Here is a 57,671-nt window from a genome sequence, read left to right on the forward strand (position 1 = left end):
GTCGGGTTAAATCGGTCAATGGGTGGGGTGGTGTTGGCAATGCCTTATTGAATGCGTGTTGTTTTATAGCGTCTGGATGATGAGTGAAGCGGTATACTGCCCGGGCTTTTATTCATCTAATTTTCCAGAGCCGCAGCATTCGTATGAAATATATACTAGGCGCTTATGCCACCGCCCCGGTAACCGACTCCTGGCAACCTGAAGTTCAGGAACAATACCTGAACCGTATTAAGCAGCTGGATAATGTGCGGGGGCTGGAACACCCGTTTACCGGCAGCTTGCACGGCCACGATGATGACTGGTTTTTGCGCAACATCGATCCCCAGTGGAATTACGTGTTTACCGGTGTACCGGGTGTGATGGGAAGCCTGGCTAAAAACCCGGCTTTTGGTATTGCGTCCGACGATGAGGATGGCCGTGCAGCCGGTATCGAGTTTTACCGGCAAATGCATGCTGCGGTGCTGAAGCTGAATGCCCACCTGGGGCGAAAAGCGGTGGACTATGTGCAGCTGCACACCAGCCCAAATCGCACCAAATCCAATTCTTCTACAGACTCGCTCAAGCGTTCCCTGCAAGAGATTGTTTCTTGGGATTGGGATGGTGCCGGTCTGGTGATCGAGCATTGCGATGCGTTTATTGATGGCTCTGAGCCGGAGAAAGGCTTCCTTACCCTGCAGGAAGAAATTGCAACCATCCAGGCAGTGAATACCGCGAGTGGTAGCAAGCTCGGCATTTCCATCAACTGGGGACGCTCGGCACTTGAGACTCGCAGTGTTGAGGGGCCACTGGAGCACCTGCGTCTCGCCCGCGAAGCGGGGCTGCTGCGTGGCCTGATGTTCTCTGGTATCTCCGATGTGGAAACGCCCTATGGCGTTTGGCGCGATACCCATATGCCGCCAGCAGAAATCTTTGCTGAAGGTTATTTCGCGGAGGGCTCCCTGCTGACCCGCGAACAAATGGCGCTCACCCTTGAGACCGCAGGTTGGCAAGACCTCGACTTTGTCGGTGCCAAACTCGGCGTACGCCCGAGAGATCTCGACGTCGATTCCCGTGTTGCGTACAACCGCGATTGCCTGAACGCCATCGACCTGCTCACGTCAGAAAACCGGTAACATCGAGCGGGCGCTTCCGAAGAGGAAGCGCAACGAAACCCCTGATCAAATCTTGTGTCGCGCGGCTCAAGATGTGTTCAGGGGTTTTCTTTTTTTGCCGTATAGATAAAACGGTGCAGGTCCGCCTCAAAGTCGATTCCCTCGTGGGGGAAAATATTGGTCATAAATACCACAACCAGTTCATCCACGGGATCTATCCAGAACTTGGTGTTGGCCGCTCCGCCCCAAAAATACTCCCCATTGTTGCCATAACCGTAACGCGCCTCCGCGTCGGTGAGCACGGCGAAGTTCAATCCAAACCCCCAGCCGGATGTCCAGAAGTGGCCGTCGATTCCTTCTGGTAGATGGTCCCGGGTCATCAGGGTAATGGTGTCTGGTTGCAGCAGGCGCACGCCATTCAGCGTGCCGCCGTTGGCGAGCATCTGGGCAAAGCGCCAGTAGTCCTCGGTAGTGCCGATAAGCCCGGCGCCGCCGGAATGAATGATCGGTACTTTTCGGTAGTCGTAGCAATCCTGTGGATCGCTACACGGAGCGAGTCCTTCTTTGGACGAGACATAAAGCTCGGCAAAGCGCGGTAGCTGTTCCGGCTGTAGCTGGAAGCTGGTATCTGTCATGCCCAGCGGTTCGAAGATGCGCTCGCGAAGGAAGGTATCAAACCGTTGCCCGGAAAGAACCTCCACCAGATAGCCCTGTACATCGGTGGCCACCGAGTATTCCCAGCGGGAGCCGGGGTCAAATACCAGTGGCAAGTCGGCAATGGTTGTGGACAGGGCTTTATTACCAGTGATACCGCGCCAAAGGTTTGCTTCCTTGTACGCCTTGTCGATAGCTTCCTTGCCGCTATAGCCGTAAGACAGCCCGGATGTATGCCGCATCAGGTCAAGAATGGTCATCGGTTGACTCGGGGCGGTAGAGATTATCTGCCCTTTTTCATCAATACGGCTAAATATGCGCGACCTTTTAAACTCCGGTAGATATTTTTCCACCGGGTCGTTCAGCTGAAACTTGCCTTCTTCCCACAGCATCATCATGGCCACGCCGGTAATCGGTTTGGTCATGCTGTACAGGCGGAAAATCGTATCGCGGCGCATGGCCTGCTGCGCCGCAATGTCCTGCGCACCGCCGGTACTAAAGTGAATCGGCTTTCCCTGGTGGGATACCAATAACGTGTAGCCGGAGATTTTTTGCTGCTTAATATATCCGGCCAGATGCTCGTCGGCCATATTCAGCGCTTCACTGGAAAAGCCATGATCCTCAGGCTTTTCCAGATGTGCCGACGGCGTAAGCGCATTCGAAAATTGGCAGAAAAATAGCAGCGCCGCACATATGTGCGGTGCTATCGCATATTTTTTGCTGGTTTGCGTCTTGGTAGTGCCTTTCACTGAAGCACTTTTTTCGAGCAAGCTTTCCATGGTCTAGCACATCTCCTTTGCGTGGCAGTTGGTGATGAATTGCGTTAGTTGCAGTTCAGATACACCGCGCGTTTTTGCAGGTATCCCTCGATGCCGTAGATACCATCTTCGCCGCCGATACCACTGCGCTTGTGGCCGGAATGGTAACCCTGGATGTAGCCGACAATTTGCTTGTTCACAAACACGGTGCCTACTTCCAGTCGGGCAATGCCATCCATAATGATGCGGTAGTCGTTGCTCCACAGGTAGCAGCTCAGGCCGTCGTTGCGACGGTTGGTGATGGCAACCGCTTCGTCAAAGGACGAAATTTTGACGATGGGCAATACCGGGCCAAAGATCTCTTCGCGGGCCGCCGCCATGTCTGCCGTCACCTCGGTGAGCACGGTGGGCTGGTACCAGTTGCCGTTTTCAAACTCGCTACCTTGTGGGCGGCCACCACCACATGCGACAGTCGCGCCGGCATTAATGGTTTCCTGCACAATGGATTCCACCCGGTCCAATCCCTGTGCGGTCACCGATGGACCCATGCTGGGGTTGTCCATGGGGTTGCCCACGGTGAGCGCTTTTACTTTCTCCAGTACCTTACGGGTAAATTCGTCAGCAACCTTTTCGTGTACCAGCACCAGTTCTGCACAGATACACACTTGTCCGCAGTTTGCGTAGCGTGAGATCACCACCGCATCCACGGCTTTGTCGATGTCGGCATCGTCCAGCACGATAAAGGACGCTTTCCCGCCCAGTTCCAGGGATACCGCGGTTACGTTTTCTGCCACCGCACGACAGATCGCCTGGCCCGCGCGGATACTGCCGGTGAGTGTCACCAGCTGGGTAATCGGGCTTTTTACCAGGTGTTCGCCAACCGCAATGCCGCTGCCGCTAATGATGTTGATCACACCTTTTGGAATGCCGGCTTCCTCGACAACCTTGGCAAACTCCATGGCGGTAATTGGTGTCGCCTCGTGGGGTTTGACGATCATGGTGTTACCGGTTACCAGCGCCGGGCCCACTTTGCGACCGATCAGTGCGAGCGGGTAGTTAAACGCGCACAGCCCGACGGTTACGCCGTAGGGTACCTTTTGAATCCACAGCTGTTCACTTGCGTTATCGGAGGGAAAGATATTACCTTCGATGCGGCGCGCAGCCTCTGCGGAGTAGGTCAGGTAATTCAGGGTGTCGTCGAACTCGCCGTAGGCTTCGTTCAGGGTTTTGCCCTGTTCCAGTACCAGCAGGCGGGCAAACAGGTCGCGCTTTGGTTGCAGTGCTTCAATCAGGCGAAACAGGTGGCGGCCGCGTTCGATTGCCGGCAACATTTTCCAGCTTTGCAGTGCAGCCTGAGAGGATGCCAGTGCAGCGTCTGCCTGTTCCAGAGTACAGTCGGGTACGCTGCTGAATACTTCGCCGGTCGCGGGGTTTTCCACCGACAGCTTTTGTGCGCTGTCGACCCAATTGCCGTCGATATAACACTGGTAATGGGTTTGCGCGGTTGAGCTCGATGTACTCATCATCTTCTCCTTGTATTTTTTATATCTGGGTCTGATCGATTGATTTGGGACTGATTGTCTCTACGGATTACGTTTATTGATTAAACACGGGCGAACGCTTTTCCAGAAAGGCTTGTAAGCCCTCTGCGGCATCGGGTGTTTCATAGAGCGCATCTGCCAACTCAGCTTCCAGCGCCAGCCCCTGGGCGAGTGGCAGTGAGCTGCCTTCACGCAAGGTGCGCTTGGTGGCGGCGATGGCGCGGCCCGGGCCGCGTGCAATTTCGTTCGCGAACTCACGCGTTCCCTCGGTCAGGGAGTCGCGGCTGTAGATACCGTCCAGCAAGCCCAGTTCTTGCGCCTGGCCCACCCCAAAAGTATCGCCGGTAAGCAGGAGTTCCATGGCTGCCCGTCGGCCAATACGGCGCACCAGACGCTGGGTGCCGCCATTGCCGGGGATCAATCCAAGCTTGATTTCCGGCAGACCAAACCGGTAGTTGCCCTCCGCCGCGAAGATAAAATCGCAGGCCATCGCGATTTCCAGACCGCCGCCGAGGCAGTGCCCGGAAATCTCGGCGATATAGACTTTACTGCTGTTTTCAATCGCATCCGCGTTGATCCGTGCGGCGGCAACCAGTGCGAGATTTTGTTGCACGCTATTACTCGCGAATACCTTGATGTCTGCGCCCGCACAAAAGAATTTTTCCAGCCCGCTTTTGATCACCACCACACGCACGCTATCGTCTTGCTCCAGAGTGCGAATGACCACGCCAATTTCCCGTAGAAATGCTTCGTAGTAGGCGTTTGCGGGGGCCAGGTTCAGTGAAATGTACGCAACACCTTCCGCAGATTTGGTGATTGCTACTCGAGCTGGCGTGGCCGTTGTCTTTACCGTTGTCTTTATCGTTGTCTCGCCGAGCGGTGTGTGACCTTCACTCATGGCTCATTCCTTTTAATGCGTTGTGGAAACTTTCTATTTCCCGGTTAATTGTTGCCTGGTGTTGCCCCAGTTGTGGCGCAGGTTGGCTGCCCCATAGGCATTGTTCATCAATCCGGATAGGGCAGCGGCTGGTGGTTAACGCGTTGCCCCCGGGCAAGGGAAGGGACTGCAACATGTCGAGGGTTTTGAACCCTTCGTGTGCCAGTAACTGCTCCCAATCGAGTACCTCGGCACACCAGATGTCTGCGGGCTCCAGCAGTGACAGCCAGTGCGCAGTGGTCTGGCAGGGCAGGTGGTCGGCGAGAATTTGCTTGATGGCATCGCGCTCTGCGAAGGCGAGTGCTGGATTGGAAAAGGGCAGTAATGCGGGGCAGTCGAGCAGGCGCGCGAGATCCTCGACCCGTCCCATCGACAGCGCTATATAGCCGTCTTTGGTGCGGTAAAACCCGTAGGCGCCGGCAACCAGCGCATGGGCGCCATTGACGGCCGCGCGCTCGATGGATTGCTCCGGGTCGTGCAATGCAATGGTGAGTGGTTCGAACTGAAAATCCAGCATCGCTTCCAGCATACTGATCTGCACATGGCTACCTTCGCCGGAAAACTCCCGTGCAAAGACGGCGGCGAGAATACCCTGTACCAGTTGCGCGCCGGTAAAGATGTCGGCAACGGGTACACCCATGGCGACGGGGCCGTCTGCCCGGCTGCCGGACAGCCAGGTGAGGCCGGAGAGTGCCTGTAGCAATAGATCCTGCCCGGGGCGCTCCGCCCACGGACCAACGAGGCCGTAGCCACTGATTTCCCCGTAGACGATTGCCGGGTTCAGGTTTTTTACGGATTGGTAATCGAGGCCCAGCCGTTGCATCACCCCGGGGCGGAAATTTGCGATGAGGATATCCGCCTGCTTAATCAGTGTATTCAGCGCATCCCGTTGGGTGGGGTCCTTCAGGTCCACACAAAAGCTTTCCTTGTCGCGGTTGATTGCGTGGAACAGCGTGGACTCACCTTCCAAAACACAATCCGACAGGTAGAGGTTGCGGCCGTCTTCACCGCGCTCCGGGCGTTCGATTTTGATTACCCGGGCGCCCAAGTCGGCTAGCCTCAGTGCGGCGGAGGGGCCTGATAGAAACTGGGAGAAGTCGAGTACGAGTAAGCCGTCAAGCGGTCGCTGCCGTTCGCTCATTGTGCAACCTCCTGCTTTGCCAGCAGTGTTTGCCGGATGTGTGCGGTATCGGCACCCAGTACCGGGGCAGCTCTGTGACTGGTAAAGCGCTGCCCGTTAATTTGTAGCGGGCAGCGGGTTGTTGTCACGGTGACTTCGTTGCCGTGCGCATTTTGCGCGGATCGCGAGACCTGTAGCTCCATGGCTACTGCCTTGAACGCGGGGTGCTGCAGCAGGGTGTCGTAGTCCACGACTTCTGATGCCCAGATGGCGGCGGCGTTGAGACGCTGCATCCAGTAGTCGGTTGACTGAGTGCGCAGGTGCTCTGCGAGTGTGGCCTTGATGGTATCGCGCTGACTGAAGGCTTCCTTGTCAATATCGTTTCGATTGAGCGCCGGGCACGCCAGTGCCTCTGCCAGTGGTCCCAGCGGCCCCATGGAAATTGCGATCCAGTGGTCTTTGGTCTGGTAGATTCCGTAAGGGGCGCCGAGGAATGTGTGGGCGTTGGCGATTTCACTGCGGCTTGGCGACTGTTGGCCGTTGTTCAGGTAGGTAGTAAGCCCTTCAAACTGAAAGTCGATCATGGACTCGAGCAGGCTTACCTGTACTTTTGCACCGGTATTTCCCGCTTCTATTCCTTCTGCTCCTTTGTTCACAGAGTAATTTCCAGAGTACTTTGTGGCGCGCTGCCGGCGCACCAGTGCGGCGAGAACACCTTGTGCCAGATGGGTACCGCACAGCATGTCGGCAATGGCGAGGCCCAGCGGCACCGGCCCTTGGTCACGATTGCCCGAGAGCCAGCCGAGTCCGGACACCGCTTGCGCCAGTAGGTCCTGGCCGGGCTTGTGTACCCAGGGACCTTCGTTGCCGTAACCGGATACTTCCCCATAAATAATGCGCGGGTTAATTGCCTGCACACTGGTGTAGTCGAGCCCGATTTTTTCCATTACCCCTGGACGGAAGTTGTGGGTCATCACATCCGCCTGACGGATCAGTTGGCGGACCGCCGCCAGGTCACCCGGGTTTTTCAGGTCTGCACAAAAGGACTCTTTATTGCGGTTGATGGTGTGGAACAGCAAGCTGTCACCATCCACCCATAAATCCTTGGTGGCGAGATTGCGGCAGGCATCGCCGCTGCCCGGGCGTTCTATTTTGATTACCCGCGCACCGAGGTCTGCCAGGCGCAGGCCCGCATAGGGGCCTGCCAGGTACTGGCTGAATTCGAGAACGGTGATGCCTTTGAGTGGTTGCGTCATGAATTAACCCTGACGAGATTTCACATACAGTGCATTGAGTTGGGCGAGCAGTGCGTTGGCGTCGCCGCCGTGCATCAGGTAGTTGCGAATAGGTGCGCCCGAGTTGTCCTGGAAGAACATATGCCCGTGGTAGCGCGGCCGCAGGAAGGCGCGGTCGAGCGTGGGCAGGGTGTTGGCGAAATAGTCGTTGGTGAGCTGGTTCGCCGGCTCGGCTTGCCAGGCGGCGCGGTGCCCTGGTTGGCCGCCGTACTGGATATAGAAAGACCCCTGGAAGTCCGGGTTGCCGGCAAACTCCACAAATTGTGCGGCCACTTCTGCGTGTTTGGTCTGGGCGGAAATTGCCAGGCCGGTGCCACCGAGGGTGGTTTTCAGGTGTTCTGCCTTGGGCCCTGCAGTGACCGTATCGCGGAATGCCAAGCGCTTGCGTGCATAACCCGGCTGCGCGTAATTCGCATAGCCATAAGCAAATGGGCAGTACGCGAAGTCGTCGCTGAGGGTCATTGCCTCGTAGACCTTGATCGGGTTCCAGTCGAAGCAGCGGCGGTCGAGGTTATCGGACAGGGCCTTCAGCATACCCAGCGCTTCCAGACCCACCGCACTACTGACCACTTCTTCTTCGCCCACACAGGGGTCTTCACCCATGGCCGAACACAACATGTAGAAGTTCATCAGGGTGTCTTGGGGAATGCTCGGCACAGCCACCAGGCCTTGCTCGGCCAGAGCCATTAAGTCTTCCCAGGTTTTTGGCTCGTCCAGCCCCTTCTGTTGCAGCAGGTCGGGACGCAGGGAAGCGACGGGCGTGGCGGCATCCAGGGCGAGGGCCCACTGCTGGCCGTCGTAGTTGTAGGAGTTATGGGACTGGCCCACGGCATTGTCTGCCTGATCCTGCAGGAAAGCGGCTGGCAGGTAATCATCCAAAGGCAGAATCACTTTTTCCCGTGCAGCAAACCCGGTCCAGGGGTGATCGATCACCAGCAGGTCGTAACGGCCAGCAAGGTCATCGATGGGGTGGTCGGCGAAAGCCTGCAGTGAGCGCTTGTCCCACTCGATGGTGACGTGCGGATTCAATTCTTCAAAGCGCTGGGCGGCCGCCACCATGGGGGTGAAACCCCGGGTGTGGTTCCAGGTCATACCGCGCAGAACAATTTGTTCCGGGCTGCTGTTGCTTGTGGAGCTGCTCATGATTTTCTCTCGGTAACTCCCGTCGGTGTTGGTCGACAGGTTGCGGGCTGTATTTGCCCGCTGGTTGGCGGCTCATCAGGATTTTTATATATGAAGTTATTGTTCAAGTATAAAAATCGTTTTTTGGCGGTGTCAACCTGTGCTTAAATGCGCGAATCATCAAAAAGGTTTGCAGAAGCCCGGACAGCAATGGCTTGAATGCAACCGGTTGATAGTTTTGGGTTGATAGTTTTGGGTTGATAGAAACGGGTTTAAGGGGAAAGCGGTGCCCGCAAAAGACAAAGACAAGAGTGCAGGCCAGAAGAGCGATAACGGCAGTAAATATGCGGTTCCGGCGCTGGATAAGGCGCTGGAAATACTCGAATTTCTGGCGGCGGAGTCATTACCGCTGTCGCAGTCCGATATAGCCCAGGGTATTGGGCGTACTAACAGTGAGATCTTTCGTGTTTTGGTTGGTCTCGAGGCCCGTGGGTACCTGTTGCGGGAGGAGGTGTCCGGCAAATACCGGGTCTCCCTCAAATTACTGGAATTGACGCGCACACTTTCCCCTGTCTCCCAGTTGCGCTTTGCCGCACAGCCGGAGATGGAGGCACTGGCGGCGCGACTCGGGCAGTCTTGCCATTTGAGCGTGATCCACCAGGGGCAATTGATGGTGGTGCTGCAGGTGCAGAGCCCGGGGCCTGTATCCCTGTCGTTCAATGAAGGTACTCTGTTCCCGCTGCTGCAGACGGTTTCCGGCCGGGTGCTTCTGGCTAGTTGCGATCCTGGGCGTCGTGCGGATTTGCTGCACGGCGTGCATAACCTGACAGAGGCTGCCGAAGTGGAGCAGTCGTTGTTGGCAGTGCGCGAGGCGGGGTTCGAGCTGCGTACCAGTGAACTAACCGATGGCGTTACCGACTGTGCGGCGCTGGTGGGGCGGCCCGAAGGTGCGACTATTGCTGCGTTGGCGGTTTCCAGCCTCACTTCGGTGGTTGGCAAGAAACTGGAGCGTGAAGAATTGATTCGCTCGGTACAGGAGTCTGCCGGCCGTATCAGTGCGTCGCTCGGGCTTTGATGGTGTTTGAGTGCGTTGAACTTTGGGGTGTGCAGACCTAGCGGGCCTAGAAGGCTTACTAGAAGATTTAAAGGGCGCGCTCTTTCCAGATATAAAAAAAGCGCCCCAAAAGAGGCGCTGAAGCGAGAGAAAATGCCCTGTATGCCACAAATGGCGTTGTGGCAGGGCAAAGATTGCGAAGAGTCAATCGCAACTGACAACGTGTATTGATGCTTGGTCAGGGCCGCCGAGGTTAAGGCCACGGTTGCATAACCACACATCGATACGGGGAGAAACTAGTCGCCGAGCGCCTGGGCGCGCTTGGCTGCATCGACCATGATGCGCGCCTTGTCAGCAATCTGGCTGGCGTTATCGCCCGCCGCATAAATGTTGGACCCCAGGCCAAAGCCGCGGGCACCAGCCTGCCAGTACTCATCCATATTGGTGTCGGTGATGCCGCCTACCGCCAGGGTAAGCACATCTTTTGGTACCACCGCGCCGAGGGAGGTCAGGTACTGTGCTGGGAAATCTGCCACCGGGAACATCTTCAGCACCCGGGCACCGGCCTTGAGTGCGCTGAAGGCCTCCGTGGGGGTGAGGCAACCGGGAACGGAAATCAGGTCACGGTCGATGGTGGCCCGGATAATTTCCGGGTCGCAATTTGGCGAAACAATGATCTTTCCGCCGGCATTTTGTACACTCTGGACCTGCTCTTCGGTGAGCACGGTACCGGCACCACAAATGGTGGTTTCGCCGAAGTTGTCCATGATGTTGGCCAGCCGCTCGATGCTTTTGAGCGGTTCCACAGGGGAGTTCAGCGGAATCTCGATAGCGCGTACACCGGCGTCTAGCAGGGTGTTGGCGACCATGTCGACTTCATCTGGGGTAACGCCGCGAATAATGGCGATCAGTGGGCAGGCTTCCAACGCCTGATGAAACTGCTGGCTCAGCATGTTGTATTCCTGTTGTTCTTACTGGTCTTTTCCCGCAGGGGGTCAGGATGGAGCCAGTATAAGGGGCTACAGGAATATTTGTATATAGTTAATTGTTAACAAAAAGGAAATGGGGTTGTATGATGGGCCTACATCAAGTGGTGCCCGTTCCAGCAACCTGCGGTCGGAGTACCCATAACAATAAAGAGGGTCGTCCGATGAGAGGATTTCAATTAACCGCCTTCAAATTTGCCGCAATTGTGGCGTTTGGCGGTTTCATCTTTGGTCTCGACGCGGCGCTGATTTCCGGCACCGTGCGCTTTATTACCGCTGAGTTTACCCTGTCTGACCTGCAAGTGGGTACCGTGGTAAGTGCGCCGGGTTTTGGGGTGATCTTTGCCCTGCTGGTTACCGGGCGTATCTGCGATGCCTGGGGCCGCAAGACGGCTTTGCTGATCATCGCTGCCTTATACCTGTTATCGGCGATTGGCTCGGTCCTCGCGCCCAACTTTGAAATGCTGGTGGCCGCGCGATTCCTCGGTGGTTTGGCATTTACCTCTCTGTCCCTGGCCTCGATGTATATTGGTGAGATAGCGCCGGCGAATATGCGCGGCAAGCTGGTCTCGATGAACCAGATCACCACAGTGGTAGGGCTGTCTGCCGCGTACTTCGCCAACTACCTGATCCTGCAAGCTTCCAATGCGGACGCTGCCTGGGTAACCACCTTGGGTATCGATCAGTACACCTGGCGCTGGATGCTGGGGGTGGAAGTGGTGCCGGCGCTGATCTGGTTACTGATGCTTCTGATTATTCCGGAGAGCCCGCGCTGGCTGGTGCTGAAAGGTCGTCTTAGTGAAGCGCGCGCAGTCATGGGTAAGCTGATGCCTGCGGGTCATATTGAGCCGCAGATCCAGGAGATTCAGGAGAGCGCTGCCGCTGCGCCTAGCGGCAGTTTCCGGCAGCAAGTTGCCGAGATTTTCAAACCGCGCTTGCGCACCGCCTTCTGGGTAGGCCTCGTCATTGCGGTGGCCCAGCCGATTACCGGCATTAACGCGATTATGTTCTATGCGCCCACTGTATTTGAGCAGGTGGGTATTGGTACCGATGCGGCCTTCCTGCAGGCGGTCGTTGTGGGGGTGGTGAGTGTGATGTTCACCATCCTGGCGTTGCTGCTGATCGACCGCCTCGGCCGTCGCCCGCTGGTGCTGTTTGGTTTGGCCTGGGGCGGCGCCAGCCTGTTCCTGTGTAGCTGGGCGTTCAACCAAGCGAGCTATGAATTAACTGCGGACTCGCTGCAGGCGCTGGCAGCTGCGAATATTGATGTGTCGGCACTTCAGGCGCTGGTGGGCACTGTGTTCGAAACGGACGTGTCCTTCAAGCAGGCGATGTATCAAGCATTGGGTGAAGCCACTGCCCGTGCAAATGAAGCTGCTCTGATTCAGCAAGCAATCCAAATTGATGCCACGCTGGTGCTTGCGGGAATCATGTGTTTTATCGCGTCCTTTAACCTGTCTATCGGGCCGGTTATGTGGGTGTTGTTCTCGGAAATCTTCCCCACCCATGTGCGCGGTGTGGCCATTCCATTCTTCGCGCTGATTGTGAGCACCGTCAGTTACTTCGTGCAGCAGTTCTTCCCCTGGCAGTTGAACAATATGGGTGCTGCGGAAATTTTCCTGTTTTATGCCGCTTGCATCACCGTGAGTCTGGCGTTGTTGTTCCGCTTGCTGCCGGAAACCAAGAATAAATCCATCGAAGAGATTGAAGCCACCATGGTGCGCGCGTAAGCGCGCACCGCAAATGGCGATAAGCGACGATTAAATAAGTGAGTAGTCTTCATGTCTAAAGCCTTGCTGGATCAGAAGGTAGTTGTAATCACGGGCGCTGCCGCGGGCATCGGCTGGGGTATCGCACAGGTGTGTGCCGAGGCAGGTGCCACTGTTGTACTGGCGGATATCAACGATGCTGGCAATCGCGTTGAAACACTGCGGGACCGCGGCTTTGAGAGTGCTTATTTTCCGTTGAATGTGGGCGATGCCTCGGCGATAGACCCATTTATTGAGTCGGTGGTAGCGCGCTTTGGACGTATCGATGGCTTGGTCAACAACGCTGGCGTGACCATCGAAGGCGACTTTCTCGATTTTGATTTGGACAAGCTGGACTGCTTGTGGGAAGTCAACCAGCGTTCCGTATTTCTGTTGTGCCAGGCTGCGGCGCGGCGTATGCAGGCCGGTGGGGCGATTGTAAACATCGCTTCCAATCACGCCGGTGCCAGTGTGGCTGGCTACGAAATGTATGCCGCAACCAAAGGCGCCATTGTGGCAATGACCCGCGCAATGGCCTGGAGCCTGGGCAAGAAAGGTATTCGTGTAAACAGCTTGTGCCCGGGCCTGACGAAAACCGAGGCGGTTGCCAAGGTCGCAGATGAGAGCCCTGCGCTGGCCGCATCCTTTGACAAGATGCACGCGGACAACAAGTACAACACGGTCGAGGAAGTGGGGCATATCGCCGCCTTCCTGCTGTCTTCCTGTTCCGGGGCCATGACTGGCTCCAACATCACTGCAGACCATGGCCTCAGTGCCAGTCTGTGTCCCACCGATGACCTGAAGTAATGGCTTCAAAGAAGGGCTGGCTGCGATGAAGATTTCCGATATCAAGGTATACCCGGTTTGGGTTGGGCACCGGAACCTGTGCCTGGTAAAGGTGGAGACCGATGAGGGCGTTTACGGTTGGGGGGAATCCGGCCTTTCCAGTCGTGAGTTGGCGGTTGCGGGTGCGGTTAAACACTATCGTGACTTTCTGATTGGCCGCGACGCGCGCAATATTGGCGCGCTGTGGCAAGAGATGTACCGCAGTCAGTATTTTGAGGGCGGCCGCGTGCTGACCGCTGCAATTTCCGCGATTGATATCGCTTTGTGGGATATCGCCGGCAAGGCGCTGAACGTGCCGACCTATCAATTGCTGGGCGGCAAGCAGCGCAACGAAATTCCGTTGTTCGTTACGTCTACCAAGCCCATGGGGCAGGCGCTGATGGATGACTTCCGTGCATTGCGCGAGCAGGGTTGGGAAGTGATTCGTGCGACTACCGGTGAGCACGGCAGCCCTACCGAACCCACCACATTCGATGTGCGCAAATCGATTGCGGCAGCGGCCGGTAGCTTGAAAGAAATTCGTCAGGAACTCGGCGAAGAACTGGTGCTGGGCATTGACTACCACCACCGGCTCTCCGTGGCGGAAACCGCAAGTTTTTGCCAGAAGTTGGGAGAAGGGGTGCTCGACTTTCTTGAAGAGCCCATTCGCGACCAGTCGGTGACTGCCTACCAAGGCTTGCGCAAACTGACGAATGTGCCGTTTGCAATTGGTGAAGAGTTTGCCAGCAAGTGGGACTTTTTACCGTATATCGAGAATGACCTCACCAATTTTTCCCGTATCGATGTATGCAATGTCGGCGGCTTGACCGAGGCCATGAAGGTGGCGGCAATGGCGGAGAGTCATTACATCGACATTATGCCGCACGACCCGTTGGGCCCGGTGTGCACCGCCGCAACCATCCAGATGTGTGCCGCGGTACCGAATCTGGCCTGGTGCGAAATTGCTCCCTACGACAGCAATAAGTCCGATCACGACAAGTACTTCATCAACCGGCCGCAAGAAGTGAATCGAGTTTACCAGGTGGGTGATGCACCCGGTCTTGGTATCGATGTAAACGAAGAGTTGATTGCCGAGCAGTCGTTTAAATTTTGGGAGGCACCGCGCCTCTACAAACCCGACGGTAGCTACACCAATTGGTAAGAAATCGTTTATTGGCTTTTTTCAATTGAAAAGGGCAGTCGCGATGCGAACGACGATTTCTTCAGGAAATACATATCAATAATTAGACGTGGAAAAGATGATGGAAACCAAAAAAGCAGCTGCTAAAGCGTCGGCCGCCGTGTCACATTCAACACCTTTGATTCGTTCTGTGCTGGCCCTCGCTATAACCGCGGCGATATTGGGCGGTCTGGCCGCCTGTTCCGCGGAGCAGGGTGATGGTGTGCAAAAAGACGGTGTGCAAGAAACTGGTGCGGCGTCCGGTGCAGACTCCAACCTGCTGGCAGAAGACTTTGTGCTGGAAGGGTTTGATAAGGGTGATGTGCCCGCGTCGGTGCAGGTGAACAACGGTACCGCGGCTCTGGTGGATGATGGTGCCGGTGGCAAAGCGCTGCAGGTCAAGCTGAAACTTGCCGAACACAATAACGCGGGGCTTGTCATTAAACCGGCAGAGGCCTGGGACTGGAGTGAGTTTTCCGATTTTAACCTGGCCTTCGATGTTTCCAACGATGGAGAAGAGTCTGTTCAAATCGACGTCACCATGGCTGACAAAAACGGGGATTTCTACACCCGTGGATTGGTTGTCCCAGCGGACGGCGTAGCGCGCACTTACTACGCGAAGTTGCACGGGCACGATCAGGAAGATCCCAAGGCCGCAGCACAGAATGAATTCAACTTTGCCTCCGGCCTCCGTTCCAACCCGCCCACTTGGCAGTCTGATGACATCATGCTGCATTCCTTCTGGGGCAAAAAACTGTTGGATTTGAGCGGAATTACCCAAATTTCCTTTGGCTCCGATGGCAGCCTGAGCGACCGCCAGTACACCATTGATAACCTGCGCCTGCGTGCGAACCCGGAAATGGATAAGAATTTCCTGAGCGGGCTGCTGGATCAATATGGTCAGAATGCCAAGGTGGATTACGTCGGAAAGATTCACTCTGATGAGCAATTGCAGCAGGTTGTTGAAGCGGAACTGGCAGGCTTGTCCGGTGAGCCGAATGCAGATCGCTCAAAGTTCAGCGGCTGGAAAAATGGGCCAAAGCTCGAAGCGACTGGTTACTTCCGTACCGAAAAGGTCAATGGCAAGTGGGCGCTGGTAGACCCGGAAGGCTATCTCTATTACTCCACCGGTATCGATATTATCCGCCTGTCGAATTCCTCCACCATTACTGGTTATGACTACGACCAGGCGCTAATCCCGAAGCGCAGCGCAGAAGACGTTATTGCCGAAGATGACCAGCCGCTGAATCGTGTGGATGAGAAGGCCTGGGCCACCCGCGAGCTGATCTCCCAGACCCGCTCGGATATGTTCGAATGGCTGCCGGGTTACGAAGACCCACTGGGGAATCACTATGGTTACCGCCGCGAAACCCAGTCTGGCCCACTGAAGCACGGTGAAACCTTTAGCTTCTACAGTGCCAACCTGGAGCGTCGTTACGGCGAGACGTATCCGGAGTCTTACCTGGATACCTGGCAGAAAGTTACCATCGATCGTATGCTGGACTGGGGCTTTACATCCCTGGGTAACTGGGCGGCGGATTCCTACTACAAGGAAGAGCGTATTCCGTTCGTTGCGTTTGCAGACATCATCGGTGAATTCAGCACGCTTTCTAGCGGCTTTGATTTTTGGCATCCGGTACCGGACCCTTACGATCCGCGTTTTTATGCCCGCGCAGTGGTTGCGGCGGAATCCGTCAGCGAGCAGATTAATGCCAGCCCATGGTGTATGGGTATTTTCTTCGACAATGAGCAGAGCTTTGGCCGTCTGGAAACCAATGAGCTGCATTACGGTATTGTGATCAATGCACTGTCGCGGGACGCGGCAGATACGCCGGCCAAGGTTGCCTTCAGTAAAGTTCTCAAAGAAAAGTACGGAAACATTGACGCGCTGAACAAGGCCTGGGGCAAGCAGGTCGCTTCGTGGGAGGCGTTCGACAAGGGCATGGACTCCAGTGTGAGCACCGATGCGCAGCTGGAAGATTACGCCACTCTGTTGTTCGAATACGGCAATCAGTACTTCGGCACGATCAACAAGGCGATGAAGTCTGTGCTGCCCAATCACCTGTACCTGGGCTCCCGTTTGCCAAGCTGGGGCATGCCTCCGGAAATCGTCAAGGCGGCGGGTAAAAACGTCGACATTATCAGCTACAACCTCTACGAAGAGGGCCTGGTCCCGTCCAAGTGGGCGTTCCTGGCGGAGATCGACAAGCCGAGCCTGATTGGTGAGTTTAGCTTCGGCTCCGATGATCAGGGCCATTTCCACCCGGGTATCGTTATCTCCGCGGATCAGAAAGATCGCGGCCGCATGTTCAAGAACTATATGCATTCGTTTATCGACAACCCCTGGTTCGTCGGTGTGCACATGTTCCAGTACATGGACTCGCCGATTACTGGCCGCGCTTACGACGGTGAAAACTATGCCAACGGCTTTGTGTCGGTTGCGGATGTTCCATATGTGGAAATGGTCAAGGCGGCCAAAGAAGTCCATGAGGGGCTTTATGAGCGTCGCTTCGGCGATACGCAGCCGGAAGACTAGTCCCACCGGTTCGATCGGGTAGGGCGGTCTGTTCCTAACCGTGTGTCCTTTGAGAGCGCGCTGCCCGCCGGGTAGTGCGCTTTTTTTGTTTCAAAACAAGCAGTTATACCTGAGAGGGCCAACAATAACGTTTACATTTCAGGTGGATGACTGTAGATTGTTAACAAAATAACTGTATGTCAGCCTCGGGTAGCCTTATGGCCAGAAAGCTCTTCTCCGCCCAGTTCCGATCACACAAGGTGCGCTCCCTCGCCCTTTGCGTGTGCGCGGTTTCTGTGCTGTTGGTGGGGTGTGGCGACCCCAAGGGGCAGCAGGTGATTGATGACGGCGGGGTGAAGCTCGCAGGAATCCCGAACCTGGCCGAAGGGCGGGAGATCCCCTCCGGCGTGAAGGGGGTTGGTGTTTCCTTGTCCCGGGTGGTGGATGGAGAGGCTGCATCTTTATCTGCTGCCTTCTCCAGTAGTTCTTACGAGCCTCGGCTGGAGTTCAATCCCGAGCCTGGGCAGGTTTGGGACTGGAGCGCAGCGGGAGAGAACATAGGCTTGGCGCTACGCGTCACTAACCCGGGCGATCATTCCGCACAGTTATTTGTTTCGGTCTACGATGCGAAAACGTTTGGTACTCGTTCCTTCAACCTACCTGCCGGTAGCAGCGGGAACTTCTATTTTGACCTGAACGGTCCCGCGCTGGCGCTGGATACCGGCATGCGCGACGCACCGGCCCTGTATGACAACGCCGCCACCGCCATGACCTGGATGTGGGGCAATAAAGCGCTGGACCTGACCAGTATTCGTCGCATTGAGCTGAATATGAAAAGTATCCTTAGTGACCGCACACTGGTGTTTGAGGATATTCGGCTTGCCGCGAACGGCGCATTTCAGGCGCAAAACCTGCAAGGCATTTTTGACCAGTATGGTCAGTACGCACCGCAAGAGTACCCAGACAAGATTCACAGTGATGATGCGCTTCGTGCAAGCGCTGCAGCGGAAGCGGAAAAGTTTGCTGAACAATCCGGTTTTCCCGACCGCTCGACCTTTGGTGGGTGGTTAAACGGACCAAGGTATGAAGCCACGGGCTTCTTCCGTACCGAAAAAATTGATGGGCAGTGGGCACTGATTGATCCCGAGGGTTATCTGTTTTTTGCCACCGGTGTCGACAACATGCGAATGGATAATACGGTCACCATGACGGGTATTGATTTCGCAGAGCCCGGTGAGCGCGATGGTGCGGTGGTGGCTTCAGAGCTACGCAAGCAACTGTTTCAGTGGTTGCCTGACGAGCAGCACCCTCTGTCCAGTCATTATGTATACCGCCCTGTAGTGCATACCGGCCCCGTGGCAAAAGGTGAGGCCTTCAGTTTTTATCGCGCAAATCTAGAAAGGAAATACGGTGCGGATTATTTGCAGCGTTGGCGTGAAGTGACGATTGATCGCCAGCTGGACTGGGGGTTTACCACCCTGGGGAACTGGGCAGATCCATCTCTGTATGGCAATGGCAAAGTTGCGTATGTAGCGAATGGTTGGATTCGCGGTGAGCACAAGCGCGTGAGTAGCGGTGATGATTACTGGGGGCCGCTGCACGACCCATTCGACCCTGTCTTTATTGAATCGGTAAAACGCACCGTCGCTCAGGTCGCCACGGAAGTGCAGGGCGACCCCTGGTGCATGGGCGTATATATTGAAAATGAGCTGAGTTGGGGTAACACCAAGTCCGATGCCGGACATTTTGGTTTGATTATTCACACCCTGTCCCGCAACTCGAACGAGAGCCCGGCCAAGTCGGCGTTTGTTGAGATCCTAAAAAACAAATATTCCACGGCGGAACAGTTGTCCCAGGCATGGTCTCTGCCGGTGGCATCCTGGGATGCGTTCGCGACTGGGTTTGCAATGCCTGAACCGGGCGAGGGCAGTCTGCAAATCGAGGGCACACTGCGGGAAGATTTTTCTCTGCTGTTGGAGTCTCTCTCTGCACGCTTTTTCTCGGTAGTGCAACAGGAGCTCGCGGCCGTGATGCCCAACCACTTGTTCCTTGGTGCCCGTTTCGCAGACTGGGGCATGACGCCCGAAGTTGTTCGCGGTGCCGCTGCACATGTGGATGTGGTGAGTTACAACCTCTATACCGAGGGGCTGGCTGCAGACAATTGGGCGTTTTTGTCCGAGATCGACAAGCCGTCGATTATCGGGGAGTTTCATATGGGGGCGACCGATTCCGGCAGTTTCCATGCGGGGTTGGTGTCTGCTGCGGATCAGCAGGAGCGCGGTGAGATGTTCCGTGACTATATGCACACCATTATCGATAGCCCCTGGTTTGTGGGTGCCCAGTGGTTCCAGTACATCGATTCGCCCGCGTCGGGCCGTGCCTGGGATGGGGAGAATTACAACGTGGGCTTTGTCACCGTTGCTGACGAGCCTTATGGCGCGCTGGTCGCAGCAGCCCGGAAATTGAATGCCGAGCTGTACCCGCGGCGTTATGGGCAAAAAAATGATTGACGTCAATTGTTAACAATCTACAATGGTCATCATTGTATCAATGAAGTTCTAATAACAAGACACGGATTTTGGGGTTCCTCCATGCTGATGGAAGTGCAAGAGCAGGCGTCCGCGCTGCTATCCGCGAGCACGATTGCCGCTACAAAAGTCGAGTACTACCAGATACCTCTGGCCGAGGTGCTCACTGACGCCCGTCATGGTGATCACACCCATTTCGAGCTGCTGGTATTCCGTGTGCGCTGTAACGATGGCCTGGAAGGGGTTGGCTATACCTACACGGGCGGGCGCGGTGGCCGTGCCATTTATTCCCTGTTGCAAGACGATATTCAGCCCTTGCTGGAAGGCAAGGATGCCAACGAAATCGGTGCTGCCTGGGAAGAAATCCAGTCGCACCTGCACTACGTGGGTCGCGGTGGTCTGCTGAGCTTCGCCCTGTCTGCCGTGGATATCGCCCTTTGGGACCTGCGCTGCAAACGCCTGGGCATACCGCTGTGGAAGGTGGCCGGTGGTGCGGACAACACCACCAAGTGTTACGCCGGCGGCATCGACCTGAATTTCAGTGAAGCCAAACTACTCGACAATATTTCCAGCTACCTTGCGCGCGGTTTTAACGCGGTCAAGATCAAGGTCGGTAAGGATGAATACCGGGAAGATGTGGCACGGGTGGAAGCGGTACGCAAGCTGATCGGCGACGATGCCATTTTTATGGTGGATGCCAATTACTCCATGACCGTGGAGCAGGCCGTTCGTTTCGGGCGCGCCATCGACCACTGCGATATTACCTGGTTTGAAGAGCCCACCATCCCCGATGACTATCTCGGTTATGGCCGTATTGCCGAGGCGATCAATATTCCGTTGGCAATGGGCGAAAACCTGCACACCATCCACGAATTTACTTACGCGATTGCGCAGTCGAAGCTCGGCTTCCTGCAGCCGGACGCATCGAATATCGGCGGTATCACCGGTTGGCTGAAAGTTGCCGAGTTGGCCTACGCCCACAACCTGCCAGTGTGCAGCCACGGTATGCACGAGCTGCATGTGTCACTGATGGCGAGCCAACCGCACGCAGGCTACCTGGAAGTTCACTCTTTCCCAATTGATGAATACACCACCCGTCCCATCGTGTTGCAGGACGGCCGTGCTGTCGCCTCCAATGAGCCCGGCACCGGCGTGGTGTTTGATGATGCACTGCTGCGACCACATCTGGTCAAGTACACATAACAGGTAATTTTCATGCAAGCTCAAGCCGCTCAGTATGTTGGCAACAAATCCTTTGAAGTTGTGGAAGGGCGCTGCGAAGCGCCTGCAGCCGGCGAGGTGCGCCTTAAAGTGGGTTATGTCGGTATCTGCGGAACCGATATGCACATCTATCACGGTGTGATGGACCAGCGTGTACAGCCGCCTCAAGTCGTTGGCCACGAGATGTCTGGGGTGGTCGACGCTGTTGGCGAAGGCGTGGAAGGGTACTCTGCCGGAGACCGCGTAGTAGTGCGCCCACTCGACTTTTGCGGTGATTGCCCGGCCTGTAATGAGGGCCACAGCCACGTTTGCCACAATCTGAAATTCATGGGTATCGACTCTGTCGGTGCGTTCCAGAGCTTCTGGAATGTAAAAGCCCGCACCCTGCACAAGTTGCCGGAAAACGTTTCGCTAAAGCAGGGCGCGCTGATCGAGCCGCTGGCCGTTGCGTGCCACGATATTTCCCGTGCGCGCCTCAAGGCGGGTGAGAAAGCGGTCATTCTAGGCGGTGGCCCTATCGGGCAATTGGTGGCGCAGGTTGCTTTGGGTATTGGCGCTGAGGTGATGGTGTCTGAGCCGAGTCCAGAACGTCGCGCATTTGCTGAACAGACCGGTGCACTGGCGGTTAACCCGCTGGAACAGGATCTCACCGCCGCGGTGGAAGACTGGACCCAAGGCAAGGGCGCCGATGTGGTGTTCGAGGTCTCTGGTGTGCAGCCGGCAATTGACGCCATGACCGAAATTGCCGCCGTGCGCGGGCGAATTTGCATGGTTGCGATCCACAGTCAAAAGCCGCAGCTGGACCTGTTCAAGTTCTTCTGGCGTGAGCTGGAGCTGGTGGGTGCACGTGTGTACGAAGCGCAGGATTTTGAACAGGCGATCGACATGGTTGCCAAGGGCAAGATCGACCTGGTGCCGTTTATCAGCAAAGTGGCGCAACTAAACGATATTGGCAGCGCCTTCGCTAGTATGGATGGTAATCCATCTGGCATGAAAGCTCTGGTTGCGTGTGGTGCTGAGGACTGATCCTCCAGAAATAATTTAGAGAGTAAAATGATGTTGCAGCAATTTAGCCTCGCCGGTAAAAAAGCCCTGGTTACCGGTTGTAATCGCGGTATTGGTAAAGCCATGGCGGTCGCTCTGGCAGAAGCGGGTGCGGACGTGATCGGCGTATCTGCCAACCTGGATTTGAGTGACTCTCAAGTGGGTCGCGAGGTGGCAGCCGCAGGTCAGCAGTTCTTTCCCTACCAGTGCGATTTTTCAGACCGCAACTCGCTGTATGGTTTTATCGACAAGGTTAAAAGCGAACACCCGCAAATCGATATCCTGGTAAACAATGCCGGTACGATTTTACGCGCCCCGGCGGCAGAGCACGGAGACGACCTGTGGGATAAGGTGATCGAAGTTAACCTGAACGCACAATTTATTTTGAGTCGCGAAATCGGCAAGGAAATGGTCGCGCGCGGCGCTGGGAAAATTATTTTCACCGCGTCGCTGCTTACCTTCCAGGGTGGTATTACTGTTCCGGGGTACGCCGCGAGTAAAGGTGCGATTGGGCAAATCGCCATGGCGCTGTCCAATGAATGGGCTTCCAAGGGCGTTAACGTGAATGCGATTGCCCCGGGATATATCGCCACCGATAACACCCAGGCGCTGCGCGAAGACAGTGAGCGCGCAGCGAGTATCCTCGCCCGTATCCCACAGGGGCGCTGGGGCGAACCCGCAGACTTCAAGGGGCCGGTAGTCTTCCTGGCTTCCGAAGCCTCTAACTACATGAATGGCAGCGTCCTGTTGGTGGACGGTGGCTGGATGGGGAGATAAGCCCATGTCGGTAGAACTGAAAAACAATGTGAACTTTATCAATGGCGAATACGTTGCCTCCGAGGCAGATGGCGTCATTGAAGTATTAAACCCGAGCACCGGTGAGGTACTGGGTAGTATCCCCAAGGGCTGTGCTGAAGATGCCGAGCGCGCACTTAGCAATGCCAAGCAAGCGCAAAAGGCTTGGGCCAAACGCACGGCACGCGACCGTGCAGCGCTGCTGCGCAAGTTTGCTACGGCAATTCGCGCAGAGACCGAAGGCCTCGCCGAGCTGCTGGTAAAAGAGCAGGGCAAGCTGATTGGCGTTGCCCGCGACGAGGTGAATGCTACCGCGACGTTTATCGAGTACGCCTGTGACAACGCGCTGACGCTGGAAGGCGATATTCTGCCTTCCGACAATGAAGACGAAAAAATCTACATCCACAAGGTACCTCGCGGCGTTGTGGTCGCGATTACTGCTTGGAACTTCCCATTGGCGTTGGCAGGCCGGAAAATTGGCCCGGCATTGATTACCGGTAACAGCATCGTTATCAAGCCTACGCAGGAAACACCGCTCACCACCATGGAGCTGGGGCGTATCGCTAACGACGTGGGTATTCCCGCCGGTGTGTTGAATATTGTTAATGGCCAGGGCTCCGTTGTTGGCCAGGCGCTCTGCGAAAGTCCGCTCACCGCCATGATCACCATGACCGGCAGTACCCGCGCCGGCCAGGTGATCCATCAGGCCAGCGGCAAGCACATGATTCCCGTTATGCTGGAACTGGGTGGCAAGGCGCCGTTTATCGTGATGGAAGATGCGGATCTGGAGAAAGCTGCGGAAGCGGCGCTGTGGACCCGTTATGCCAACTGTGGCCAGGTGTGTACCTGTGCCGAGCGTTTGTATGTCCACGAAAGCGTGTACGACGCGTTTATGGACAAATTCCTGCCGAAAGTAAAAGCACTGAAAGTCGGCAACCCGCTGGATGAAGCGACGCAGATGGGACCGAAGGTCAATGCGCGCGAAATCGAGCATATCCACGAGCTAGTGCAGCAAAGTATTGCTCAGGGTGCGGAGCTGTTGATCGGTGGCAAACCTGCGGATGTCGCTGGTTTCGAAGGCGGCAACTGGTATGAGCCGACGGTATTGACCAATGTGCAGCAGGACAATGTGCTGGTGCATGAGGAAACCTTCGGCCCGATTCTACCGATCGTAAAGATCTCCAGTATCGAGGAAGCCATCAACCATACCAACGACAGTGAATACGGCCTGTCCGCATACTTGTTTACCGAAAACCTGCGTTACATCCATCAGGCCGTGGCCGAGATGGAAGTTGGTGAGGTTTACGTGAATCGCGGTATTGGTGAGCAACACCAAGGTTTTCACAATGGTTGGAAGCTTTCCGGCATCGGTGGCGAAGACGGCCGCTACGGGCTTGAGCAGTACGTTGACAAGAAAACGGTTTACTTGTCAGAGGCGTGAGCGCCTCTGTTCTCTTCCTTTCATCTCATCAGGATGAACATCTTTGCGCGAAGTTTTGCTTCGCGCTTTTTTTTGCCCTGAAAAAACGTTGTGGGGTGTTGGAAACATAAACTGTTTGTAATAAAAAGCCCGGCACTAGGCCGGGCTTTTGCGAATCAAACGATATCAATCGACCGTAGTGGGTCGCGAGACACTTATTTGATATTGCTTAACATTACTTGATATTGGCGCGCAGTGCGGTGGTGGCCACGTTGATCTTGTTGGCCTTCAGCGCTTCCAGGATTGCGCGGTGCTCGTCCACACAATCTTTCGGTTTGGAGATTCGCTTGTAGTTCATACGCATGCGCAGCACGATGGGGTACCAGAGGTTGATCAGTTCGTCGCCACCGGCCGCGTGCACCAGATAGCGGTGGAAATCGATATCGGCTTTGGTCACCTCATTGAATTCCTGAGCATCAAAGGCATCTTGCAGGCGCACCAGAATATCTTCCAGTTCGGCAAAATCCATTTCGGTCAGTTTGCCCTTCAGCTGTGAGATCGCAAACACCTCGATACGACGGCGAATATCGACCATCAGCTCCTGCATGGACGGATCCAGCACGCTGTTTACGGAAACACCGCAGTTGTTCTTGGCGACCAGCAGGCCTTCTTTGGTGAGCTGCAACAGGACGTCGCGCACAGGGCCGCGGGATACGCCGAACCGATTTGCCAGCTGCTGTTCGTTCAGTTTGGTAGTGGGCGCCAGGTCTCCGGAAATGATATCGGAGCGCAACTGATCCGCGATCTGTTCGCGGACTGGAATAATTTTTGTGGCTTCACGCATGATCGATTCTGCTCACCAATTTATCTTTGGGTAGGCGGAGAGGCCCCGCTTACCGTATTTCGTTCAGTTCATTCGCCGCCTCTTGCAGCCCGTCTGGAGTAGAGGGGGGCAAGGACTTCTGGCGGATATGTCCGGGCTATCTTGGTCACCAGCTGTTTCTGCGGTAACGAATGGGTTGCAACAAATTTACAACGGACTCCCGATTTGCCGATAGTACCCCAGACCACAAGAAAAATCCCCAACAAACTGTTAACAATCAACAATTATGCTGGTTAAATTTACCCTTACGAGGGCGATAGTGTGCTGAAAAGCACTATTTAGCTGCGATTTTGGCGTGAATTAGCGCCCCCGGTCAACAATTGACCAGTTGTATAAGAATCTGTTTTGGAGTGTCGCAATGGGTGAAATTTTGGTGTGTGACTGGGGAACCAGTAGCTTTCGGTTAATGCGTGTTAGTGCGTCGGGTGAAATCCTCGCTCAGGTGGCTACAGATCAAGGCGTGAAGCAGCTGAATCCCGAAGATATGGAGGCCTATCTCAAGGCCCAAATGGTGACGCTCGGCAGCATTACGGCTCCTGTGGTCCTGTGTGGCATGGTGGGGTCCGGTATTGGCTGGTACGAGGTGCCTTATGTAACCTGCCCAGCCTCCGTCAAGTCACTGTCCGCGGCATTGGTACGCATCCCGCAGACTGACCTGAATGCCTGGTGTGTACCGGGTGTAAAGCTGACGTCTTCGCAAGGTGATGCGGATGTGATGCGCGGCGAAGAGACCCAAATCATTGGTTGGCTTACGCAGGCGAGCGAGCGGGAACGCACCAACAGTACTCTGTGCCTGCCGGGGACACATAGCAAATGGGCACATGTGGAGGGAGCGGAAATCTGTGAATTCAGCACTGCATTCACCGGCGAGATGTACGCGCTGCTGAATGACCACAGTGTGCTCGTACAGGGCGCCCAAGTAGCTTGTGATAATGCGTTTGACGCTGGTCTTGCGGCAAGCACAGATGGTGCCGGGCTTATTCATCAGTTGTTCAATGCCCGCAGCCGGTCGGTACTGGGCCTGCAGTCTGCCTCTGCAAGCGCGTCTTATCTTTCTGGCCTATTGATCGGCAGTGAAGTTGCGGGCGTGGCGAAGAAGTTGTCGCCCGGCGCCGTCGTGCACGTGATTTGCGGTGATTACCTTGCGGAGCCCTATCTGAAAGCGTTAACGCATTTTGGGCTTAGAGGTATGCACTACTCAGGTAGCACCTATTCCGCACTGGGGCTGCGCGCCATTGCCGAGGCTCGCGACCTGATGTAGCGAGGTAGATTGTAGCGAGGCCGATGATAACTTCCCGTTTGTAATAGTTCCTCTATCGCTTTGCCCGATGGCTCCCGCTTTACGTTTTCTTCTCCCTTTGACCAATATCCGCCCAATATGTCAAAGGGTTGGAGGGAGCAATGGCGATTATTCTGGGCAAGTTACGGAGTTTTTTCGCAGCGGTAATGACGGTCATCTTTCTGGTCGGTTGTGGTGGCTCCAGTGAGAGCGAACCGCCCGCACCAGAGGTTACCGAGGATGTTGCCGACGGTGGTTCCGATGGTGGCAGCAATGACGACGGTGACACGAACACCACTGAAGACCCGGTAACCGTTGCAGAAAATAAACTGGGCGCTTGGATTTGGTACATCGACGAGGCCGGACTCATACGTGGCGATCACGCGAGCATGGCTCAGTACCTCGCTGGTCTCGGCGTGAAGCGTGTGTTCATCAAGATCAGTGATATCAACTACCAGTGGGACGCCAACAAAATTACCTTCCAGGGTGACGATGTTGATTGCGGTGTATGGCAAGACGCCTGTGAGCCTGAAAACCTCCAATTCTATCGGGATGCGGGCATTGAACCCTGGGCGTGGACCTATAACGATGTACATTCCTTCGAAGAGCAAGCGGATATGCTCGAAGCTGCGGTGCGTGTAGGTTACGCCGGTTACGTATTGGATATTGAAGAAGAATATAACGGTGTCTCCGAAGATCTTCACACGCTGCTGTCCGCCCATCGCAATCGCCTGGAAACACTGGGTGATATCGTTCCAGAAAATTTCTTATTGACTGCTACAAGCTGGGGTAACCCGCAATACCACGGTATGCGCATTGATATTATCGATGAGTATGTGGATGCGCACATGCCGCAGACGTATATAGAAAAGTGGGGGAGTGATTTTATTCTGGATATCCCCGGGACAATCACTCAGGGAGATTGCGAATACCGTGAGCTTGGGGCGACAAAGCCCGTGTGGCATATTGTTTCTCATGAAGACAAACTGCTCACTGCGGACCAGTTAAACGAATTTGTCCGTCATGCCGGCCCGCATGCGTCCGTGTGGCGTATGAGCAGTGACTATCTGCAAGAAGAGATTGAGGCTATGGACTGGGATATGAAAGAGTTCCAGCCCAATGAATGTACTCAAACGAACTTCGATATCGATTGAAATCGATAAACTAAAAAGTAGGGCAGACTACTCGCAGGGGAAAGTACCATGTTTGGAAAACAGTATTTTTTATTTCTATGTGCAGCCTTGTGGGCTTTCACTGCCTCAGCCCAGGTACCACAGAGTAGTCAGCAGTTATTGATAGCCTTGACTGATGATTGGGGTGCGACGACCGGAGAACTACGCGCTTTCTCGCGTGGAGAAAAAGGTTGGATCTCAGAATTTTCCCCGATTCCGGTAAACCTTGGCCGCACTGGGCTGGCTTGGGGAATAGGACTTCATCCACAATCTGTGATTGGCGAAGGTGCCCCTCAAAAACGCGAGGGCGATGGCAAGGCGCCGGCGGGTATCTTTCTTTTGGGTGATGCATTTGGCTACCCTGAGACATTACGCACCGGTCTTGATTACCAGCCCATGAGCTCTTCCCACTACTGTATCGATGTACCCACTTCGGCGCTGTACAACCAAACTGTGGATGCTGCTGTTGTGGGTGAAGAAAAGGTGAAAGGTTCTTCCGAGGGGATGCGCCGGGACATTCACTACGGAGATCAGCAGTATAAAAAGGGAGTTTTTGTGGCCCATAACCCGGCCAATGTGCCCGGGGCTGGAAGTTGTATTTTCGTACATCTCTGGAAGGGGCCCGGCAGTCCTACTGCGGGCTGCACAGCGATGGCGGAGTCGCAAATGGATTCTGTTCTCGCATGGCTAAAGTCTGAGGATTTACCGGTATATGTTGCACTGCCCAAGGCTCAGTACCTTGCGCTGCAACGACAATGGGGTCTCCCTCCTTTGTAGTTATACGTGGAAAATCTTATGTATCGGCGTTGTCGATAGTTACAAACTGTCACTGACAAATAAGCGCCTTACACTGAGCTCATCGCCCGTCCAATCTAGGCGGGTCTCCATTATGGTTGAGAATGAGCAAGGTTATGAGTAGCGAGAGCTGGCAGGCGGATAAGCGCCACTGGATGCATCCATGGACCCACTTTGATTCCTTCAAAGATGAGGGGTCATTGATGTTGACCCGTGCCAAGGGTGCGCGTCTTTGGGATGAGCAGGGTACGAGCTACTTTGATGCAGTCGGTGGCCTTTGGTGTACCAATATTGGCCTCGGTCGGGAAGAGATGGCTGAAACCATCGCCGAGCAAGTCCGCGAAATGGCTTACGCTAACCCTTTCGTTGACATGTCCAATGTGCCTGCTGCACAGCTGGCGAAGAAGCTGGCGGAGTTGGCCCCTGGCGATGTGAATCGCGTTTTCTATAGCTGTGGTGGTTCTACGGCAATTGATACTGCCTTTCGTCTGGTGCACTTCTACCAGAACTGCCGCGGTAAGCCGGCGAAAAAGCATATATTGGCCCGCAAGGGCGGCTACCACGGCAGCACCTATGCGGCCATGTCTATCACTGGCAAGTCCGGTGATAAGATCCCCGAATTCGACTATATCCAGGACACCATCCACCATTTGAGTTGCCCGAATCCTTATCGGGCACCAGCAGGGATGGATGAGCAGCAGTTCTGCGATTTCCTCGTTGATGAGTTCAAGCAGAAGGTTGCCGAACTTGGGGCGGACAAAATCGGGGCATTTTTTGCCGAACCGATTCTGGGATCCGGCGGCGTGATTGTGCCACCTGAAGGCTACAATTGCCGTATCTGGGAGCTGTGTCAGGAAAACGACATTTTGTTTGTTGCCGATGAGGTGGTCACCGCATTTGGCCGTGTCGGTCACTGGTTTGCATCAGAAGATCTCTTTGGTGTGCAGCCGGATATTATTACCTGTGCCAAAGGACTGACCTCCGGGTATCTGCCGTTGGGTGCTACTCTGTTCTCTGACCGTATTTACGATGTGATTGCCACGGGCGATGCCGATCGCTATTTTGCCAGCGGATACACTTATTCGGGGCACCCGGTGGCTTGTGCTGCGGCGCTGAAGAATATCGAGATCATCGAGCGGGAAAACTTGCTGTCACGTGTTGTGGAGGTTGGCGCATACTTTGAGCAACGCCTTCAGACATTGCGTGACCTTCCGCTAGTAGGTGACGTTCGTGGCAAGCGGTTTATGATGTGCGTGGAGAATGTTGCCGATAGAAATACCAAGCAACTTTTGCCGGACGAGCTCAATATCGGTAAGTGGATCTCTGATCGCGCTGAACAGAATGGATTGATCGTACGGCCGATCGTGCACCTGAACGTGATGTCGCCACCTCTGACCATGAGTCGCAAGGATGTTGATTTTGTCGTGGACAAGCTAGGCGCGGCTATCGAGCACACCTATCACGACCTGCAAAAGGAGGGGTTGATTGCAGCCCCTCGTAAGCTCACGGCTTAATCAGGGTATATGCCGGCCCGCCGTTTAGGCGGGCTCCGGCGCTGTCGCAGAGAGAATATTTGAAATTTCGTCGATCAACCTTTGACCGGCAGGGCCGAGTGTTTTGCGGCGAGACCAGATCAAGTCGGTACAATAAGGGTAGGGCGTGAGCTGGAAGTCGGTGTTCAGCACGGTAATTGCCCCGCTTTCGATATGTGGGCGTGCAATATGCAGTGGGGTAAATGCCCAGCCGAGTCCTTCCGTCAGCATCGTCATAAACAGCGAATAGCTTTCCAGGTACCAAACCCGGTCGCTGAGGTCGTTCTCCGGCAGGGAGGCCGGGTCACTGCTCGCGCTGATGCGCAGGTGCAGATGGTTATGCAGGTCCTGGATACTCACCTTGTCCAGCTCAGTAAGCAGGTGATTGGCGCCGGCAACGAGCATAAAGGAGCAGTTGCCCACGCCACGAAAATCAAAGTCTTCGGGATAGTCCCCCTGGCTCAACACAATACCAATATCCGCTTTGCCTTCTCGAACCAGCGATGCGGCAGTGTCCCCGGATGCGTGCAACAGGCTTACTGTCACGGTGCCGAACTCCGCATAGAACTTTTCAAGTCCTTGCGCCAGCGCGCTTAGATTGATCGCCGATTCATCCACCGCAATGGTGAGTGACTCTTCCAGCCCGGCATTGAGACTGCGGCTTTTCGCCTCAAAGCGGGAGTAAGAACTGAGCAGGGAGCGGACGTCGTGCAGCAGTGAACGGCCTTGTGCAGTCAGCTTGGGCTCGCGGCCAGATCGATCAAATAGCGTCAGCCCCGTGTCAATTTCAAGGTTGCTAATCAGCCCCGAAATCGTTGACTGCGCCTTTCCCAGGGACCTTGCAGCCGCAGAAAAGGACCCACTGCGTGCGGCAGCCTCGAAGGCTTCCAGCTGTTCTGGAGCAATAAAGAAGCGCGATTCCATAAATCCCCTGTCAGGCTGTGATCGCCATTGTTGTTATTGGGTGTTGTCAGTGTTGCATCTGGTTCGGATATAGCTCTGTGGGGCCATTGTGCCCTCGAATACCCGTTGAACGGCGAATACCTTGTATCGGTTTGGCCTATGGAAATGACTTTATCAGAGTCCACTCTACTGTAAAGTGGTGCCATCCATGTTTAGTCCCATCGTCTTATTTTAACCGGTTTTGTGACCGCTATTGACCGAGTTACTTGGAAGGTAATACGCATTATTTATCGGTAACTCGATCTCGGCTCGCCATAAAATTGGCTGTTTGACCTTTAGGTCGCGGTATTTTCTGCAATTATCATCCGATATGCCGGTAAGCTCACCGAGAAGATTCTGCACTTATTCGGTGCGAGCGGCTGAAATTAGTTCGGTTTGCGAATACTTTTGGCGCAGACTCGGCGAGTAAGCCTTTCATTGGCGACTAATTTTGTTTTGTCTTCCATCTATCGTCATTACCGATGGTTGATATTTTCCATTTGGCGGTGGAAAGCGAGATGCTGATTGCAGGGTGGATGAGTTCGCGCGCCCACGAACAGAGTCTCAGTTAAATAATAAGGATCTAGGGTATGTTCCAATTTAAGAAAAAACCGCTGGCTTATCTTGTGCCGATGTTTGCACTGAGCCTGGCTCCTGCCGCCTTTGCACAGGACAGTGTCGAAGACAATAAAGAGCTAGCTAAAGAGGGTAGCCAGGAAGTTCAGGCGCTAGAGAATGTGGTTGTTACTGCAACCCGTCGAGAAGCATCTGTAGAAGATATTCCTCTGAACATCTCCGCTATTGGAGAAGCGGAGATGCGCAAGCGTGCGATCACTGACCTGAAAGATTTGATTGGTGACTCCGTTACTATCAGCGCGCCTGGAAACTCTGCGCGCTTCGCGGACTCAGTCACCGTGCGCGGTCTCAATGTATCTCCGGTAAACCAGAACAACCTGGAGTTCTTTGTGCGCTCCACTTTGGCGTATTACTTGGATGAGACGCCACTGCCGCACATTGGCTACCGCATTAAAGATGTTGCGCGAGTAGAAACCCTGCTTGGTCCTCAAGGCACTCTCTATGGCTCCGGAAGCCTGGGGGGCACCGTTCGCTACATTACCAACCAGCCAAACTTTGATGAGTCTACGGTTCGCCTCAATACCGGCATGTATCAGACCCAAGGCGGTGGCCTGAGTACCGATACCGATGTAGTGATTAACCAGCCGTTGAGTGAGAATGTTGCGGTCCGCGCATCTCTCGCCTACCTGGATGAGGCCGGCTATACCGACCGTGAAATCTCTCCATCCTTCCGCTCGGATAATCCTTGGACCAATGTAGATGGCTCAAACAAAACCCGTTACGAAAATGATGACTACCAGTATGTAACCACCGGTAAAGTCGCCCTAGCTTGGCAGGTGAATGCAGATGCGAAGCTCACGTTGACTCACGCCCAGCAAAGCCAGCTGGCAAACGGCTCGGGCGGCAGCACCATTGATCCCACGCAAGATGGTGACGTGCTCCAGTATGGTCAGGATGTTGTTGTCGGGCGCTATCGCGAATTTTCTGACCGTTCTTTCACATTGGATTCGGTTGATCTTGAGTGGGATTTTGACGCTTTTTCAATGAAGTCCAGCACCTCTTACTTTGAGGATACCCGTGCAGGCCAGGCCAACTACGGTATTGGCTACCTGTACTACGGCGACTGGGGCTGGAGTGCACTGACTGCAGATAATACGGATGAGACTCCGTATATGGTGTTTGACAATACCTATTCTGGTTTGAGTCACGAGACCCGCTTTGTATCGGAAGGTGACAGTGCGTTGAGCTGGATCGGTGGTATTTATTACACCCAGCAAGAGCGTGCGCTTACTTTCTCGGAAATCTTCCCTACATTGGATTCTGTAGGTGGCATCGATCGTACGGCAGTTGGCGGCACTGTTGACGCCGGCTATTCCGAGGACATTAACTCGGATTACAGTGAATTGGCCTTATTTGGTGAGCTCACTTACGCAGTGACCGATCGCTGGGATGTAACTCTGGGGGCGCGTGTCTTTAACTTTTCTGATGAGGCTGATCCCCAGATTACCGACTATGCGTTTGGCGCTGTCGATACCAAAGGTGCAACTGATACTTCAGAGTCCGGTGAAAAGTTCTTCAAGTTCAATACGTCGTATAACCTGACTGATGACGTGTTGGTCTATGCGACTGCATCGCAGGGTTTCCGTCGTGGTGGTGTGAACGGCTTTAAGAATCTGGGTGATCAGCAGGTTGCTGATAGTACCCAAAATTATTCGCCCGATTCAGTTGATAACTATGAGCTCGGTTTGAAGGGTACTTTCTTTGATGATGTGCTCTATATCGAAACAAATGTTTATCAAATTTCTTGGGAAAACACTCAGACTTACTATTCCCAGAGTATTAATTTCTTCCCCCTGAATGGTACTGCAAATGGTCCTGCGGCGGAGTCTCGCGGCTTCGACTTCAGCAGCCGTCTGAAGCTTAGCGACAACATTAACCTGAAGTATGCGACTGCGACTACCGAGGCGAAATGGGCTGAGACCGAAGAGGTGTGTTTGTATACCGATGGTTCAAGCTGTCGTACTTGGGAGAAAGGTGGGCTTCTTGGTGGTGCCCCAGAATGGCGCCATAACTTGGGAGCAGATTTCTTCTACGACCTCAGCAATGGCCTCACTTTGTCCGCGAATGTGCGCGGTTCCTATACCAGTGAGATTCAAAGCAACCGCGCTGATTCCCCAGATGAAGAGCCGCCTCGCTACGATTCGTACACTCTATACAGTGCCAACCTGGCTCTGTCAGGTGACGATTGGACCGCGGGACTTTGGGCTCGAAACCTAACCAATGAACGTACCGAAGTTTCCTATCAGTCAGAGCACTACGTAGGTGAGCGCAAGATCTACACCGCGCCTCGTACCATTGGCTTGAACGTCTCCTACGATTTCTAAATAGATCGTTTCATTGTGGATTGATGGGGGCGTTTTTCGCCCCCTTTTTTTTCTTTTCGAAAACTTCCGGTTGCGTTACCGCGCTAAATGTGAAGAATAAATTATTCGCCAATTTCAATTATTTAATAATTGGTTATTATTTATGCTAGTTAAACCGTTGCTCGTAAGAGCGCTGAAGTCCTGTTCGCTTGTGGCACTGATTGCCACGCTGGGTGCCTGTAGCCAGTCCAATGACATAGGCCAAGACTCTGCGGGTCCATCACTGGATCTGCGCCAGAAGATTGCGCAGAAATTGATGTTGGATATCCGCTACTTCTGCCCAGATATGCAACGCCCGGAGGAAGGACAGGGCGGTGCGGCACACTGTGCACAACCGGTAACCTCATTGCCATCAGAACTTGCGACGTTGATTTCCGAGAGTGATCTTGGCGGCATTATTTTGTTCGCGGATAACCTCGAAAGCAGCGCACAGATGGTGAAGCTGAATCGGGCCCTACAGGCATCCGCCGCTCAATCTCGCTCCGGTTTGCCGCTTCTTATTGGTATTGACCAGGAAGGTGGTCGCGTTAACAGGCTGCCGCGTGATGAAGCCGCTGCGTTTGCTGGCAATATGGCAATTGGTGCGACCTATACCCGTGAAGGCGACCGTTTCGCACGCGCTACCGCAGAGGTAATGGCCGATCAATTGCGTGTGCTTGGCTTTAATGTGAATTTCGCGCCCACACTCGATGTAAACAGTAATCCGGATAATCCGGTCATCAATGTGCGCTCCTATAGTGAAACACCACAGGTGGTAGCGGATCTTGGGGCTGCGAGTGTTGAAGGGTTTCAGCAGCGAGGCGTGGCTGCGACGGTAAAGCACTTTCCCGGCCACGGTGACACGAGCGTGGATAGCCACACCGGGCTTCCCCGTGTAGAGCGTACAGAAGCAGAAGCACAAGCTGTTGACCTGCTACCGTTCAAACAGGTGATCGCGCTGGCACAACCCGCGCTCACTATGACTGCACACATTCAATATCCTTCCCTGGATACCACCATGCTCACATCTCGTTCCGGTGAGCAGATGCTAGCGCCGGCGACTCTTTCCCGTGAGATTTTGACTGGCATTCTGCGCAATGACATGGGCTATCAGGGTGTCATTGTTACTGATTCTCTCAATATGGCGGGTATCAGTGATTACTTCACCCCGGAAGAGGCCGTGGTAAACACCTTCAAAGCCGGTGCGGATATTGCGCTTATGCCGATAAAAATCCGTTACCCGGAAGATCTGGTGTTGCTGGATAAGTTGGTGGATCGCGTTGTTTTTGCGGTTGAAGCTGGCGAGCTGTCTCTCGAAGAGCTCGATGCTTCCCTTGCGCGTGTGCAAAACCTTAAGCAACAGTTTATCGATGAAAGTTGGGTGGAATTGGCTGAGGGCGTAGCCATTGCTCGAGCAGCGCAAGTGCTGGCAACAGAAGAGCATCGTGCGTTGGCGGATGCGCTCGCGAGCGCGGCGCTCACTAATATCTTCACTCCTGATCCTTCTGTCCTGCCGGTTATCGATGACTCGGTCGAGCGTATGCAAATACTCGCACCTCATCCTGCCATTGGTGAAGCCCTCCGCATTGCGCTCATGCAGGTGAGCGATGTCGAGGTGGAAGTCCTAAATGCGGAATCTGCGGTAGCAGTGGTGAGTGAATCCGATGCCGACGCATTGGTTGTCGCGAGTATCGTGCCTTCTGAAAGTGCTGTGGAGCTTGGTGGTATGGAGGATCTCGCGATCCTAAAGCATCGAGTCATCGATTTAGATAAGCGTTATGAAATTTATGTGGACGCGCTCAAGGCTGCAAACACCCGTGGCGCAAAAACAGTATTTGTCAGCATGCGTTCTCCCTACGAAGCTGCCCGCTTTGAGAGTCTCGCCGATGTGCACTTAGCGAGCTTTGATTACAAAGCATATCTCGGCGAAGGGCAGCAACTGGAGGGGCCAATCTATCACGCACTTGCTCGCGCGTTATTGAGCCCTGAGTTGTCCGCAGGAGAATTGCCGGTGACTGTCTCCTCCAGTGAAGCAGTACATGCGGGCAGTGCGGCTGTGAATACAGAAGGTTGACTGGTCATATTGCCGTGCCTATCGGTCCTACCTTTGGTTAGTCATTTAGTTTCAATCGGTTGGACCGTCACACTAATGCTTTCGAAGTTAGAAAAATAAAAGGTGCACCATGCGGATGGACATGTGTTACATGGATGCCTGTGAAGTGCGCGAGCACTATATCCGTCGGGAGTTATCCCCGGTGGAGGTGCTTGCAGCACATATCGAGCGATATGAGCAAATTGGCCATGAAATCAATGCGTTTACGCAGTGCAAGTTCGAGCGCGCGATGGAACAGGCTCGTGCTGCCGAGCAGGCGTATTCGCGTGGTGAGGCACGGCCGCTGGAAGGCATAATTACCGCAATCAAGGATGAGAGTTATGTTCGTGGTGAGGTGACCACTAACGGCTCGCGACTGCTGAAAGACAACGTTGCAGAAATCACCGATCCGGTGCCGGAGAGACTGCTCTCTGCGGGTGCAATATTTCATGCGCGCACGGCAACGCCAGAATTCTCCGTCGCTTCTTATACCTGGTCAGACCTGTGGGGGGTAACACGCAACCCCTGGAACACTGCGGTTACACCCGGTGGTTCGTCTGGTGGTTCGGCTGCGGCCCTGGCCGCGGGCCTTTGCACCATTGCCAATGGTACGGATATGGGGGGCTCTGTGCGCATCCCCGCATCTTTGTGCGGCCTAGTCGGGCTGAAGGCTTCGCACGGGCGTATCCCTGAAATCCCTCCTTACAACGTAGATCCCTATGTGCATCACGGCATGCTAACGCGCAGTGCCCGCGACATGGTGTATTTGTATAACCTGATTTCCGGGCCACATCCGGTTGACCTGGTATCTCAGATTGCCAAAGAGTCGGTACCGGCTTCGCCGCTTAAGTTGAAGGGACTCAAGATCGGCCTGTCACTGGATTTAGGATTTTTTCCTCTGGATGACGACGTGCGTCGCAACACGATTGCCTACGCAGAGCAACTGCGTACGCTGGGCGCCGAGGTAGAGCTGGTTACTCTGGATTGGGATGAACGCTGCATTCGCACTGCGCAGATTCACCAGGGTGCATCCATGGGACATATGCTGCGGCAGAAATACGACAACCCGGAATGTCGTGATCAGTTAAGTAGTTATGTGCGGCACTATTTTGATCTCTCATCTGCTGCCTCACCGGAGCGTGTTCAAGAGGCGAACGACTACGCGCAGAAAATGTGGCAATCGTTAGAGCAGGTGTTCCGTTCCTATGACTTCTTGCTGTGTCCGACGGTGTGCACTACACGGGTACCGGCTGATTTTGATTATGGTCGCGATTCGCTGGAAGTTGACGGCATGGCCGTCGATCCGGTGAAAGGCTGGTTTATGACCTATCCGTTTAACACCTTGAGTCGCTGCCCGGTGCTCTCGCTACCCAGCGGTTTCGGGGATAACGGTGTGCCTACCGGCGTCCAGCTGGTTGGACACCCCTACGCGGATGCCGCCTTGTTGCAGCTAAGCCTCGCTATCGAACTGGAGGTCGGGAAGTTTATTCACGCGGACAATATGCCGCTGAACGCTGAGGTCCAGGTCGCATGATCAAGCAGTGTCCACGTGTTATTCGTGCAGAGATTCGCGCCGGACGTTTTTGTGGCCCGACGTCTGGCCTAGCCGCTGGGTATGTCCAGGCGAATATCGCCCTGGTACCGGCAGAGTATGCGGATGAGTTTGCACGTTTTTGCGCACAGAACAATCGTGCTTGCGCATTGCTGTATCGCGCGGAACCGGGGCAGTTTTTGATGTCTGGTTTGGGGCAGGATATTGATATCCGCAGCGACATACCTCGTTACCTTGTCCATCGTGCCGGGCATATGGCAGAAGAAGTGACGGACATCCGTGCGCTATGGCGAGAAGATCTGGTTACCTTTGCATTGGGATGTTCTTTTTCCTTTGAGGAAGCGCTAATCGCAGCGGACCTGGAGGTGCGGAATATCGTCGAGGGGCGCAATGTGCCGATGTACCGCACCAATCGGGAGTGCACGGCGGTGGGCCGGTTCCACGGCAACATGGTTGTAAGTATGCGTCCCTTCAATGGTGAAGCAACCGAGCGGGCCTGTGAAATTTCTGGCCGCTATCCACTAGTACACGGTGCGCCGATCTTTTCTGGCGATGCAGCGGCATTGGGCATCGACAATTTGGACGAGCCAGATTTCGGCGATGCCGTGCGTGTGGATAACGGTGAGATACCTTCATTCTGGGCGTGTGGTGTTACCGCGATTGAAGCGTTGCGCAATGCAAACTTGCCGTTTTGTATCACCCACGCCCCGGGGCATATGCTTATTTCCGATCGGCTCAATGCTGAACTCGAGTTGGTGACCGATATCCAGTCGCTCGACTGGAACTAGGTGGTGCGTGATGTTTCAGGTCGTGGACTCAGGTGATACTGCGATTACTGTGTATCTCGCGGATAAGCCCAGTGAGTATTCGCTATCGCGCGTGCTGGATTTTGTCGACCGGCTGAAGGTCTCGGTTGGAGACATTCTGCAAGATATTGTGCCCTCCTATTGTGGCGTCACGCTGTATTTTGACGTTTTACGTTGTGACTATTTTCTACTGCGGAAAAAGGTTCGCGATATCGGACATGCGCTCGATGCGGAGCAAGCAATGTCGCGAGCGGATGAAGAAGTACGGCTTGTATCCTTGCCAGTGTTTTACGGTGAAGAGTCAGCACCGGACCTGGCAAGAGTGGCTAAGGCCTGCAATCTGACCATAGACGACGTTATCCAGCTACATTCTTCTCAGACCTATCGAGTTTTCGCGCTCGGCTTCCGCCCTGGTTTTGCATTTATGGGGGATGTCCCTGAGGCAATACGGGTTCCGCGCTTGGAATCTCCGCGCAAGCGCGTTCCTGCAGGCTCTGTTGCCATTGCCGGTAACCAAGCTGCAGTCTATCCGTCCGCAAGCCCGGGAGGCTGGAATCTTGTTGGCCGCTGCCCAACGCAGTTGTTTTCCTGTAGCCGTGGGCAGCCTGAAGTATTGCTTTCGGTAGGTGCGCAGGTGCGCTTTGCGCCGGTTTCCCACAGCGAATATCTTCAGCTGGGTGGGCGTTTTGATGAATAGTGTAGATTTATTCTCGTCCGGTGCCCCAGTACATGGCCATCAAGCAACCATTCTGAATCCCGGTGCGCTTGCACTTATTCAGGATCGGGGGCGCGTTGGGAGTCAACACTTGGGTATTGGCACCAGTGGCGTGGCTGATAGCCATGCGGCCGGTTGGGCCAATCGACTTTTGGGAAATGCCAGTGACGCAGCGGTGATCGAGCTCTGCTTCGGCAATTTTCGCATGCAATTTCAATCCGAGAGCAGATTTGCGATTGCCGGTGCCGACCTGGGTTGGCGGCTGAATGGTGTGCCATTGAAAAACTGGTGTTCCTATCGTGCAGATGTTAGCGCGATTCTGGAGGCTGGCATTGCGAACGATGGGTTGCGCGGATATCTGGCATTTTCCGGTGGCATCGGGTCGCCACTCGTTTGTGGGAGTCGTTCGACGAGCCAGGGGGATGGTCTCGGCGGGTTACGGGGGGACGGTAAGCCTCTGGCAAAGGGGGACTGTTTGACTTTCAGAGGGTTGGCAGTTTCTGAAACCGTCAAAACAACCACGCGCTCTGTCCCCGATCAGTTTCAGCGTACTTATGGCTCGGCGGTGACACTACGCGTTGTGCCGTCCAATCAATTTGATGCCTTTTCTGTGTCGTGCGTACACCGCCTGTTTAGTCGTCGCTACACGGTTGCAGCGGATTCTGATCGTATGGGAGTGCGTCTTACCGGTGATGCGTTACCTGAACCCCCAGGTAATCTTGTTTCCGAAGCGGTGAGCCCCGGCGCAATACAGGTGCCGGCCAACGGGCAGCCGATTGTACTGATGCACGATTGCCAGACCATTGGTGGCTATCCAAAGCTAGGGCATGTTTACCGTACCGACTTAGATCGCCTGGCACAAGCCCGCCCGGGTACCGAGGTACAGTTTGTCTTGGGGAATAGGGCGGAATCACAGCACGAGTGGTTATTGCAATCTCAATTTTTTTCCAACGTTACGCAAGCTCAAGGATAGGTGCCAATGGATAAGTTAGCATTTGAAAAAGGGCTCCGTCCGAGCACCGCACAATTGGCGATGCAATTGGAAGCCTTGATGGTGGCCGGTAACCTGCGCGGTATGGCTACCGTGCGTGATAGTGGCTATAGAGGCTTTCTACGCGATTCTGTGCAGGCACTTTTGCGGAATAGTGAACGGGTTGCGATTGTGAGTGGTTTCCCTGTGGGGGAGCACTTCGAAACCGACGGTCCGGCAGGTGCAATCGCTCTTGCAAATGGGTTGCTGAAGTTGGGGGCGGAGGTCGCTTTACTGGGAGCGGCGTCTTACGCCAAGGCTTTAGAGAACGCATTGCCCTCAGCAATTAGCAATGGTGATCAGTTTGCCGGAAGCATCGTATCGATCGAAAAAGATCAGAGCGAATTCCAACTCAGAAACTTCGTGAGTGACTTCAAGCCCTCGCTGGTAATTTTCATTGAGGTGCCAGGAGCGGGCGCAGATGGCACCCATCGAAATATGCGTTTTGAAGATATCAGCGAGCAAACCATATCGTGGGAAACTTTACTGACACTGGTTGCCTGCCCTACCATTGCCATAGCGGATGGCGGTAATGAGCTGGGTATGGGGCTTGTTGCCTCCCATCTGGAGCAGCTGCCAATCGCCTGTGCCTCAGCGAGTACGGATCATTTGGTCCTCGCCGATGTCTCTAACTGGGGTGCTTACGCGTTGCTCGCACTTGCATCCGCATGTGTAGGACGGTCGTTGCTGGAAGGATTTGAACTGACAACATGTCTAAATGCACTGGTAGAAGCAGGCTTTGTGGACGGTGTGACCCAATGCAGTGTTGCTACCGAAGATGGCCTGCCGCTTGCGCGGAGTGAGTCGTTTATCCAGGGTGTGCAAGCACTTGCCGCGCCAGTAGTGGCCGAGCGACATGTGAGTGAGCTTTTGGGTGCGGATCATCTGGCCTCGGGATACGTATGACGCGTCCTCTGCAAGCCATCGTCAATCTGGGTAGTATTCTCAGTAATTATCAGCAGGCAAAAACCTTGGTCGGTGGCTCTGTTGCCGCGGTTGTCAAAGCTAATGGCTATGGGCATGGCCTCACCACAGTTGCTACATATCTCGCTCCGCATGTGGATGCGCTGGCCGTGGCAACGCTCGAAGAGGCGGTTGAAATCCGGGCTGAGAATGTCTCGACTCGGCTACTTGTTCTAGAAGGTGTGTTTGATGCCGAGGCTCTCGATACTGCTATTCAGCTTAATCTCGATTTGGTTGTGCACAGCGAATATCAGGTCGAACTACTAGAGCGGTACCACCAGAGCGCCGTAAATACCGCACTCAATATCTGGCTAAAGATTGATACCGGAATGGGGCGTTTGGGGTTTCACCCGGATAAGGCTGCAGAGCGTTATAAACAACTCCATTCATTGAGTATTGTTGAGTCAGTAATACTGACCAGCCATTTTGCCTGCGCGGACGAACCGGAACGCGAAGAAAATGTGTTTCAATTAGCCGCCTTTGACGCCGCTGTTCGCAGTGTGCAACGTGCTCACGATGAACTCTTCGAGTCTAGATCTGAGACGACACCTTTACCGCAAAGTATTGCGAATTCAGCTGCTATTATCGCGCTACCAGCGGCACATCGGCATTGGAATAGGGCGGGTATCATGCTCTATGGCAGCGACCCTGTGAACCGAGCCGTTGATGGTTCAGTCGGCAAACAATCGTTGGCATGCAGCATGACTTTGCAATCGCGCCTGATTGCTGTTCGTTCAGCGGCCAAGGGGGAGTCGATCGGCTATGGTGCGGATTTTCGATTTTCGGAGGACGGGCGTTATGGGATCGTCGCTTGCGGATACGGTGATGGGTATCCTCGGCATGCCGGCACTGGGACACCTGTAATGGTTGACGGTGTGCGTACGCGCCTGATCGGGCGCGTTTCGATGGATATGCTAGCAGTGGATCTTTCCTGTGTCCCACAAGCTGTAGTAGGGGCTGAAGTAGAGCTCTGGGGACCCCAGCTATCAGTAGCTGAAGTGGCAGAATGCGCAGGTACCATTCCCTACGAACTGTTTACCGGCTTAACCCAGCGCGTTCCTCGTGTGTATTGACCAGGAAATTTATCAGCCGGGAAAATACGAATAAGCCAGCGGCATATAATTGCCGCTGGCTTATTCGTATAGCATCTTGTGCTTAGTTTGCGGCTGTTGCGATTTTTCCAGTAGGAATTTCGGGGTAGCTACTCAGCTTGCTCGGAAAATATTTCTCTAGCAGTGCGAGCATAATCGCGCGAGTCTGGTTGTCCGCTTCGCCGTCGACCTTCCATGAACGGAAGTGATACTGAAACGCACGTGTAAACAAGGAAATTTCTTCTTCGCTCGCTTCTTCCGGGTCGATTCCGTATCCGTAATCATTCATCCACTGTGCAAAGCGCCGACGCACACTGTCTCTATCGCTGGTGGTGTTGCCATTTAGGTACTCGAGATGACGGTTCACTGTCTCGTCGTCGTACCAGGCACCTACACCAGCTTCCGCGAGTTTTTGCCACGGGAACTTGGGGCCCGGGTCAATTTTGTAATGGGGAATGATATCGCCATGACCGACCACGCGGGTAGGGGTGATAGCAGGGTAGCGCGCCAGGATATCTTTGGACAGCGCGATGACAAGATCAATTTGTTCGGGGTCGAAGTCCGGAAAAAAGCATACCTGCTCGGCTTCAATGCCTGGCGTTGACTCGCTGGGGGGGCGGCAGTAGCTCTTGTTCACGATTTCGATGCCGATCGAGTGATCGTTGAGTTGTGAGCGGTCTTCCCACCAACTTGGGCCTGCATGCCAGGCGCGCCTATGCTCATCCACCAACTGATAAACGCGCAGGTCATCGTGAGGGTAGCTGGGATCGTCATTTTCTGGAATAAGGTAATGGGAACTTACTGGAGACGAACTCGGCTGAGTCAGCACATGCAACGAAGTGTCAAAATCAATGGCGGTAAAGTGCATCACCAGAAAGCGAACCCGCTCACTGGCATTTTTTGATTCAACAACTTCAATCTTGTAGTCGTCGCTCTTGTGGTTTAGTCCTGCACCGGTGGTGCTGCAACCACCACTGATAGTTGCCGCAACGAATGCTGCAGTCATAGCCAGTGGTTTGTAAAAAGACTGCATTACTGAGGCTGGCATAGTGACTCCTTCAGGCGAATACCAGAGTCAAAATCGCTTTGTGGAATCTCTTCGATTTTGACGAAACCATCATTTGACGTCATGCGATGGATATATTTTCCATCCCCAAGGGCTATACCAACATGTGTCAGTACGCCGTCGGCCCAGTTGCCATAGGTGTTTTTCAGGAATACTAGGTCACCGGCTTGAAGTGCGGCGATGGAAGCAATTTTTTGCCCAAATTCATCCGCGGCAAGTGAATCCACGTGTTCAGGCAGTAGCTTGTCGTTGGGGCCCAGCAAATGCGCGTCCCAAGGATTCTGGGTCTCCAAAGTCTTGAAGTGTGGGCCGCATGCGGCCACAAGGATTTCTCGGGTCCAATTCATGCACTGCTCGGCTTTTCCCACGCGATACTCCTTGTCCTCCCAAGGAAGCGCTGCCCTGATGAGTTTGGACGCCATGGGTTCGATATCTTGACGCGCATTTTGCGCTTTAGAGGTCGCGTTTGACTCGCTGCAGGCAGTAAGTGGCAGCATTGCTGCCAGAGAGAGAGTGGCAATGATTTTCTTCATGGATTTTCTACTTCCACACAATTATTTTTTCGATTGGTATCCGGGGTAAGCCATAAGGGGTCCACGCAGGCTGAAACTAGTTTTCGATCCAGTGGCAGATCCAACTGCACTGCACCATTCTTTGCGTTCATCCAGGCGTATACGGGTATTGTCAGGTTCTGCGAAGGTGCATTGTAAAAATCGAGTTGTAATGGAATTGGCAGCAAGCCATTTCCATGGTTTTCAATGGTCAACATGTACCAGTGTGTCTTCCGGGCCGCTTCGTCAGTTTCCAAAGAGTCTGCTGTTGCGTTAACTCGATCTTCGTGCAATGGGGCCGTGTAGCTGTCTATCAGGGTGGTGTCTTCATCCACCATGAAGTCGCGTATCTGGCCGACGGTATAGGCCATGGCTGGTGGTGAGCGCACGTCTTTGGTCGACACGACGAGACGTTGGTCCTCTAATGTGACGGCGCTGATCGTCAGGTCAATGTGTTTGTTCTCGTAGAACCAGTTACGCCAAAACCAGCTTAAATCGGTGCCGGAAGCGGATTCAATAGCACGGAAAAAGTCACCAGGCATTGGGCGTTTACCCTCCCAGGCTTTCGCGAAAGCAGAAAGCGCTGGGTCAAATACCTCAGGACCCAAGACGAGATGCCGTAATGTGTTAAGCATGCTCGCAGTTTTGTTGTAGGCGTTGTCGATTTTTCGGTACAGGCTATCTGCACTACTCATTATTGGCTGGTGCAGGTCGTGGTTTGTGTATCCGGCTATTGTGCGAGGTTCACCATAGATCACATCGAAGCTGGCCTCCCAGCTGTGCTCGGCGCGGTACTCAATAAAGCTCACCAGGCCTTCATCCAGCCAGGCCCACTCGCGCTCGTCGGTATTGATTTTCATCGGCAAGTAATTGTGACCAACTTCGTGTATCACGCTGCCAATAAAATCGTATTTGGTAAGGCGGTCCCATGCCGGGTGCTGTTCAGTATTCACTGTGCGTTCCGGGCGAGTAGCGACAGTGGCCAGGCCAGGATACTCCATGCCTATGCCCGCCGCATTTACGACGCTAATGCTCTGCATGTTGAGTGGCAGAAGTGCGTCGTCATAGACGCGCAAGGTGTGGTCAATTGCTGCAAGACCAAACCGCTCCCAAAGGGAGGCTGCTTCATGTGGGTAAAACTGTTGTAGCTTTCTTCCTTGAGAGTCTACTTTGGCCTGCCAGAGGAAGGCGGGTGAGGCGGCAAACGCGAAATCACGCATTGTTTCGCCGCTGAAGATCCAGCGGAAATCTTTGTCTGCCGACTTTTTTCTGCGTTGACTGGCTTCGCTTGGCCCAATAATAGTGACAGCTTCCCGAGATGCGCTTTCCAGGGCGTTGAATTGTTTTTTGTTTAATACCTGCCGAGGGTTCTGTAAATCGCCGCTGGCGGCCACGGTATAGTTTTCTGGAACCGAGATGGTGACGGAATAATCGCCAAATTCGGTAGAAAACTCCCCTTGTTGCAAAAATGGCTTCAGCTGCCATCCCGCATAATCGGTATAGGCGAGGGCCCGTGGAAACCAGTGTGCGGCCACATAGATTCGTGCACCATCTCCAAGGGTTTCGTAGCCGCTGCGTACGCCGGTTGCAACCTTGTCGGTGAGTGGAAGTGTCCAGGATATTTGCAGTGTTTGCGTGTCACCGGAGCGCAATGGCTCGGGTAGGGTAATCTGCAGATTGGTGCCTTGCTCACGCCATGTGAGGGTGTTGCTGCGGTTGTCCAAGACATTGAGGATATTAAATCCGCCCGCACTCACACGCGCCTGTTTACGCGACTGACTGCTTGTTTTTCCTGAGGTCAGGAGTTGAAAAGTGGCTTCTGCCTCCGGGCGAAATGCATTGTGATCCAATGCAAAATACAAGTGCGATAAGCTGTCTGGCGAGTTGTTCTGGTAGTCGATCGTCGCGGTAGCAGTAATTTCATGAGCGATTGGATCAAGTGTCGCGTTGATTGTGTAATCAACGGCTTGTTGCCAGTAATTCGTGGCTGGCAGACCATTGGCACTTCGGTAAAAACCGAGGTCCAAATCGGTCTGGGTCAATTTCAGGAAAGGGTCTGCGGATGGTTCTTTAGAGGCGGCTGCACTAGACCCGGTAGTATTCACCAGCAGGGAACAGCTTAGCCCCCAGATTGCCAAACTTCGCCATGAGGGCCGTTTGGCGCCTCTTGCGGAGCGTGTTACCTGATCCTTTGCGCTCGAGGTATTCATGCGGATTGTGCTACCAATGGGGCAGATTCCACTTCTCGCCGCTCGGTGATGAGTGCCATCACTAAGGTTGCGGCCATACAGGCCATGCCCAGCCAAAGTACGGCAGTAAAGTCGCTTGCGCTGATTAGGGCTGCGGCCAGGGGCGGGCCGGCAATTTCACCTACTTTGAACGCGCTGGCGCAAAGGACGATAAAGCGTCCGGTGTCGTCGACCCGGTTGAATTGGTCCATCAGTAGCGGCAGTGAGAAACTCCAGAAAAACTGGAAAACAATCGATGTGGTTGCGTACAGCGCATAGGCGCCACCGGAGTATTCTCCCGTGAGTATCGCCATGGTGAAAATTTGAATAATGAAGGCGGTTAGCAAGGTAAATGCGCGCCCCACAAACTTGCTAAGCCAGGGGGTTGCCAGGGATCCCAATCCGCTGATGGCAAACCCGATCCCCAATAAGTCACCAACATCTGCGCTGCTCAACCCCAGATTTATGCCGATGCGCTCGAGGTAGGCCCAAACTGAGGAAACACCACAGTAGTAAACCACTGTGGTGGCAAATACCAGCAGGGCTTTTCCAGAGAGCAGGGTGGTGAAAACATTACCACTCTCATTGGCTGGGGACTTCTGTGATTTGGGGAAACTCAGGAAACACAAAAGCAGGGTGGCCAGCAGCCAGCCGTTTAGATAGTGGAAGAATGGGTTGATTTCAGCTTCCCCCATTAATCGAGGCAGCGCGAAAAAGCCAATGGTGCCGAATACAACCTGTGCCGTAACCATCAAGCCAAAGGCCATCTGTGGGTTTTTCCGATCCCCCAGGCCTGCCAGCGCAATTGCGTAGGCAGAGCCGCAGCCGATACCCGCGATGATGCGGATAACCATCAACGTGGTAAAGCTATCCACCGAAAGGCTTGCCAGGTTACCAGCGATAAACAGTCCGAGTCCGGCGAGTACCACTGGTCTCCAGGACAGCTTTCGTACCCAGAAAATCGCTGATGTAGAGCTCAGGAATATTCCAATTACGTCCGCTGAGGCTAACCAGCCAATTTCCTGGCCGGAAAAATTCCCCCTATCTGTTAGTGCACCAACCCACAGTGGTAACAAGGTCAGGATCGAAGCCCCCATCATCGCAACAAATAGCAGGCTCACAAGATTCTGAAGAGAATTTGGCTGATCGTTTTTTGAGTACATGTGTTGTTACTTATTGTGTTTTTTGCTGATCAAATTATGCCCTTTTGCGTGCAGGCAATGGCACTTTGATTTTATGTCACCGGTGTATCGCGGCGAATGATTGCCAATCGGTCCGGGCGATAGACGGCTAGCCGTATTGAAACTATTTGATCGCTAAACCCAATGCTCGAGATACTGAGTAATTAGAAGCATATTTTATTCCAGCTGGCGCCAAAATTATCTTTTTGGGCAATTTTCGTCGTGTTTTTGATCTCGCCCTGTCGATTGTACAAATAAATAATTCCTAATTTGTAGTCATTTTGGAATTTTTTAAGTAGTCTAGCCCTGCGCTGTGAGGAATTGGCGCAATTGGATATGAGGTAACCAAACCAAACGTGCCCAAATGACAGCGATGTCACTTTGGTCAGGTTGGGGCAAAGGGACGCTGACAAGCACTAATCCGACTAACGATAAAAACGGAAAATGACTATGAAATCCAATGACTTCCGTAAGAACCTGCTAGCACGCGGTGTCGCACTGGCGCTCGCCGGCGTTGCTGCGCCTCTGGCGTATGCGCAAGATGCCGAGCAGCAGGATGAGAAGAAAAAAGAATCTGCTTCCCTGGAAGAAATCCAGGTTGTAGGTTTCCGCGCTGCTCTTGAAAAGAGTGTCAACGTAAAGCGCTACGCTACCGTCGTAATGGATAGCGTAAACGCTGAAGATATCGGTAAATTCCCGGACAAGAACATCGGTGATGCACTGATGCGTATCCCGGGTGTTGGTATTGAGCGTCGTTTCGGCGAGGCGGACGGTGTAAGTATCCGTGGTCTCGACCCCGCGCTGAGCTTGACCTACCTGAATGGCCAATCCATCTCTACCGCCCAGTGGTTTGAGGGTTACCGTCCGACTCGTGGCTTCCGCTCCGACATGTTGGCATCCGAGCTGGTTTCCTCTCTGGAAGTTTACAAGTCGCCGCGCGCGGACTTGCCGGACGGTTCCATCGGTGGTGTTGTAAACATCAAGACCCGCCGTCCGCTGGAAATGGCCTCTAACACCGTACACGGCTCCATGGAGTATCAGTACTCTGAAAACGCCGAGCGTTGGGACCCAGCATTTTCCGGTCTCTACAGCTGGAAAACCGAAGACGAAAAATTCGGTGTACTGGTTAGCGCCAGCCACCAGGAACGTTTCACTACCTACGACGCCATGGAAAACTACTATGGTAGCGGCGCGTCTGCGAAAGATACCGACGGTTCAGGCGACTTCTCGCACGTAACCTGGGGTGCTGGCCACGCGATCTTCCAGCAGCAGCGCGAGCGTACAGCGTTCAACGTTACCACCCAGTTCCAGCCTACCGAGCAGCTGGACATTACCGCGAATTACCTGAATTTCGCACTGTCAGCAGATAACGTGAACTCCAACTATCTGGTAGTTCCGGGCCGTACTGCCGACATCCGTAACGTGACCGCAGTGGGTGATTTCCCAGCCGGTCAGGGTGCGCTGAAGCACGATTCTTACCTGAGTGACGTGACCGGAGAATCTGGTAACGATTATTGGTTTGGTCCAGACACCTTCTTCCGTAACACCAACCCGGAAGCCCAGGCACTGGATATCGATGTTAACTACAGCCATGAGCTGTTTGACGCGCACGTGCAAGTGGGTCATACCGAAGCCGAAGGCGACATCATCGTGATCGGCTATTCCGGCATGATTAACACCGCCACCATGGGTGCTGCTGGCCTGACCGGTGATGAAGTTCTGACTTTGGACCTGACAGGTAACAAGCTCGGTGTGGAGTTCGAAGGATTTGACCCAAGTAATCCGGCGAACTATCCGCTTAGCATCCGTGAAAATAACCCACATATTCAGGATGCGGACGAAGAGACTTATGCTCAGTTCGACTTGACTGTTCCGATGCAGGACGCGGGCATCATCACCTCCGTTAAAACTGGCCTGAAATATCAGGACCGTACTAACGAGCGTTCACTGCATAACTTCACTGTCGACATTCCTGCAAGCCTTGCTGCTGGTACTGCGACCTATGCAGACCTGCCTGTAAATACCGGTTGCGGTCAATATCAGGAAACTGCGAAGAGCAATACTCTGACTTGTCTGCCGACTCTGGATCTGGACGGCATTCGCGACTTGTCCGACTCTCTGACGCCTTCCAACACCCTCCAGCGTGAAAGCCTTGCTGATTTCTATCAGATCAACGAGCAGAAGCTGGCGGTCTACGGCATGGCCGAATTTGAGTACGACAAGTTTGCTGGTAACTTCGGTGTACGTTTTGTTGACTACGACCTTGAGTCGGTTGCCAACCAGGACGACGCACTGCGCGTACCAACCAAGAACGACTACAACGAGTTCCTGCCTAGCCTGAACGTTACGTATGAGCTCAGCGAAGATTTGTTGATTCGTGGTGCTGCTGCTCGTGTTATGTCCCTGCCGAACTATCAGGATCTACGTAACACCTTCAGCTACAACAGCACGACTCGTACCGGTTCCGCTGGTAACCCGTATTTGGAACCCTGGTTGGCTACCCAGTTTGACCTCGGTATTGAGTGGTACTTCGCAGAAGGTGCGCTGGCCAGCGCGACTTACTTCCGTAAAGACATCGATTCCTTCCTGTTCTCTATTTCAGAACTCGAGACACACGAAATCATCGATGAGAACACCGGCGACTTCTTTACTGCGGAACTGGATATTTCTCGTACCCGTAACGGTGGTGAAGCCAAGCTGCAGGGTATCGAGCTTCAGTTGCAGGCGGAGCTGGGCTACGGCTTTGGTGTAACCACCAACTACACCTTCACTGATGCGGAAGTTGTGGACAACAATGGTCAGGACGGTTTGAACCTGCCGGGTAACTCCGAAGACATGTGGAACGTGACTTCCTACTGGGAAAACGACCGCTACAGTGCGCGTCTGATGGCGAACCATCGCGGTGAGTTCTTCAATGGGTTCCGTATCGGTACAGCCTCTGAGACTGAAGCGTTCACCTCTGTGGATGTGGCCTTCTCTGCGGAAGTTTCCGAGAACGTAACCGTGAGCCTGCAGGGCATGAACCTGACTGGTGAGCTGTACCGTACTAAAAACTCTCAGGATTCCTGGGACGGTATCTTCCAGCTGATCAACGACGGCGGCACCCGCTGGTTTGTAAACGCTTCGGTTAAGTTCTAAGTTCTTACCCGTACGATTACAACCTTGCAAAAAGAAACCGGCCAATGGCCGGTTTCTTTTTTTATGGCTAGCGCATTTTTCGTATTTTGTTGATGAGTGCCCGATTACTCGGAAGTACGTCGGTAATCTCAGCGCTGAGCTTTCGAATACGTGCAAAATTGGCTTGTGCGTTTTCCAGGTGGGGGAGTTGCCCCGCACTCCACTGGTAGTCGGCATGATACTCCATGCCGTAGAGAATGAACTCATAGCTCTCACGCACAAACGGCTCCAGCGCGCTTGGCATGTCGAACCGTGTGGGCGGGTAAAACTTCCAGAATTCCAGTTGTTCTTTTAGTGAGTCTGGCAGTGTGGTTTGATCGGTATTATCGAGCCAGAAGCCGCTGTCGGTACGTCGTGAGAGGAAGTAGTGCAGTTTGATGAAGTCGACCACACGATGCCAGCGCTGGGTAAACACCGCATTGTATTTTTTCTCTAGTGTGCCGAGTTGCTCCATACGCTGCGGGAACAGCTCGGTTAGCATATTGCAGGATGCTTCAATCAAAAAGATGGCACTGGCTTCCAGGGGTTCCAGGAATGCGGCAGAAAGCCCCATGCCGACGCAGTTTTTGTGGAAGACCTTTTCTCGGTACCCGAGGCGCAGGTCAATTTGCCGCGCATCGAGTTGATCTACATCGACAGCCTGGTGGTTAGTGTTTACAACCTGCTTGTTTAGTGCTTCTTTGTTGTAGGCGCGAAGTGTAGCCTCGGCCTCATCGGGAGAAGTATGGTTGTCGCTGTAAACATATCCCGTGCCCCGCCGAGTCTGCAAACCGATATCCCAGATCCAGCCCGCCGACTGTGCCGTGGAAAGCGTTGGGCTGCAGATTGGCGCTTGTTCGCTGGCATAGGGAACCTGCATAGCGACGGCCTTGTTGACAAGGAGGGTGTCGCTAACGCCACGAAATGGAATATGGTAAGTCTTATCCAGCAGTAAGCTGGCGAATCCCGTGCAGTCAATGAATAAGTCGCCGGAGATTTTTTCCCCCTGTTTTGTGGCGATGGACTCAATGTAACCGGCTTCGGAGACGTTGACGGATTCGACATGGGCAAGTAAGTGTGTCACGCCAAGTTTTTCGCAGGCATGTCTTCTCAGGAAGGTTGCGAATTTTCCGGCATCCAAGTGATATGCGTAGTTGAGAACCGTCTCGTATTGCGCTGTATCAAGTCCCTTGGGTGCAAGGTGGTGCATGCATGCTGCCGGTTGGGGAGAAATTGCTTCTGCATAGGATAGCCCCAGCTCCTTTTGCAGGTGGTGCCAGTAGGGCCCGGGTGGAATAGGCCACATGCCACGGGGAAGTTCGAAGGAATGAAAATAGCTTGCATCTTGCCCATTTTCAGCACGGGTATGCCAGTTAACAAAGCGCGTGCCTTGCTTGAAGGAAGTATCGCATTCGCGAATAAATTCAAATTCATCGATTCCAAGGTTGCGCAGTGTGTTGCGCATGGTTGGCCAGGTTCCTTCTCCTACGCCAATAATGGGGGCATCTGGGGACTCCACCAGAGTTACCGTGTATTCGTGATGCGTTAGAGGGTCAAGGTGACGTGCGAGGCTAGCAGCGGCGAGCCAGCCCGCGGTGCCACCGCCGACAACAACAACATTTTTTATTGATTTCATTTAAAACCTCGGTACGAGATTGTCGCAACCTGAATTCGGTGTTGTAATAAATCGCGAAGCATTATGCAGGCTATATTGCCACTGAAAGCGTTGTGATTACACCGTAAAAGCGTCGCAGTGAAATTGGTAGTTTGGTTTCGAGAGAGAACTTTTGGGGGTTATGGTGGATAGTCGTTTTTCCGTGCTGATTGTGGGTGGTGGTACCGCGGGTTGGATGGCTGCGAACCTGCTTGCCCATCACTGGAGAGACTTTCCGGTCAAAATTTCCTTGGTTGAATCTACCGAAATCGCGACGGTTGGCGTGGGTGAGGGGAGTACGCCTTTTTTAAAGAATTTTTTCCGCACGCTCGGTATCGATGAGTCCGAATGGATGCCTGCGTGCGATGCGACCTATAAATCCGGCATCCGATTCCCCAATTGGTCAAAAGTACCGGGGTATGAATCCTACTATCACCCGTTCTTTTCTCCTTTGGATAGAGAAACCGGTCAAGAATTTTTTGCTCAGGCGAATTTGCGGCGTCAGGGTGAAGCAGTAGAAGCAGTACCTGATTATTTTTTCCATGCACCATATCTTTCTGCCGCCGGAAAGGCGCCAATACCAAAACGGCCATTACCATTTGAGCTGGACTACGCCTATCACTTTGATGCAGGTCTACTGGGTAAATTCTTGCGCGATAAAGCGATAAAGGCTGGTGTTGAACATAAGCAAGCCACTATTGAGCGGGTTTTGGTAGAGAGCGGTAAGATTGCCGGGTTGCAGACTACCGCGAGTGAGAACCTGGCCGCTGATTTTTATATTGACTGCACGGGTTTCCGCAGCGCGCTATTAGCCGCGTTGCCGGGTTATCAATTCAACGAGTACAGTGACACTCTGTTCAATAATGCAGCAGTCACGCTGCAGGTGCCCAGCGATGGCACTGGCCCCATTAAATCTGAGACAGTGTCCGAAGCCATGTCCGCAGGCTGGATGTGGGATATTCCCCTGCAAAGCCGCACAGGGTATGGCTATGTATATAGCGACCAATTTCTTTCCGCTGAGCAAGCGGAGCAGGAGTTGCGGGGTCGGCTTGGCAAGACCGATGAGCTTGAGTGTCGCCATCTAAAAATGCGTGTAGGGCGCGTTGCAGAACATTGGTCGGGTAACTGCCTGGGGGTTGGACTTTCTCAGGGGTTTATTGAGCCATTGGAAGCGACCGCGCTGATGTTGGTCCAGTTCACTGTTGAGCAGTTCGCCCGCTCATTGCTTGTCGAGGGTATGCCGAACCCAGGTGCTTCAATTACAGGTGCTGATTTGGGCGCTCCTCGTGAGCACTTCAATCGCACGATTAATGAGATGTTTGCCGGAGTGCGGGATTATGTTGCTGGGCATTATCTGTTGAATACCCGTGACGATAGTCCCTACTGGCAAGCGGTCCGAGATCAAAGTAAACCACCTGAACGGTTGTTGAAATTGATGGACTGTTGGGACAGTGGGGGGGATTTCCCCGAGCTGTTGAGCGCATTGGGTGCGGACAAAATTTACTCAATGGCCAGTTGGTATTGTTTGTTTGCCGGCATGGGGCGTTTTCCCGAGACTACTGGAGTGCAGTCCGTTGAATCGCAGAAGTTGATTCGAGAGCTGAAGTCATTTTGCGGTGGCAACACGGGGCGTTTTAACGAGCATCGTGCTTATTTACAGGCGTTGAAATAAGCCGAAAGAGCCCGGCGGCTAGTTCTTCTTCTGTGAATACATCAGCCGTCGTCTTATTTTTCTGTGTGTTATTTATACAATAATTTATTCTTTTCTATTCTTTTGAGAATTCAGCCAGTGAATAGCTTCGATGATTTAAGCGTCACCGTTTGTAACTGCGCCCGTCTTTCAAGATGTCTAACCTGTCTTTATTATCTTTCATAGAAATTTTCTTGAATTTTTTATGATTTTTGCCTCGCCATCAGCGAATTTTTTTCGCAGAATGGCCGTGGAATATCTTATTCATTGCGCTAGATACGAAAGGTATATTTTATCGGTTGAGCCGATAGAAGCTATCGACCAATAAACAATAAATTCGTATCCAGCGGGCGCTGATGGGAAGTTGAGAATACCAACCAACTTTTCCCCGTGGGGACACACACAATAAATGCCTGGGAGGCCATCCATGTTTGAAAGAAGTAAGCTGAGTAAATCGCTCGCTGATATCGCAAAACGACAGTTGCCAGCGGCGACTGCACTCGTTGCAGGTGCACTGTTTTCAGCCTCTGTTGCGGCACAGCAATCAGGAAGCATTGAAGGTACTGCGTATCTTTCCGATGATGTTAAAGCCGCTGGTATTACAGTAACTGCGACAAGTCCCGTGATGCCCAAGAGCCGTACCGTCACTACCAACGCGGAAGGAAAGTTCAGACTCCCAGCGCTTATCCCGGGTACTTACTCTCTGACCTTTACAGGTGAGGACGGTGTTTCTCGTACCGTAAAAACACGTGTTTTGCTTGATCAGGAATCCAATCTCTCTGTGACCCTAGTGTCAGATGAGGAAGATCTGGAAGAAGTTCTGGTTTATGGTCAGGCTGTTGAGATTGTCGGCGGTGGCGCTTCTGTTTCCAATGCAATTGGTGCAGACGTTATTGACGCGCTTCCTGTGGGTCAAAGCTACCGGGACCTGATTAAGCTGCTGCCGGGTGTACAGTTTTCTGAAGACTCTGTCCGTGGTCCTAATGCAGGTGGTAGTGGTCAGGACAACAATTATGCATTTGATGGCGTAAACGTAACTCTGCCAATGTTCGGTACTTTGTCCGCTGAGCCTTCAAGCCAGGATATTGAGCAAGTAGCTGTAGAGCGTGGTGGTGCTAGAGCGATCGGCTTTAATCGTTCTGGTGGTGTTAGTATTGATACCAAATCCAAATCAGGTACCAATGAATTCCAAGGTAGTGTTAACTACAAGTTTCAGCCTGCAAACTTACGTGCTGAAACTGTCGATGGCGTAAGATCCGAAACGGAATACAGCTGGATGACTGCGAACTATAGCGGTCCTTTGGTCGAAGATACGCTGTTCTTCTATGGTTCCTATTATGGTCCGACGACAACTCGCGATAACAAAGAGACCGCTTACGGGCCTACCAAAGACTATTTGAGCGAGCGCGACGAGTACTTCGGAAAATTGACCTATGCGGTTACTGAAGACATTCTGCTGAACGCTAGTTACCGTACGTCTGAGCGTACTGGTGAAGGACTTTCGATCGCTTTTGACGAAGCGGACTCTGTCTCTACTGGCGAAAAGTCCAATCAGGACATCATTACTTTTGATGGTTCGTGGATTATCAGCGATAGCACTACATTTACTTTCCAATACAGTGATTATGCGCTGGAAACCCTGGGTGTCCCCGATTACTTCGTTTCGACTCAGCCCGCTTATGGATCGGCTCTAGATTTGGCGCAGCTCGACCAGGCGGGGTACTTCAATGTGCCCAGTCTCGATCCAGACAACCCCGACTACGATAATGATTTAGCCCAGGCTCTGATCGACCTCTATGGTTATGAGGAAAATGGTGAGCGTATTGGTGGTGGTGGTGTTGGTGGCTACAGCTCAATCAGCGACCAATCTTTCTACCGCGAAGGCTTTGAGATGGCTTTGGAGCACAACTTTGATGTTGGCTCGACCAACCATCAGCTTCATATTGGCTATCAGTGGTCTGAAGGCACAGAAGACTTGTCGCGTATGTCGAACGGTTGGGGTGCTATCAGCTATGTTGGTGGTGAGGAGCTTACGCCAGATGGTGACCCGATTTATTTCCAGGCTTACACCGAGCAGATGAGTCTTGTGGATGCGGACGGCACTTCTGTTCCGACGATCAAGTCGAGCACCGTTACCCATAATTTTGAGATTAACGATTCTATCGAGTGGAACGACTTCACCTTTAATGTTGGTGTTCTGATTAGTCAGGATACCTATTTTGGTCAGGGTCTGAAGGAAAACTCCAATAATTATTCTGGCTTTGAAACTGCTCCGGGCAATAAGTACGAAATGTATCAAATTGACTGGAAAGATATGATTCAGCCGCGACTGGGTGTTACCTGGGCCTACAACGGCGAAGACACCGTATTTGCGAACTTTGCCCAGTACAATCCCTCTGCGAGCTCATTGGCCCGCGCCGCATCTTGGGATCGTAACTCCGCGCGTCAGTTGGATGTATGGTGGGATGCTGACGGAAATTACTTGGGTAATCAGGGCCGTCGCGGATCCTCCGGTAAGATCTTCCAGGAAGGTCTGACACCTCGTCGCGTTGATGAACTGACTATTGGTACTACCAAAGGTTGGAGTGATAGCCTGAATACTCGTGCTCATGTGCGTTATCGTGAAGGTTCTCATTTCTGGGAAGATGCGTGGAACTGGGCTCGCTCGGATGAAGGTTGCTACGGTGACTTCGACGGTGACGGTATCAACGAGCATTGCGTTCCGGCGGATATTGAAGCCTTGGGTCCCTATATTCCTGATCTTCAGCAATACAGAGACGAGATTGGTGGCTCTTCATATGTTATCGCAGAGATGGATGGTGCCTATACCAAATATTGGGAGCTGTCTCTTGAGGCTGAGTGGTATGGCGAGCGTAGTTACCTGAATGCTTCATATGTTTACAGTGAATACACTGGCAACATTGACCAGGACAATACTTCTTTTACTAATGATGCCAACCTGTTCATCGGTTCTTCCAGTTATGCGGATGATTATGGTCAGTACACTTGGGACTTGAAGAAAGGTACTTTGCGTGGTGACAAGCCGCATCAGTTTAAAGTGTTTGGTTATTACACTCTGGACTGGAACGCGAACGTTGGTGCCTTCTTGACCTATCAGTCTGGTCAGGCTTGGGAAGCATGGGATGGTTCAATCTATGGTCGTAGCTATGACACCATGCGTTACGCTGAGCCTGCTGGTAGCCGTCGTACCGGTAGCCACTGGCAGATGGACTTGAACTACACGCAAGACTTTAATGTGTTGAGTGATTACACCGTGAAGTTCCGTGCGGACATCTTTAACTTGTTCGATCGTCAGACTGGTTATAACCCGCAGCCGTCAGTGGACAGCGAGTTGTTTGGTCAGCCGCGGAGCCGCTATAGCCCACGTCGTGTGCAGCTGTCTCTTGGTGTGGATTTCTAACAAACTTTCTCTCTTAGATCCTATGACTTGCCCCGGCTTTGCCGGGGCTTTTTTCGTAATGGATTTGTTAAATTAGCGGAATATAAAATTATTCGATAAATAGTCGACCGTCTCAAAATTATTGAATAATTTATTCGTAATTCGCGTGCAAAATTATTATTATCTGTTTCCGTAAATGGGAATAACGACCACAAAAAGTCATATGAAGTTTGCCTCTTTCGATTCCAAGACAGTGCGAGATTTTGCTCTCGTCATTGTGACCGGCCTGACATCTTTAGTGCTTGTGTCTTGCGATGCGCATTTGGATGAGGAGGGTGAGCAAACAGCACTTGTGCGGAAAGTTAGCGAGCGGCCAGAGTATGTTTCGGATGTACCGAAACTTACCGAAGAAATGCTGAGTGTTAAGTTTTGGCAAGAAAAGATCGAGCGTGACGCTGAGCGGTTACGTACTGATGAAATTGTTGCGCTAAATACTGAGAGTCTCACACAGGATTCTTACCTGCATAATCTGGCGGATTTCCCTGAAATGCTGGCTCGACAGCAGGTGCTCCAGTTGATCGATCAGGTGAGCCGCCCGGCATCTGCGCCGCGGTATCGATTGGATGGGAGGGGCGTTTCCGAGCAGGATTACGCTTCGCTCGAGGCGGCAGTTCAACGCACTACTGTGCCGGAATCGGTTGAAGTGCAGTGGGGGGTGGTGGTTGCGCGTGCGAGTATGCGCAGTTATCCGACTATGCTGCGGATTTTAAAGAATACTGATGACCGCGATCTGGATCGCTTTCAGGAGACGGGTGTTTTTCCTGGCCAGCGCTTGGCAATCTTGCACGAAAGTGCCGACGGTGAGTGGTGGTTTGCGGTTAACTATCACTATGCTGCCTGGTTACCAAAGCGAGCGGTGGCCGTTGGCGAACGCCAGCAGATTAATGCCTGGCACCAGCAGTCTCACCGGGTGACAGTCTCCGGGGCCCAGGTTAGAACTAACTACAACCCAGAAGACCCAAGGACATCCGAGGTCGTTCTGGATATGGGTGTATCACTACCGCTGTTGACTGCAGCGGAA

Annotated in this window: 41 protein-coding genes (1 of these 41 cut by a window edge); 27 read left to right on the top strand and 14 right to left on the bottom strand. The window is 53.6% G+C overall.

Features of this window, described 5'->3' with window-relative positions; all coding sequences use genetic code 11:
* The first annotated feature begins 143 nt into the window (after positions 1-143).
* Positions 144-1,112 carry a DUF4862 family protein gene (locus tag Mag101_RS05915; RefSeq protein WP_077402132.1) on the top strand — a complete coding sequence of 323 codons (969 nt, stop codon included), beginning with the start codon at positions 144-146 and terminating at the stop codon, positions 1,110-1,112.
* A 77-nt stretch (positions 1,113-1,189) separates the two neighbouring features.
* On the opposite strand, the gene Mag101_RS05920 is transcribed toward Mag101_RS05915, so the two are convergent.
* From Mag101_RS05920 to Mag101_RS05945, 6 genes are all read right to left on the bottom strand, one after another.
* Complete coding sequence (locus Mag101_RS05920; RefSeq protein ID WP_077402135.1) at positions 1,190-2,524, bottom strand: serine hydrolase domain-containing protein; 1,335 nt, start codon at positions 2,522-2,524, stop codon at positions 1,190-1,192.
* Positions 2,525-2,568: 44 nt separating this feature from the next.
* A complete protein-coding gene (locus Mag101_RS05925) occupies positions 2,569-4,026 on the bottom strand; it encodes an aldehyde dehydrogenase family protein (RefSeq protein WP_077402138.1) in 1,458 nt (485 codons plus the stop codon).
* A 73-nt stretch (positions 4,027-4,099) separates the two neighbouring features.
* Positions 4,100-4,942, bottom strand: coding sequence for an enoyl-CoA hydratase/isomerase family protein (locus Mag101_RS05930; RefSeq protein ID WP_077402141.1), 843 nt, complete (start codon positions 4,940-4,942; stop codon positions 4,100-4,102).
* Complete coding sequence (locus tag Mag101_RS05935) at positions 4,935-6,122, bottom strand: CaiB/BaiF CoA transferase family protein (protein WP_077402144.1); 1,188 nt, start codon at positions 6,120-6,122, stop codon at positions 4,935-4,937. Before Mag101_RS05935 ends, Mag101_RS05930 begins: the two co-directional genes overlap by 8 nt.
* The gene (locus Mag101_RS05940; protein WP_077402146.1) at positions 6,119-7,357 is read right to left on the bottom strand and encodes a CaiB/BaiF CoA transferase family protein; all 1,239 of its coding nucleotides are present in this window, start codon (positions 7,355-7,357) and stop codon (positions 6,119-6,121) included. Before Mag101_RS05940 ends, Mag101_RS05935 begins: the two co-directional genes overlap by 4 nt.
* 3 nt (positions 7,358-7,360) lie before the next feature.
* Positions 7,361-8,539: an ABC transporter substrate-binding protein gene (locus Mag101_RS05945; protein ID WP_077402149.1), complete on the bottom strand. Its 1,179-nt coding sequence runs from the start codon at positions 8,537-8,539 to the stop codon at positions 7,361-7,363.
* A 265-nt stretch (positions 8,540-8,804) separates the two neighbouring features.
* Here Mag101_RS05945 and Mag101_RS05950 point away from each other — a divergent pair, with 265 nt between their 5' ends.
* Entirely contained in the window at positions 8,805-9,593 is a 789-nt protein-coding gene (locus Mag101_RS05950) for an IclR family transcriptional regulator (protein ID WP_077402152.1), read from the top strand.
* A 275-nt stretch (positions 9,594-9,868) separates the two neighbouring features.
* Here the strand turns inward: Mag101_RS05950 and Mag101_RS05955 are convergent, their stop codons facing one another.
* Positions 9,869-10,525 (bottom strand): 2-dehydro-3-deoxy-6-phosphogalactonate aldolase, encoded by a 657-nt coding sequence (locus tag Mag101_RS05955; protein WP_077402155.1) that lies wholly within the window; start codon positions 10,523-10,525, stop codon positions 9,869-9,871.
* Positions 10,526-10,722: 197 nt separating this feature from the next.
* Here Mag101_RS05955 and Mag101_RS05960 point away from each other — a divergent pair, with 197 nt between their 5' ends.
* From Mag101_RS05960 to aldA, 9 genes are all read left to right on the top strand, one after another.
* Positions 10,723-12,288 carry an MFS transporter gene (locus Mag101_RS05960; protein WP_077402158.1) on the top strand — a complete coding sequence of 522 codons (1,566 nt, stop codon included), beginning with the start codon at positions 10,723-10,725 and terminating at the stop codon, positions 12,286-12,288.
* Between the two features lie 51 nt (positions 12,289-12,339).
* On the top strand, positions 12,340-13,113 hold the full coding sequence (locus Mag101_RS05965) for an SDR family NAD(P)-dependent oxidoreductase (RefSeq protein ID WP_077402161.1): 774 nt from the start codon (positions 12,340-12,342) through the stop codon (positions 13,111-13,113).
* Between the two features lie 25 nt (positions 13,114-13,138).
* Positions 13,139-14,293 carry a mandelate racemase/muconate lactonizing enzyme family protein gene (locus Mag101_RS05970; protein ID WP_077402164.1) on the top strand — a complete coding sequence of 385 codons (1,155 nt, stop codon included), beginning with the start codon at positions 13,139-13,141 and terminating at the stop codon, positions 14,291-14,293.
* Between the two features lie 100 nt (positions 14,294-14,393).
* Complete coding sequence (locus tag Mag101_RS05975; protein ID WP_077408098.1) at positions 14,394-16,847, top strand: beta-galactosidase; 2,454 nt, start codon at positions 14,394-14,396, stop codon at positions 16,845-16,847.
* A 197-nt stretch (positions 16,848-17,044) separates the two neighbouring features.
* Positions 17,045-19,336, top strand: coding sequence for a hypothetical protein (locus tag Mag101_RS05980; RefSeq protein WP_077402167.1), 2,292 nt, complete (start codon positions 17,045-17,047; stop codon positions 19,334-19,336).
* A gap of 81 nt (positions 19,337-19,417) precedes the next feature.
* Entirely contained in the window at positions 19,418-20,557 is a 1,140-nt protein-coding gene (locus Mag101_RS05985; protein WP_232325158.1) for a mandelate racemase/muconate lactonizing enzyme family protein, read from the top strand.
* Between the two features lie 12 nt (positions 20,558-20,569).
* Positions 20,570-21,601, top strand: a complete 1,032-nt coding sequence (locus Mag101_RS05990; RefSeq protein WP_077402170.1) for a zinc-dependent alcohol dehydrogenase — start codon at positions 20,570-20,572, stop codon at positions 21,599-21,601.
* 30 nt (positions 21,602-21,631) lie between these two features.
* On the top strand, positions 21,632-22,396 hold the full coding sequence (locus Mag101_RS05995) for an SDR family NAD(P)-dependent oxidoreductase (RefSeq protein WP_077402173.1): 765 nt from the start codon (positions 21,632-21,634) through the stop codon (positions 22,394-22,396).
* A 4-nt stretch (positions 22,397-22,400) separates the two neighbouring features.
* Entirely contained in the window at positions 22,401-23,855 is a 1,455-nt protein-coding gene (gene aldA / locus Mag101_RS06000) for an aldehyde dehydrogenase (RefSeq protein ID WP_077402176.1), read from the top strand.
* 214 nt (positions 23,856-24,069) lie between these two features.
* Here the strand turns inward: aldA and Mag101_RS06005 are convergent, their stop codons facing one another.
* The gene (locus Mag101_RS06005) at positions 24,070-24,678 is read right to left on the bottom strand and encodes a GntR family transcriptional regulator (RefSeq protein WP_010133183.1); all 609 of its coding nucleotides are present in this window, start codon (positions 24,676-24,678) and stop codon (positions 24,070-24,072) included.
* A gap of 397 nt (positions 24,679-25,075) precedes the next feature.
* On the opposite strand from Mag101_RS06005, the gene Mag101_RS06010 reads away from it, so the two are divergent.
* From Mag101_RS06010 to Mag101_RS06025, 4 genes are all read left to right on the top strand, one after another.
* Positions 25,076-25,978 carry a 2-dehydro-3-deoxygalactonokinase gene (locus Mag101_RS06010; protein ID WP_077402178.1) on the top strand — a complete coding sequence of 301 codons (903 nt, stop codon included), beginning with the start codon at positions 25,076-25,078 and terminating at the stop codon, positions 25,976-25,978.
* Positions 25,979-26,118: 140 nt separating this feature from the next.
* Complete coding sequence (locus Mag101_RS06015; RefSeq protein ID WP_077402181.1) at positions 26,119-27,150, top strand: hypothetical protein; 1,032 nt, start codon at positions 26,119-26,121, stop codon at positions 27,148-27,150.
* 48 nt (positions 27,151-27,198) lie between these two features.
* Positions 27,199-27,945 carry a L,D-transpeptidase family protein gene (locus Mag101_RS06020; protein WP_077402184.1) on the top strand — a complete coding sequence of 249 codons (747 nt, stop codon included), beginning with the start codon at positions 27,199-27,201 and terminating at the stop codon, positions 27,943-27,945.
* A gap of 134 nt (positions 27,946-28,079) precedes the next feature.
* Complete coding sequence (locus tag Mag101_RS06025) at positions 28,080-29,477, top strand: aminotransferase (protein WP_077408102.1); 1,398 nt, start codon at positions 28,080-28,082, stop codon at positions 29,475-29,477.
* 24 nt (positions 29,478-29,501) lie between these two features.
* On the opposite strand, the gene Mag101_RS06030 is transcribed toward Mag101_RS06025, so the two are convergent.
* Positions 29,502-30,419, bottom strand: a complete 918-nt coding sequence (locus Mag101_RS06030) for a LysR family transcriptional regulator (protein ID WP_077402187.1) — start codon at positions 30,417-30,419, stop codon at positions 29,502-29,504.
* 608 nt (positions 30,420-31,027) lie between these two features.
* On the opposite strand from Mag101_RS06030, the gene Mag101_RS06035 reads away from it, so the two are divergent.
* The 8 genes from Mag101_RS06035 (at position 31,028) to alr (ending at position 41,646) form a co-directional block, all read left to right on the top strand.
* Complete coding sequence (locus Mag101_RS06035; RefSeq protein WP_077402190.1) at positions 31,028-33,397, top strand: TonB-dependent receptor; 2,370 nt, start codon at positions 31,028-31,030, stop codon at positions 33,395-33,397.
* Positions 33,398-33,539: 142 nt separating this feature from the next.
* Positions 33,540-35,489 (top strand): glycoside hydrolase family 3 N-terminal domain-containing protein, encoded by a 1,950-nt coding sequence (locus Mag101_RS06040; RefSeq protein WP_077402192.1) that lies wholly within the window; start codon positions 33,540-33,542, stop codon positions 35,487-35,489.
* 115 nt (positions 35,490-35,604) lie between these two features.
* Positions 35,605-37,041: an amidase gene (locus Mag101_RS06045; RefSeq protein WP_077402195.1), complete on the top strand. Its 1,437-nt coding sequence runs from the start codon at positions 35,605-35,607 to the stop codon at positions 37,039-37,041.
* On the top strand, positions 37,038-37,847 hold the full coding sequence (locus tag Mag101_RS06050) for a putative hydro-lyase (protein WP_077402199.1): 810 nt from the start codon (positions 37,038-37,040) through the stop codon (positions 37,845-37,847). Before Mag101_RS06045 ends, Mag101_RS06050 begins: the two co-directional genes overlap by 4 nt.
* 10 nt (positions 37,848-37,857) lie before the next feature.
* The gene (pxpB, locus tag Mag101_RS06055; RefSeq protein WP_077402202.1) at positions 37,858-38,562 is read left to right on the top strand and encodes a 5-oxoprolinase subunit PxpB; all 705 of its coding nucleotides are present in this window, start codon (positions 37,858-37,860) and stop codon (positions 38,560-38,562) included.
* The gene (locus Mag101_RS06060) at positions 38,555-39,553 is read left to right on the top strand and encodes a biotin-dependent carboxyltransferase family protein (RefSeq protein ID WP_077402205.1); all 999 of its coding nucleotides are present in this window, start codon (positions 38,555-38,557) and stop codon (positions 39,551-39,553) included. Before pxpB ends, Mag101_RS06060 begins: the two co-directional genes overlap by 8 nt.
* Before the next feature lie 6 nt (positions 39,554-39,559).
* A complete protein-coding gene (locus tag Mag101_RS06065) occupies positions 39,560-40,516 on the top strand; it encodes a glutamate cyclase domain-containing protein (RefSeq protein ID WP_077402208.1) in 957 nt (318 codons plus the stop codon).
* A complete protein-coding gene (alr, locus tag Mag101_RS06070) occupies positions 40,513-41,646 on the top strand; it encodes an alanine racemase (RefSeq protein WP_077402211.1) in 1,134 nt (377 codons plus the stop codon). Before Mag101_RS06065 ends, alr begins: the two co-directional genes overlap by 4 nt.
* Positions 41,647-41,728: 82 nt before the next feature.
* Here the strand turns inward: alr and Mag101_RS06075 are convergent, their stop codons facing one another.
* The 4 genes from Mag101_RS06075 to Mag101_RS06090 all read right to left on the bottom strand — a co-directional run bounded on the left by Mag101_RS06075 (position 41,729) and on the right by Mag101_RS06090 (position 46,630).
* Entirely contained in the window at positions 41,729-42,712 is a 984-nt protein-coding gene (locus Mag101_RS06075) for an N-acetylmuramoyl-L-alanine amidase (RefSeq protein ID WP_232325159.1), read from the bottom strand.
* Positions 42,697-43,263 (bottom strand): NlpC/P60 family protein, encoded by a 567-nt coding sequence (locus Mag101_RS06080; protein WP_232325160.1) that lies wholly within the window; start codon positions 43,261-43,263, stop codon positions 42,697-42,699. Before Mag101_RS06080 ends, Mag101_RS06075 begins: the two co-directional genes overlap by 16 nt.
* Positions 43,260-45,308 (bottom strand): M1 family metallopeptidase, encoded by a 2,049-nt coding sequence (locus Mag101_RS06085; protein ID WP_157520203.1) that lies wholly within the window; start codon positions 45,306-45,308, stop codon positions 43,260-43,262. Before Mag101_RS06085 ends, Mag101_RS06080 begins: the two co-directional genes overlap by 4 nt.
* A gap of 179 nt (positions 45,309-45,487) precedes the next feature.
* Positions 45,488-46,630, bottom strand: a complete 1,143-nt coding sequence (locus Mag101_RS06090; RefSeq protein ID WP_232325161.1) for an MFS transporter — start codon at positions 46,628-46,630, stop codon at positions 45,488-45,490.
* 510 nt (positions 46,631-47,140) lie between these two features.
* On the opposite strand from Mag101_RS06090, the gene Mag101_RS06095 reads away from it, so the two are divergent.
* The gene (locus tag Mag101_RS06095) at positions 47,141-49,828 is read left to right on the top strand and encodes a TonB-dependent receptor (protein WP_198040113.1); all 2,688 of its coding nucleotides are present in this window, start codon (positions 47,141-47,143) and stop codon (positions 49,826-49,828) included.
* A 67-nt stretch (positions 49,829-49,895) separates the two neighbouring features.
* Here Mag101_RS06095 and Mag101_RS06100 read toward each other — a convergent pair whose 3' ends face one another.
* Positions 49,896-51,482 (bottom strand): tryptophan halogenase family protein, encoded by a 1,587-nt coding sequence (locus Mag101_RS06100; protein ID WP_077402226.1) that lies wholly within the window; start codon positions 51,480-51,482, stop codon positions 49,896-49,898.
* A 163-nt stretch (positions 51,483-51,645) separates the two neighbouring features.
* Between Mag101_RS06100 and Mag101_RS06105 the strand changes: the two genes are divergently transcribed.
* From Mag101_RS06105 to Mag101_RS06115, 3 genes are all read left to right on the top strand, one after another.
* Complete coding sequence (locus tag Mag101_RS06105; RefSeq protein ID WP_077408106.1) at positions 51,646-53,172, top strand: tryptophan halogenase family protein; 1,527 nt, start codon at positions 51,646-51,648, stop codon at positions 53,170-53,172.
* Positions 53,173-53,617: 445 nt separating this feature from the next.
* The gene (locus Mag101_RS06110) at positions 53,618-56,611 is read left to right on the top strand and encodes a TonB-dependent receptor (protein WP_157520206.1); all 2,994 of its coding nucleotides are present in this window, start codon (positions 53,618-53,620) and stop codon (positions 56,609-56,611) included.
* Positions 56,612-56,813: 202 nt separating this feature from the next.
* Positions 56,814-57,671, top strand: partial view of an SH3 domain-containing protein gene (locus Mag101_RS06115; protein WP_077402232.1) — the 5' portion only. It continues 600 nt past the right edge of the window; the window shows 858 of its 1,458 coding nt (coding positions 1-858); it begins with the start codon at positions 56,814-56,816; its stop codon lies beyond the right edge, outside the window.

The sequence above is a fragment of the Microbulbifer agarilyticus genome (genome assembly GCF_001999945.1).
GTDB classification, from domain to species: domain Bacteria; phylum Pseudomonadota; class Gammaproteobacteria; order Pseudomonadales; family Cellvibrionaceae; genus Microbulbifer; species Microbulbifer agarilyticus_A.

Bases quoted from the DNA above. Each gene is read 5' to 3' on its own strand.
- Mag101_RS06110 (WP_157520206.1), top strand. From the start codon at position 53,618: ATGTTTGAAAGAAGTAAGCTGAGTAAATCGCTCGCTGATATCGCAAAA.
- Mag101_RS06030 (WP_077402187.1), bottom strand. From the start codon at position 30,419: ATGGAATCGCGCTTCTTTATTGCTCCAGAACAGCTGGAAGCCTTCGAG.
- Mag101_RS06020 (WP_077402184.1), top strand. From the start codon at position 27,199: ATGTTTGGAAAACAGTATTTTTTATTTCTATGTGCAGCCTTGTGGGCT.
- Mag101_RS06075 (WP_232325159.1), bottom strand. From the start codon at position 42,712: ATGCCAGCCTCAGTAATGCAGTCTTTTTACAAACCACTGGCTATGACT.
- Mag101_RS05975 (WP_077408098.1), top strand. From the start codon at position 14,394: ATGGAAACCAAAAAAGCAGCTGCTAAAGCGTCGGCCGCCGTGTCACAT.
- Mag101_RS06015 (WP_077402181.1), top strand. From the start codon at position 26,119: ATGGCGATTATTCTGGGCAAGTTACGGAGTTTTTTCGCAGCGGTAATG.
- Mag101_RS06045 (WP_077402195.1), top strand. From the start codon at position 35,605: ATGGACATGTGTTACATGGATGCCTGTGAAGTGCGCGAGCACTATATC.
- Mag101_RS06060 (WP_077402205.1), top strand. From the start codon at position 38,555: ATGAATAGTGTAGATTTATTCTCGTCCGGTGCCCCAGTACATGGCCAT.
- Mag101_RS05935 (WP_077402144.1), bottom strand. From the start codon at position 6,122: ATGAGCGAACGGCAGCGACCGCTTGACGGCTTACTCGTACTCGACTTC.
- Mag101_RS05985 (WP_232325158.1), top strand. From the start codon at position 19,418: ATGCTGATGGAAGTGCAAGAGCAGGCGTCCGCGCTGCTATCCGCGAGC.
- Mag101_RS05955 (WP_077402155.1), bottom strand. From the start codon at position 10,525: ATGCTGAGCCAGCAGTTTCATCAGGCGTTGGAAGCCTGCCCACTGATC.
- Mag101_RS06005 (WP_010133183.1), bottom strand. From the start codon at position 24,678: ATGCGTGAAGCCACAAAAATTATTCCAGTCCGCGAACAGATCGCGGAT.
- Mag101_RS05940 (WP_077402146.1), bottom strand. From the start codon at position 7,357: ATGACGCAACCACTCAAAGGCATCACCGTTCTCGAATTCAGCCAGTAC.
- Mag101_RS06065 (WP_077402208.1), top strand. From the start codon at position 39,560: ATGGATAAGTTAGCATTTGAAAAAGGGCTCCGTCCGAGCACCGCACAA.
- aldA (WP_077402176.1), top strand. From the start codon at position 22,401: ATGTCGGTAGAACTGAAAAACAATGTGAACTTTATCAATGGCGAATAC.
- Mag101_RS05925 (WP_077402138.1), bottom strand. From the start codon at position 4,026: ATGAGTACATCGAGCTCAACCGCGCAAACCCATTACCAGTGTTATATC.
- Mag101_RS05915 (WP_077402132.1), top strand. From the start codon at position 144: ATGAAATATATACTAGGCGCTTATGCCACCGCCCCGGTAACCGACTCC.
- Mag101_RS06010 (WP_077402178.1), top strand. From the start codon at position 25,076: ATGGGTGAAATTTTGGTGTGTGACTGGGGAACCAGTAGCTTTCGGTTA.
- alr (WP_077402211.1), top strand. From the start codon at position 40,513: ATGACGCGTCCTCTGCAAGCCATCGTCAATCTGGGTAGTATTCTCAGT.
- Mag101_RS05990 (WP_077402170.1), top strand. From the start codon at position 20,570: ATGCAAGCTCAAGCCGCTCAGTATGTTGGCAACAAATCCTTTGAAGTT.
- Mag101_RS05960 (WP_077402158.1), top strand. From the start codon at position 10,723: ATGAGAGGATTTCAATTAACCGCCTTCAAATTTGCCGCAATTGTGGCG.
- Mag101_RS05965 (WP_077402161.1), top strand. From the start codon at position 12,340: ATGTCTAAAGCCTTGCTGGATCAGAAGGTAGTTGTAATCACGGGCGCT.
- pxpB (WP_077402202.1), top strand. From the start codon at position 37,858: ATGTTTCAGGTCGTGGACTCAGGTGATACTGCGATTACTGTGTATCTC.
- Mag101_RS05945 (WP_077402149.1), bottom strand. From the start codon at position 8,539: ATGAGCAGCTCCACAAGCAACAGCAGCCCGGAACAAATTGTTCTGCGC.
- Mag101_RS06025 (WP_077408102.1), top strand. From the start codon at position 28,080: ATGAGTAGCGAGAGCTGGCAGGCGGATAAGCGCCACTGGATGCATCCA.
- Mag101_RS06035 (WP_077402190.1), top strand. From the start codon at position 31,028: ATGTTCCAATTTAAGAAAAAACCGCTGGCTTATCTTGTGCCGATGTTT.
- Mag101_RS05970 (WP_077402164.1), top strand. From the start codon at position 13,139: ATGAAGATTTCCGATATCAAGGTATACCCGGTTTGGGTTGGGCACCGG.
- Mag101_RS06050 (WP_077402199.1), top strand. From the start codon at position 37,038: ATGATCAAGCAGTGTCCACGTGTTATTCGTGCAGAGATTCGCGCCGGA.
- Mag101_RS06080 (WP_232325160.1), bottom strand. From the start codon at position 43,263: ATGAAGAAAATCATTGCCACTCTCTCTCTGGCAGCAATGCTGCCACTT.
- Mag101_RS06040 (WP_077402192.1), top strand. From the start codon at position 33,540: ATGCTAGTTAAACCGTTGCTCGTAAGAGCGCTGAAGTCCTGTTCGCTT.
- Mag101_RS05980 (WP_077402167.1), top strand. From the start codon at position 17,045: ATGGCCAGAAAGCTCTTCTCCGCCCAGTTCCGATCACACAAGGTGCGC.
- Mag101_RS06100 (WP_077402226.1), bottom strand. From the start codon at position 51,482: ATGAAATCAATAAAAAATGTTGTTGTTGTCGGCGGTGGCACCGCGGGC.
- Mag101_RS06095 (WP_198040113.1), top strand. From the start codon at position 47,141: ATGAAATCCAATGACTTCCGTAAGAACCTGCTAGCACGCGGTGTCGCA.
- Mag101_RS05930 (WP_077402141.1), bottom strand. From the start codon at position 4,942: ATGAGTGAAGGTCACACACCGCTCGGCGAGACAACGATAAAGACAACG.
- Mag101_RS05920 (WP_077402135.1), bottom strand. From the start codon at position 2,524: ATGGAAAGCTTGCTCGAAAAAAGTGCTTCAGTGAAAGGCACTACCAAG.
- Mag101_RS05995 (WP_077402173.1), top strand. From the start codon at position 21,632: ATGTTGCAGCAATTTAGCCTCGCCGGTAAAAAAGCCCTGGTTACCGGT.